The organism is Pirellulales bacterium (assembly GCA_035533075.1).
GTDB lineage: Bacteria > Planctomycetota > Planctomycetia > Pirellulales > JAICIG01 > DASSFG01.
On record DATLUO010000038.1, the window covers coordinates 1 to 57,671 of the forward strand.

Consider the following 57,671-nt stretch of genomic DNA (forward strand, 5'->3'; position numbering starts at 1 on the left):
CGCCGACTTGGTGCGGGTGCGGGTGGATGGGGCGACGACGGCTGCTCGAAAGGAAAGCGGCCGGATCGTGGTGCCGCTGCCCTCCGAGCGACGGTTTCCCTTCGTCACCGTGGAGTTTTCGCTGCCGGGCGCGGCGCCGGGGCTGGTCTGCAACTGCGAAGCGCCCTGGCCAGCCATCGACTTGCCCGTCGCGTCGCGAGAATGGCTGGTCTCGGCGCCGGGCCAGTATGAGCCGCTGATCTGGTCCGACATGCCGGCCGATGAGGGGCGGCCGATGCTGGGCCGGTTCGTTCGAAGCCGCGGACAGCGACCCTTTGACGTCGCCAGGCTGTCTGACTGGCGGGAGTTGGCAACCCTGTCCGCAAACGCCGACGCACAAAGCGAGCGCGCTTCAAGCCTTCTTGCTGCGCTGGGATCCGCATTGGCGGCCAGTGAGAGGCCGCCCCACGGCCACGGAACAGCTTCCGTCAGCACCTGGGGCCGCCTGCTGACCGAGGCCACGCGCGAGCGAGTGGGACTGTCGAAATCGTTGCGCGTCGACGCGCGATCGCTGGCGCAGCTCGATATCGGTCCTTCGACGCCACTCGGCTCATGGTCGGTCCCGATGTCCGCCGCGGGACAGTCCGATGTGGAAATCGCACAGGCGGTCGCCGCCCAACTACTCCGCGAACACGGGCTGGCACTGCTGATGGATGGCGACCAGATCGTGCTCACGAACCGCTGGGCAGCGTTCGAAGCGGCGGGCGACCACGCATTGAGTGCCGGCTCGGTTGTCTTCAGGCGCGATCTGCCGGAAGCCGGCGAGGGCGAGCCGGTGGTTGAAACAACGTCGGTTCTGCCGCTTTCGGCATGGCAAGCGGAGCCGGAGATGATCTGGGAAGGCAATGCTTCGTCCGCGGGAGGTTTTTCCGACTTCGCCGCCCATGCCTGCCGCATCGACGGCTCTTTGGGTCCGACGTCGTTGACACTGGTCCGCCATGACGTGGTGACCGTGGCGGCGTGGTCCTTGGCCGCGGTGTTCGCCGCGCTCGGCATGTGGCTCGTCCGCGCTCGCCCTTCCGGCCTGGTGCTCCTCGCGGGTCTGGCCATGGTGGCAACAATCTGGTGCCCACCGGTGCTCGGACCTTTGGGCCGGGGCGCCGTTGTGGGTTGCATCGCCGCCGCGGCCTGGTACTGGTTGAGTCCGGCCGGTCGTCGGCCGCGGACGACCGTGCGATCGGCGATAGCCTCGGCAGACCACCGCGGCGGCCCGGCGGTTGTCGCCCTGGCATTGGCGGTAACCGCCGCGGCCGCTCATGCTCTCGGCGACGACGCGGCCGGCCCCGCTACGACCTCGGAATCCGCGGTCCACAATGTGTTTGTGCCGGTCGATGCCGACGACAAGCCCGGGGCCTTGTACCAGGTGCCGCTCGACTTTTTGGAAGAGTTGCGCCGCCGCGCCAGCGCGAGCACCGACGAGCCGCGGGGCTGGCTGGTCACGGGCGCCGCTTATGAGTGTGCGCTGGCGCGTGGCAAACCCGACGAACCGATCGGCGTGAGCCAGTTCGTCGTACGCTACCACCTGCACGTGATTTCGCCCGACGCCCATGTCCGGCTTCGCCTCGACCGCCGGCAGGCCGAACTCGCCGACGACTCGGCCACGCTCGACGGCCAACCGATTTCGCTCGATTGGCAGGACGAAGGGACTTTGTTGGTCTGCGACGTGGCGGAACCGGGCGACTACCTGTTGGAGTTTCGGCTGGTTCCCACGGTCAGCGACGAGCTGGAAACGCGCGTCCTGAGCCTGCGGATACCGCCGGTGGCCGCGTCCACGGTTGACGTGTCGTTGCCCGCCGAGCTGTCGAACGTCGAGCTGCCGACGATTCAGGGCGAAGCGCGTGTTGAAGACGGCGGTCGCCGCGTTCGGGCCAATCTTGGTCCCACGCCAACGCTGGCGGTGCGTTGGCCCCTGCAAGCCGCCGCCCCGGCCCAGGTTGAAGTCGAGGAGTTGCTCTGGCTCCGAATCCGTCCCGGATCGGTCGTGCTCGACGTCGATCTGAATTATGAAGTCAGCAGTGGCGCCCTGCGGCAGGTGCAGTTCACCGCCGATCGTCGGCTGCGGCTGATGCCGGGCACAACCTCCGCCCGAGAGCGAACGTTGCCGTCCGACCCGGCCAGTCCAGAAACACTGCAGGTGACGCAGATCGACCTGGAACGTGCGGTGGTCGACCGCACGACCTTGAGCTTGTCGTTTTTTCTCAGCGGCGCGTCGGGAGTGGGCAACGTGCGATTGCCGGCCTTTCACACCCAGAATGCAAGGCCAGTGCGACGTTGGTTGGCGGTGACCGTGGACCCGGGGCTGGAATACGCGGCCCGCGACGCCGAGCAGCTCGATCCGCTGCCGGCGGCCGACTTCGCCGCCAAGTGGCACGATGCGGACGTGGCGGCCCTGCGCGATGCGCTCGTCTATCGGCTCGACTCGGCCGACGCGCCTTGGAGCCTGGCGACGCGATCGCGCGAACCGCAAACGACGGTCAAGGAGGTTTTGGCGCTGAGTTGCCAGCGGTCGAACGCGCTCGTGCGGTATGAAGCTCAGCTCATGACCACCGCGGGATTTGTGTTTCAGCATCGCCTGCGCGTTCCGCCCGACTTGCAGATCGAACGCGTTACCTTGACCGAAGAGGGCATCGATCGCGTGGCGCGGTGGGCGCGCAGCGAAGAGGGGCAGATCAGCGTGTTTCTCAACCGCCGCATCACCGGCGCGCAGCAGCTTACGCTGTGGGGCCGTTTGCCGATTCGTGCCAACGGGCGCCTGTCGCTGCCCGCGGTCACCGTGGAACCCGCTGCCCTCGGAACGATCGAACAGGTGGAGGTTCTTTCCCGCAGCCTGGAGCTTTATCGGCAGCCGGCGGTGCGTGTGGCGCTGGACGCCGCCGCCGGGCTCGGCGAGCTAGTGCAGCCCGCCCTCGAGCCGGTCCATCCGCGGCTGGGAAGGCTCGTCTTCACCTGCACCGCCGAGCCGAGCTACTCGGGCACCGTGGTCGTCTCCGCCAACGACGCACGCATCGCCGGGGCGGAACAGTTTACGGTGTTGCGCTTCGTCAACCAGGCGTGGGGCGCCGAGATCGATTATCGCTTTCGCGCGGAGGGGGGAGTCGTCGATGCCGTGCGGTTCGACGTGCCGGCCAACTGGGGCGCCAACCTGGAAGTGGCCTCACCGCCGGCCACGATCGAGCTGAGCGACCAGCCCGGCAAAACGCGAAAGGTGATGATCGTGCGGCCGCTGAAACCGCTAACCGGCGATTGCCAGGTCAAAATCCGTTCGCCGCTGAAATACGCTCCGGGCGATCCGATCTCCGCGCCCGACGTGGTGGTGCTGGGAATGCCCGCGGCCGAGCGTTACTGGTGCTTGCCGCTGCAGGTCGGCATCGAGGCCGTGAACTGGGACCCGCAACGGATGGCGCCGGCCACCCTGCCGGAAGACATGTCAACTTCGCTGCCCGGCCCGGAATCGGCCGTAACGCTTCGCGCGGTCGGCGATCATCCCCAAGCGGTGATGACTTCCGTCAAGGCCGTGGTGGGTGCCGCCAGGGTCCGGCTGGCCGACGTTCGGCTGGCGCCGAGCGTCATCGGCGGTTGGACCGCCGCGGCGGCGTTCGACCTGGAGCCGGGCGGACGATCGAGTTGCCCGGTCCGCCTGGCAGCGGGCTGGCGTTTGGTGGCGGCCAGCGTGAGCGGACTGGCGGCGACGCCATTGCCCCAGGATGAAGGAGAATGGCAGGTCCCACTTTGCTCCGACCGCTTGCCGCAGCGCGTGGAGTTGGTCCTGATGAGCGACACGTCGCCTTCCTCCTCGATCAGGCGATTGCCGCTGCCCGTGGTCTGGTTGGAAGGATGGGCCGAGGAGGAGACGCTGCTCACCGTGAATGCGCCGCGACAATACACAGTCGAATTGAATGCGGCCCGGGTCGACGACGCGTCTTGCGACTCGGCGCGAATCGACAGCGTGATGTCGCTGCTTGATTTGCCCGAAGAAATCGTGGCGACGACGTCCAAGAACGATCTTGCCGGCTGGTATCGCCCCTGGGCCCAATGGCTGGTCTGGTGCGGCAAACGGCCCGGCCCGCCGCGGCTGCCCCGCGGCGACGCGACGGGCAAGACGTCGGCGGTTCCCGACAACTGGCTGCGTTCGGCCCGACGACTGCGCGCGGAGGAGATCTTGGTCGGCATCGCCAATTCCCCCTCGCTGGCCGTTCAGACGATGGAAGTCTGGAACGAAATGCACGAATCGCTTGCGGCCGCCCAGTTTCGTTGGTCCGGTGACGGCCCGCGCCAACTCGCCATGCGACCCGGCTGGCAGAGTGCTTGGCGGACGCGCTCGATCGCGACGGCCTGGGCGACTTTAGCGGTTTTGACGTTGCTGCTGCTGCGTCGCATGGCGGTGGCGGCCGACCTGCCCCGTCGCTGGCCGCATTTGCTGGTGGTCGGCCTGGGAATCGTCTGGTGGCTTGTCTGCCAGCCGAGCGCGGCCGGCTGGCTGCTCGTCGCTTGGGGATTCGTGGGGGCCCTTCGCTCGGCAGTTTGGCCCCTTAAAGGGAAGGCAGAGTAGATTTGCCGCTTTCCTTTTTCCAGCGGATCGTATAATTTAAGCAAGTGACGTTGTGAAAAGTCCCCTAACCTAAAAGAGACGGTCAAGCATTATGGCAGTGGCATTGACAGAAAAGGCCGCCAAGGAAGTCCAGCGGATCATTGAAGAGCAGAAGTTCGAAGAAGACATGGTGTTGCGCGTGGGCGTGGCCGGGGGCGGTTGCAGCGGCTTCCAGTACAGCCTGGGCTTCGACAAAGGCTTCGACGAAAAGGCCGACAACCGATACCAGTTCCACGGCGTGACGGTGGTCGTCGATAAGAAGAGCGCGCTGTATCTCGACGGCACGACCGTCGATTTCTTCGAAGGGTTGGAGAAACGCGGTTTCACGTTCGACAACCCGAACGCGGTCAAAAGCTGCGGCTGCGGTAGCTCGTTCTCGGCCTAACGGAACGCGACGGTCAGAAGTTCCACATGCCGCCGACCATCACGCCGTGCAAGATCAGATCGCCGTTGGTCTTGATGTTCTGCATGCCTTGCTGGTCGGCCCAAAAGGCCGGAATTTGATTGTCGGTCAGGCCGACTCGCGTCACGCCCATCAAGCGGTATGCCGCGAAGGCGCTGAACCGCGGCGTCACCTGATAGCCCGCGCCGACGTCGATCTGCGCCAGCGTCGAAACCGTGCTGCGGCGGGCCAGCACGTCGAAGCCCTGCGCTCCGTCGCCGGAGTAGAGGTGCTCGCGCATCGAAACCTCGTTTCCGAACAGCCCCACCATCGGCTGGGCATAGAGCCGCACGCGCGGCACGACGAAGTAGTCGATGCGTGAGCCGAGCTGGATGCCCGCCAGGTTGTTGGTGACGTTGGTATTCAGATAGGCCGCGTAGGCGCCCCCGCCGTCGCTGAAATTCGTCGAATTGACGCCGCCGAAGATCAGGCCGTCTTGAAAGCGGAAGTAACGCAGGCCGGCGTAGCCGGTCCACATCAGACGGCAGGCGGAGGGACCAAACGCGGCCCGCCGCATGGCGTTCCACTCGAAGTTGTTGAAGCTGTCGCTGCGCCACAGAGCATGGGTGTGCGCGTTGTCGAAGTAGAACGTCGCACTCTGTTGGCCGACATTCACGTTGCCCAGGTTAAAGGGCGTGCTGAGCTGATAGTTCGGGTCGACGACGCTGGCGGTGCCGGTCATCGGTCCAAGCCCCCAATAAATGAACTGAAAGCCGTAGGCTTGGGGGCCGAACCAGCGGCCGAACATCACTTGCCCGCCGCCGGCCCAATTGTCGCGTGCCCGGCCGGTGTCGAGCAGGTTCGTGTTGACGTTCGACGAGTTATACGTGGTCGACAAGGCGTTGGGTGCGTCGCGCGTCATCACCAGTCCGGCCAGCGAGCCAAACCAGTAGCCGGGCTGAAGCCGCAGGCCATAGGGCAAGTTCAAGGGCGCCATGCCGGCGGTGTTCAGTGCCTGGGCGAACGGGCTGCCGCCCAGAAGCGGACACGTTCGGCAGCCCTGGCAACCAGCGGGCATGCCGCAACAGGCCGCGTTCTGCGCGGGAAGCACGTCAGCCCCATCTTTCGAACTTGCCGGCATGGCCTCCGTCGGCTCGTCCCACGCATAGCTCGAAGCCACCGAGGGCAGGGGGCCTTCGCCGGGCCACGACGACGGCGCGTAGTAGCCGTCGCGCTGCCCGCGGGCCAGGGGCGTGCGGGCTTCCAGCGCGGTGGCGCCCGCCGACGGACGCGGCAACGGGGGCGGAGCAAACGCGGGCAAGGGCAACAGGGATGGCGTTTCAGCGCCGCTGCCCTGAGCATGGGCGGCAACGGCCCACAGCAGCCAAGCTGCGCAAAAAACAGACGCGGTACGCATCGGCTCGTGTCTCCTTCCGTGGCAGATCAGAGTCCTTTACCAGCATCGTCGGGCCTGCCGCGCGGATTGTTGCGATTACCGGCCGCGGCCGTATGAATCGGATTGTGCCGGCGATGCCCGTGGAGTAACCCCGACGCCTTGCGCCGGCCGACTTTTCGGCACGCGGCCGACGTCTTGCCTGGTCGTTCTACTTTACGCGGCCGACTGAGATAGCCCTACTCCAGCGTCAGCTTCACCAGATCGCTCACCGAGCGGACGGCGCCGGGCGTGGCCAGGTAGCTGATGCCGCGGTGCAGGTGCAGCCGAAACTGTCGGGCGACCGTTTCGTCGTCGCAGCCATGCCCGTCCCGCTCGCACCGCTCCTTGACCAGCGCCAGATACAGTAGTATCGCCGGTCGACCTCCGTGTCGGTCGACAAGATGATCACCTGATGGCTGGCGTTGGGAAAGTACCGCTCGACCAGGTGCTCGCGGTGCCGTTGGTCGAGCCGGGCCATCGGCGTGTCGATGATCGCCGGCAGCGAGCGAGCGCTGGGCCGTGCCAGGCCCCATAGCACCGAGATGGCGAAAATCTGCTCCTCGCCTTCCGAGAGTCTTTGCTTGGCAAGCGCCTGCCCGTCGCTGCCGTAGAGCGTGATCGCGAACGTCCGCGGATCGATCATGATCTGCTCGACGAGCGTCTGCTTGCGCAGCAAAAAGCGGAACGACTCGGTCACCAGCGACGACAGCCGGTCGATCTTGGCCGCCGTCGCGCGGCGCAGAAACTCCTGCATCGTCGTCTTGGTCCGGGCCGCAAGGTTCGCCATCCGCACGGTCTCTTCTTCGCGAATCTCTTGCTGCACCCGCTTGCGCAGCAGCTTCTGCTGCCGATTGACCCGACCCCAACGGGGTCGTATTCGACAGCCTAGGGCAACGCCCTAGGTTGGCGTCGGCACCAACACGGCCACCCCAGCGGGGTGAAACGCCCGTCGCGCCGCTGGGAGTCGCGCCCCGTTGGGGCTTCTAAAATCATTGCCGCCGATAACCAAGGGCTCCGCTGCGCCGCGCCCTGGGCTATCGAATCGCGCCCCTTCGGGGCATTTTCTCCCTCTCCCTCCGGGAGAGGGCCGGGGTGAGGGCCGTCGCCTGCTTTCGGTTATCCCAGTTCTGGCCCCTCATCTCTCATCCCCCTCCTCAAACAACCTCTTCTGCGGCGAGCGCTTCGGCTCTTCGCCCTCCGCGGCCTTGAGCCGCGCTTCCTGCTCGGTGCGGATGCGGATCGCTTCTTCTTCGCTCTCGAATTGCCCGGCCTTGAGGCACTCTTCCAGCGCGTCGAACACGCCGGCCCGGCGGGTCATGCCGCGAAACTTCCGCTCGACGTCGCGCCAAAATACAGTCGAGCATGTCGGCCTGAATCTCGAAAAAATGCTGCTCGTCGCCGCACACCTCGGCCAGCAGCCGCCAGTCGTCGGGGCCTAACAAATTGTCGTCGGCCTGCCGGGCAGGAAACGTTTAGCGCGTCATCGGCCGACCTAGCCCCTGTCCGGCGGCCATCGGCGGCCTTAAGATAGCGACCGGTCAATTTCATCGACTAATTGCCGGCGAGCGACTTGTCGGCGAGCGACGGCATTAACAATGGTCCCCAAGCACCAGCGCAACTACGAATTCCGCTGTCCGGTTCACGGGTTCATCACGCTCAGCGCTTGGGAGCGTGAGATCGTATCGCAACCAGCTTTCCAGCGGCTGCGGCGGATCCGCCAGCTCGCCTGGACCGACCAGGTCTATCCCGGCGCAATGCACACGCGGTTTGAGCACTCACTGGGCGTCATGCACGTCGCAACGGCGATGTACGATGGCCTCGTGCATTCGAGTCGGAGCATTCTGGAACATGACCTGAAATTCGACGCCGCGGGGATCGAGCGAGATCGCATTCTCGTGCGACTAACAGCCTTGCTGCACGACGTGGGCCATGCACCGTTCTCGCACGCCGCCGAAGACCTGTTTCCTGTGATCCGCGACGAGCGCGTTCATCGTTATCAGCATGAGGACTACTCGGCAGCCATCATCCGCCAGAAGTTGCGAGACGCGATCGAACAACACCCGCTCAACGACAACTACAGGATCGGCGCCGACGAGATTGCCAACCTCCTCGAGCGATCCGTAGCGGCAGGGCGGGCACTCGTCTGGGGAGACATCATCAGCGGCCAAATGGATGCCGACCGCATCGACTACCTCCTCCGTGATTCGTTGCACGCCGGCGTCCAGTACGGCCGTTTCGACTGGCGGCGACTGATGAGTTGCCTCGTGCTCGTTCCGTCGGTCGAGGAACCGGGCTTCCGACTTGGTGTCACGGAAGGCGGGCTGCACGCCGCGGAATCGCTCGTGTTGGCCCGCTATCTCATGTTTACGCAAGTCTACTTCCACAAAACCCGCGTCGCCTTCGACCATCACCTCCACCATGCTTTAGCGGAAGTGCTGCCGGGCGGCGTGTTTCCGCCGCCATCCGCCGACGCCCTTGATGAGTTTCTTGGCTGGGATGATTGGCGGGTGCTGGGAGCGCTGGCCGAGGGTCGCGGCGGAGAGCATGGTCGAAGGCTCCGCCAGCGCGACCACTTTCGCGAGGTGTATCATACGCCGGAAACTCCCAGCGCACGCGACCTGGCCCGCTTCCGCGGCATTTGCGACAATTTGGGCCCATTGCTCAGAACGGTGGTGTCCGCCGAAAAATCTTGGTATAAAGTGGACAAGTTGGAAATCCCGGTTCGTAGCGACAATCCCGGACGGCGTGTCGTCTCGTTGTCGAAGCTCTCGACAGTCGTTGCGGGATTGAAGCCCATTGACAAGCGGATGGCGTATTGCGCGCCGGAAGACAAGGAGCGGGCCTTGGCCATTGTCGTCAAACGAGAAGGAAGGAGCCGATGAACGCAGACAAACAAGGATGGTTCCGGTTGGCGGTGCTTGCAACGCTGGTCAAGCGCGCGCCGCAGCCGCCTGGCCGGACCGCCATGATGAAGTTCGCCTACTTGCTGCAGACGTTGCGCGGCGTGCCTTTGGGCTATGACTTCCGCTTATACAACTACGGGCCGTACGATATCCGCGTGCTGAACGATCTTTCGCAAGCCGAGAGGTTCCGGGCGGTGAAGGAGAAGACCGTATCCTATCCCAAGGGCGACGGCTATCAGTATTTGCCCAAAGAGCGGTGCGAGTGGGTTTGCGCCCAGGCGGCCGACGAGCTCGACGAGTTTGGCGAGGCCATCGATTGGCTCGTCGAGCGTTTCGCTTCCGAGCCGGCCTGGCGGCTGGAATTGTTTTCGACGATCGTCTATGCCGAGCGCGAGCTGCGGCGCAAGCAGCAGCCGCGTTCTCGCAACGAGCTTTGCCGCCGCGTGCAAAGCATCAAACCCTACTTCGACGGCGAGAAGATCGCGGCCGCGGTCGACGCCCTTGCCCGTGACGGCCTGATCGAAGCCCCGGCCGATTAAGCTAGTTGGTCGACCCAGCAGCCGAACCGGCTGGTGCCGCAGCTCGGCGTCGTGGTATCGACTACCAGCGGGCATTCGCCCCGTCGCTGGCCCCCTGATACATGCCCAACGGCGACTTGTTGGTATGCCCCCAGGGGTTTTTGTATTGCATCAAAAACAGCCACACGTCGTCGTTCGACCAGTCTTCGATGGGCGTATAGGCCAGCGAGTTGGGCAGATTGGCGTTGGGCGTGAGCCGTTCGCGGACGCGGCGGGCATCATGTTTGGCCATCGTGCGTGCCCGGCGTTGGCTTTCGGCCTTGCGCGTGCCGAGCACCAGAATGGCCTCGCCATTATCGCGGACGACGTCGCGAATGAGGCGGTTCGAAGGGTCGATCTTGAGCCGTTCGGTACACCAGCGAAACAGCTTTCGCGACGTCGGATAGCCGCGGCCGATCAGGTTCACCCAAAAACTGCTCTTGGTTTCCGGCGTCAGCTCATGCGGTACGATCGGAATATGCTGTTCGCGAGCGGCATCGCGCATTTTGGCCCGCGAGGCATCAACCAACGCCGCAACCAGCGGCTACTCAACCAGCGTGTCGTTGGTAATGACATGGTGGGACCGAATTCGCGCCCTTCCTGTTCAAGGCGATGCCCTGAGCCATGCGTATCAAGCGCGCGCGGCGTTGATTTCTGCGATCGCGTCACGAAACGCGGTGATAAGGCGGTTTTCCAAAATGTAATTCACCATGTCATCCAAATGCATGAACTCGTAGTCGCGTCCAAACGCGCTTCGCTGTTCGCTCTTCCAAGCGGCCATAAGTGGCTCGACGTGCGGATCTGCGTGGCCATTCCAGATAAGAATAGCGACGCGTTCTTCGACGGGATCGTGGATCTGAAAGGGATCGAGTGGAACCTGAAACATCTCTTCGAGTTGAAGACGAATCTGTCTCCAGCCCGCTTTTTTGATGTTACCGCATTTCGCTTGGTACATCCGCAGCACGAGCCGGCCGTTGTGTTCCGCGGCGACTGCGATATCCTTACCGTACTCGATCGGTCCGTGCCGAATCTGCGCGTATCGCGGCACCGAATTCTGGAACAGACGAAGCAGTAGGCGACGGAAGTCGCGCTCGTCGGTGATTCCCTCTAAAGCGCGGTGCATCCAAAGGCGATTTGGTCCTTCGAGGATGCCGATGGCGCGCCGGTCGATAGCTTTCCGCACCGTCTCTGCTTCGACTTGCCTAATGAGTGGAATACGATCAAGTGCGAGCATCGCCCGGCCAACGGAGCTAAGCCCCTGCCTGCGATCCGCACGCATCTGCTCAAAGCCAGCATAGGCATGGTCAAGAAATTCCAACGTCGCAGGGTCGCCGTCGTTTTCGCCAAAGAACCTTATGTCCGATTCGAATACTGCTCGTGCGTCCGCTGCGCCAATGCCATGATCCAGGCCGAGAGCACCAGCCAACATCCGAATCAATAGGTGATATCGATGGACGGCTGTGTGGGCATACGATCGATGATCAGGCATACATGCGGCTGCCTGAGAGATATACTCCTCCGCGCGTTCTGGATCTGTCACAGCTCGGGCGATCCATGAGCGCGATCGAAAGTACGGCGCCCACAGATGGCGGTTAACCCCCGACCAGGCCCCGTCGGCATCTCTGTACGTCTCGGGACCCGTGTCCTCGAAAATCGTCGCAGCCCCCGCGAATGATTCGGCTGCGCATTGCGTAGCGGTAAACGCCTGCACCGCCATTTGCCAGCCGCGCAAATCTGGCGACTTAAAGGCCCACGAGCATCGTCCTGAGATCTCGTGAGCTGCACGGTAGTCGCCCATACGAAGAAAGAGCTCGAATGCCGAGGGAACGCGGAAGCAAAATGTTCGGACGTGGCTGTCCCACGTCGTCGTTTCGGAGCTGACGACGCCGCCCGGGAATTCCGGGGTCCACGGCCCGGTGATTGGCCCCTGCAAGCGCAAGCCATAAACGAGAAACGACGCAGCGTTGTGATGATCACTGAATCCGCGCACAAGGCGATCGGCAAGCGTCAAATAAACCGCGTTGGTGTCGCGCGCCAACTGACGTTCATCCGCGTAATCGAGCGAGCGGAGTTCCTGGTACCATTGCCTTAGCGCGAGAAGCGCTTCCATCGAATCGGCAGGGCTCCCTTCAACGCAGGACCGGAATGCCGCAATGGCTCGGCCGATATAGCCAACCCTTGTTTTACGATCGAGCAGCCCCCATCCAGCACGCGTGGCGTCTATGAGCGCAATACCTGCCGCGAACGGATACCCCGTTGCCAACCATGAGTCAGCCGCTTGACCTAGCTGCTCGACCCTCGTCATCGACGGGCTCTCAAAGCGCGGGCCCGCCCAATAGGCGTCCTCGGGCGTCAGAATCAATTGGTCTTTCATTCCGTAGTCGATCCGGCCTGCATAGAAAACCTGCATTATACGCGGTCGGAGATCAAAACTCGCACGAGCGAGGCGAATTTGGAGAGTATCAAAGACGGTCATGCCAGTGCCGGGCCGCGATACCGCGGCAGCGCTTGAAAGGCTTACCAAAGCTCTGGCCGATGGTGGAGGCATCCGGCGAAGCCGTCAAGGGCCGGCTCGTCGAAGCTTGTGGCCAAGGTCTTTGAGCGCTAGACTGGAATCGTTTGACCTAGCGCAATCGGATGCCTCAGATGAAATTCGGCAAGACGGCTTACTCGTTAAAGGAACTCGTCGGTGCATGGAAGGACGGGTTGCTCGTTCGCAATCCCGAGTATCAGCGCGGCGAGGCATGGAGCCTGTCCCAAAAGCAGGCACTGGTTGATTCGCTCTTTCGCCACTACCCTATCCCGCCGTTGTTCCTAGAACAAAAGGTTAAGGCGAGCCTTGGCGGGGCAAAATCGGAAAAGTACGAGATCATCGACGGCCAACAACGCCTCCTCGCGATCTCGGAATACTTTGACGGCAACTTCGCCCTGCTTGCGCCGCACGACAAGCGGCTGCGACTCCCAGTTAGCCTCCGGACACAATCCGCACGATGGGCGGAACGACGATATGACGGTTTAAGCCATGAATTGCGGACGGAACTGGATGACGCAAAGGTTGATGTTTTCGTCGTTTCGCACGTCGATCATCCCGATGAAGTACGAGATTTGTTCATCCGATTACAGTCAGGTACCGCGCTGACGAGACAGCAGATCCGGGACGCGTGGCCTGGCCATCTTGGGCCATTCGTCGAATCACTGGCTGGTAAGTTGCAAAAGCGGCCGAGATTCGAGTTCTTTGAGCTCGTCGATGGCCGAGGGCTCCGCGATGAGGAGGGCGATGCTCGGGATCCGTATGTCAAGCATCGCCAGACCTGTGCGCAGCTCTTGCGGATCATGCTGGCCCGAATGATAGAGCCGGCCGAGTTTCCGAGCATTGCAGCGGGCGACCTTGACGGCCTCTATCATGAATACACGGACATCGACCTTGAGGGCCCGACGATACGGCGAGCTCTGCAGGTGTTTGACGCGGTCGAGGAAGTCGGGCACCAGATTGGCCGGATGTACACGCGAAAATACAAGATCCACAAGCAGGGCATGTTTGCGCTATGCACCTTCTTTCAGGACGCCTTTCGCAATCCAAACTTCAAGATGGACCGAGAATCCATCCGCAAGCTTGCGGAGTACGTCACAACGAAAGCCCCCAAGGCTGAGGGTAAATCGAGTTCCGCGGCCAAGAATGCGGCTTATTATGAAAGATGGCGGGTCCAGTTGCCTGAGGGTATCGGCGTCAAGCTTGACCCGAAGCGGCTTTTTGACGACAGCCAGAAGCAGGAGTTACATCGCCTTTCGGGTGGCAAGTGCAAGAGGTGTGATCGACCGACCGAACTTGCTGATGGCGAGGGCGATCATTACCCAATACCTCATCGCGATGGCGGCCCGACGACGATCGAAAACGGGCGATTCGTCTGTAAAGAATGCAACCGCCCCGGCCGCCCAAGACTTCCATAGTAGGGATTCAATCACCGCAGCAAACGCGATAAATAGCCGGCGACACGCGCCGCCATCAGTTCCCCTCAAACTTCTTCTCTCGGTGCCACGCGAGATGCTTGCGGTCGGGCCAAATCAGCTCGTTGCTCGGCAACCGAATTCGCTGCCCTGCGTAATCCTTCAGCGGCTTCTGGTCGGGGCATTCTTCGTCGAAACGGTCGGCGGCGACGAGAATGCGGTATTCGTCGTCGATCGACCAGAGGCCGGCGTCGAAGAGCCAGTGGGCGTTCTTCGAGAGAGCCAGGCCGTTGCGGGGGTCGTCGTTGCGGGAGTCGGAGAATTGATGGATGTGGGCGGCGTCGACGATGCTGCCCGCCGCGATCGTCGTCAAACGCAGGCCGGTCAACGCACAGGTGTAGTTATAGGCCGCCACGACATCGAGGCGGAACCGCACGTCACGACCCTTGCGCCGCGGGTCGTCGTCGGGCAAATAGCTGGCGTCGGCCGCAATCTGGTCGTCGGTCGGAAGGAGCATCTCGAACAGCGAGTAAAGTGCCAACCGCTCGGCCGGCTCAAAATACCTGGCGATCAGGATGCGCCGAGCCTGCTCGCGAAATGCTCCATCGGCCGCGGCCGCGACAAAGCGGGCATTCAACCGCGCCACGCGGGCCAACTTGTGATCGCTCGTCGGCTCGCCGCGGGCATCGAGCGGCGTCCAAACGCCCTCGGTCTTCAGCTTGGTGAACGGGAACCGCACATCGGGCTTCTGGTTGCGGCGGTGAGCCACGATCGACCAGTAAGTGCAGAAGCGAAAGGCGAGCTGCGGCGTCAGCGGCAGAACCTCGTGGCCAAGCGAGCCCTCTCGGGCCAAGTCGAGCACGACGAGCAGCAACAAAGGCTTGTGCGGCGCGTTCGATGCCGTGTCAATCCGCAGCCGGGCGAACTTCGCCAGCCAAAAGCCCTGATCGTTCACCGCCGTCGAGCTCCCGTCGCCAGGGAAGAAATGGATGAGGGCATTCTAACGTGAACCACAAAGAGTACAAAGGACACGAAGGCAACAGGGCACAGGGCACAGGGAAGACGGAACCGGTGGCAGGGCTGCCCACGTACATTTCGATGCGGTCACGAATTGTGACCGCATGCCTTCCTTTGAAGTCGCCGATTGTGATCTCAAAGCATCGGCTTCGTCCGCGCGCTTCGCTTCCGCTTGGCTCGTTCGGCGCCACCGGCCCGCGGTGCGTCGCCCTCCGCGGCCGCGAAGCCGATGCGGCGCTTTTTGGGCGCCGGCGGCGGGGCCATGAGCTGGCGGATGGCCTCGAACACCACGCGAAAGTTGTCATCGTACTTGCGCTCCAGCTCCGCCAGCTTCGCCGCCAGATCTTTGTGGGACGCCAGGATTTCCCGCAGGCGGACGAAGGCCCGCATGATGGCGATGTTCACCTCGATGGCCCGATCACTGTTTAGGACGCTGGAGAGCATCGCAACACGCTGCTCGGTGAAGGCGTAGGGCAAATACTTGCGGTGTTGGCCGCGCCCGCTCTTTAAGGTCACAAATTGTGACCTTAAAGCCGCCGCCTCGTCAGCGGTCAGTTGGAACATGAAATCGTCGGGGAACCGCTTGGCGTTACGCTTGACCGCCTGATTGAATGCCTTTGTGGGCACGCCATAGAGCTCGGCCAGATCGCGGTCGAGCATCACTTTCTGGCCACGGATGAGCAGAATCGCCCGCTCGATTCGCTCCGCCGGAACTAAAAGCTCTTTCGCCACCGAAACCTCATCGCACAGCCATTGGCCGCTTTAGGACGAATCTACCGCCGTCAGCGGCGCCAAGCAACGGGGCGCCCCACATCAAGCCGGCACCGCACATCGCGCCCCTTCCACGGCGGACCGTCTTCAGACAAATGGCTGGCGTCGGAACCCCGGATCATTCGCCGCCGCGACAAAGCCGGCGTTCAACCGCGCCACGCGGGCCAGCTTGTGATCGCTCGTCGGCCCGCCGCGGGCATCGAGCGGCGTCCAAACGCCCTCGGTCTTCAGCTTGGTACACGGGAACCGCACGCCGGGCTTCTGGTTGCGGCGGTGAGCCACGATCGACCAGTAGGTGCGGAAGCGAAAGGCGATCTGTGGAGTGAGCGGGAGCAAAGCGGCACCACCCTCACCCTTGCCCTCTCCCTGTGGGAGAGGGGATTAGCGAGCGCTCTTGGGCCAGGTCGAGCGCGACGAGCAACAGCAGCGGCTTATGCGGCGCGTTGGTGGCCGTGTCGGTCCGCAGCCGGGCAAACTTCGCCAGCCAAGACCTTTGATTGTTTCACCGCCAACGGCTCCCGTCGCGAGGCATGTCATTCAGCCACGGATGAAACACCGATGAAACACGGATGACAGACAGCAAGAGTTTTGATCCGTGTTTCGTCGGTGGCTGGCAGCGGTTTTATGACCCCTTGCTTCGGAACTACCATCGTAGTTCTTCCTTCGTCCCGCGTGCGGTGTTTGCAAGTCATTGCCGTTTAATACCTTACGTCGATGCCGACGTAAAGCTTCGCCGAACCCGGTACGCAGGCGCCCTACACCAACCCGAAGCGCCAGCGAGGAACATGAAAAAGGCGGCAAAACCTCGCTTGCGCTTCGGGTTAGTGTGGAAATGGGAACGGGTTCGGCGAAGCTTTACATGCCGACAGGCGGGTGCCGTGCCCCGCGGACACGGCGCGCAAAACAAAGGCGCCGCGCGCGCGGCGCTTTTGTTTTGCGCGAGCGACTCTTTTTGATCCCGGTCTTCGAGACGGCGCAAAACAAAAGCGACACGCGCGTGTCGCTTTTGTCGCGCCCGCGGGGCCGGTTGTGCGCAAGCGTCTCGACGCTCAATCCGCGTGCCCGTCCGTTGTCGGCGCGGCGCCGAACGCGACACGCGTGTCGCTGGAGATAGCACAAAAAGCGGATTGCTCGCGGGATCCCTTCCCGACAGTCCGTTACGAGCAACCCGCGAACTCCGTAGCTCAGACTTTCCGGCCCTGACAGGACGGCGCGCCGATCCGGCAGCGTCCGTCCCTGATCTCGCATCCCTGATCTCTCATCCTTCCTTACGAGCAGCCCATGCTGTTGCCGCAGTTGTGGCAGAGATAACAGTTGCCGTTGCGGACCGTAATCGCACCGCAGTTGTCGCAGGTCGGAGCGTCCGCCTGGAAATTGGCGAACTGGTCGCTGCGCGTGGCCGGAAGCGCCAACAGATCGTTGGCGTCCCAGTCGGGTGCGATCAGGGCGGCGCGCTCCGGCAGGTTGGACTTTCCGGACGGAACGGGACTCTTGTGCGAGCCGTTCCTATATGGCCTCGCTGACGCTTCGGGTTGCTGTGGCCTCGCTGACGCTTCGCCTTGGTAGGTCGTCGCTTGCGCTTCGGGCTTGTGCAGGCCATTCGTCTGCGACTTGGACGCTCCGGTCCCATGGGCCAGCCCGCCGGCCTTCCTGGCGGCGGGCTTAACCTCCCCCGGCTCATCGTCTCCTCCGGTTTCCTTACCGGCCGAGGCGTCGGCTACCGGTAGTCCAGCACTCGCCTCGCGATAGCCGGGCAAAAACGTGATGCCCAACCAACGGAAAATATAGTCGACGATACTCTTGGCAATCCGGATGTCGGCGTTCTTCGTGTGCCCCATCGGCTCGAAGCGCGTGTGCGAGAACTTGTTCACGTACACTTCCAGCGGCACCCCGTATTGCAAGCTCATCGAGACCGCCGTGCCGAAGCAGTCCATCAGGCCGCCGATGGTGCTTCCCTCTTTGGCCATGGTGATGAACAGCTCGCCCGGCCGGCCGTCTTCATACAGCCCGACGGTGATGTAGCCCTCGTGCCCGGCGATGCTGAATTTGTGCGTGATCGAGTTGCGCGTGTCGGCCAGCCGCTCGCGACGCGGGATGGCCTTCACCTTTTCGGCCGCCTTGTCGCCTTCGGTGCTCGTCGACAACGGTTGGCTCTCTTTCGAGCCGTCGCGATAAACGGCCAGCGCCTTGAGGCCCAGCCGCCAACCTTCGAGATAAGCGTCGGCGATGTCGTCGGGCGTGGTGTCGCGCGGCATGTTCACCGTCTTCGAGATCGCCCCCGATAGGAACGGCTGGGCCGCGGCCATCATCCGCACGTGCGCTTTCCAGGCGATCGACCGCGTGCCGTTGCGCGGCTGGAAGGCACAGTCGAACACCGCCAGGTGCTCGGCCTTCAGATCGGCCGCGCCTTCGATCGTGTCTTCGCGGTCGATGTAGCCCAGAATCGACTCGATCTCCGGCTGATCGTAGCCCAGCTTTTGCAAGGCCGCGGGCACCGTGTTGTTGACGATCTTCAGCATGCCGCCGCCGGCCAACTGCTTGTACTTGACCAGGGCGATGTCGGGCTCGATGCCCGTCGTGTCGCAATCCATCAAGAAGCTGATGGTGCCCGTGGGCGCGAGCACGGTGGCCTGAGCGTTGCGGAAGCCATATTGCCGGCCGTTGGCGAGCACTTCGTCCCAAACCGAGCGGGCCGCCTTCTTCAGATAATCGGGGCAGGCCAGGTCGATGTTCTCCACGGCGTCGCGGTGCATCTGCATGACCCGCAGCATCGGCTCGCGGTTGTCGGCATAGCCGTCGAACGGTCCCACGGCGGCCGCCAGTTCCACGCTGGCCAGGTTGCCGGCCCCGTGCAACAGGGCCGTCATCGCTCCGCACAGTCCCAGCGCCGCCGGCGAATCGTAGGCCAGTCCGCTCGACATGATCAAGCTGCCCAGATTGGAATAGCCCAGACCGAGCGGCCGGAAACGATGGCTGTTCTCCGCGATCGGCTTGGTGGGATAGCTGGCGTGATCGACCAGGATTTCCTGGGCGATGAAGTAGACGCGGCAAGCGGCCTGAAAACCTTCCACGTCGAACGTGCCGTCGTCGCGGCGGAACTTCATCAGGTTGATGCTGGCCAGGTTGCAGGCCGTGTCATCGAGAAACATGTATTCCGAGCACGGGTTCGAGGCGTTGATTCGTCCGGAGTTCGGACAGGTGTGCCAGCGGTTGATGGTCGTGTCGTACTGCACGCCCGGATCGCCACAGTACCAAGCGCACTCGGCCATCTTGTGCATCAAGTCGCTTGCCTGATAGGTCGGGCCGTTGCGCGATGGATCGGTCACCCAGTGCGTGCTCCACGACTTGTCTTCGACCGCGGCCTGCATGAAGTCGTCGGTCACACGCACCGACAAGTTCGCGTTCTGGAACAGGATCGAACTATAAGCCTCGCCGTTGAAGTTGGGGTCGTAGCCGTTCTGGATGAGAATGCGGGCCTTCTTTTCTTCTTTGGCCTTGCACTCGATGAACTCCAGGACGTCGGGATGCCAGACCTTGATCGACTGCATCTTGGCGGCGCGGCGGGTTTTGCCGCCGCTCTTGACCACGGCGGCAATCTGGTCGTAAACCCGCATGAACGACAGCGGACCGGAAGGCTTGCCCCCGCCCGACAGCTTCTCGCGGTGCGAACGCAGCGTCGACAGGTCGGTGCCGGTGCCGGACCCGAACTTGAAGAGCATCGCTTCGCTGCGGGCCAGCTCCATGATGGCTTCCATGTTGTCATCGACGCTCTGGATAAAGCAGGCCGACCCTTGCGGATACTCGTAGGGATTGTCAGGCTGCCGCACTTCCTTGGCTTCGTGATCCCAATGCCAGTTGCACTGGGCGCCTTTCACGCCGTACTGGTGATAGAGGCCGACGTTGAACCAGACCGGCGAATTGAACGCCCCGTGCTGGTGCAAGCAGAGCCAGGTCAGATCGCGATAGAACCGTTCGCCGTCGTCGGCCGAGGCGAAGTAGCCGTCGTGAATGCCCCAATCGGCGATGGTGCGGCTGACGCGGTGAATGAGTTGCCGCACGCTCTTCTCGCGTTCGGGCGTGCCGACTTCGCCGTAGAAGTATTTGCTGCACACGACGTTGGTGGCGAGCTGGCTCCAGAAGTCGGGCACCTCGCAATCGTTTTGCTCGAACAGCACCTCGCCCGACTCGCCTTTGATGGCCGCAGTGCGAATCTCCCACTGCACCGTATCGAAGGGATCGGCCACGTCCCGCGGGCAAAACCGCGACTCGACGACCACCCCGCGCGAGAAACGCCGGGGCGACTTGGGGCTAGGCCGGTCAGCGACTGCCAACGGGGCCGATTGAAGACGAACACTGGTATCTGACATGGGGAATCCCCTGTTTGAGAAAGCCGGGCATCCATTCCAATATACAGGAGTACATAACTAGGTGAACATATCGGCACTTTCTGGCCCTCGGGATGCCACTCTTTGGACCGAATTCTGTTGCCATTTTCCGGCAGACCCGCCGGCCACGTCACCCGTGACAACCACAATATATTGTAGGTGTCGCTCCGACAACCACAAGATGCTGTGTTTGTTAGGGCAAAGTCTACCGCCTTTCCGCCCGCCGTCAATCATCCTGGAAAAGTCGTGTCCGAAAGTCTTGCCGCTACGAACGTTAGCAAATTGTCAGCTAGCGGTTGTCTGCTAGCACTCCGCTCGCACCTTCCACACGCCATGATCGCATGTTGTTTACCGATAACGACTTGTGGCTCCGGATGGCCTTTCGTTGGGGCATCTCACGGGCACGGATCGCTTCAGGGCCCTGATCAGGCCTGCTTGCGAAACTCCGTGCGCCGGTTATTCTGGACGGGTAATCCAGCCTATTTCCGCTCAGGAGCCGCCGATGAATCGCCGCGATCTGTTACTTGCCTCTGGGGCCGCCTTAACTCTCTCGCACTTCCCGTTCGGGTGGGTCGGCGCCTCGGACGAGAAAAAACGCAAGCTGCTCATGTTCACCAAGAGCGCCGGCTTCGAACATTCGAGCGGCAAGCGTCAAGGCGATCAACTTGCTCACAACGAGCGGGTCGTGACCGAGCTGGGCAAAGAGCACGGCTTCGAGGTGGTGGCCACCAAGGACGGCGGCGTCTTCGACAGCGACCTAGGCGACTACGACGCTTTTCTGTTTTACACCACCGGCGATCTGACAAAGGAAGGAACCGACAAAACGCCACCGATGTCGAAGGAAGGCAAACAGCGGCTCTTGGACGCGGTGCATGCCGGCAAAGGCTTTCTGGCCTCGCATTGCGGCGCCGACACCTTCCACTCGCCGGGCGTCAACAAAGAAAACCAGCCGCCCGAAAAACGCGATCCGTACATCGCCATGCTGGGCGGCGAGTTCATCCGTCACGGCGGCCAGCAGAAGGGGCGGCTGGCTGTGGTCGATCACAAGTTTCCCGGCCTGGCGAGCTTTGGCGACGAACTGGTGATTCCAACCGAAGAGTGGTACTCGCTCAAGAATTTCGCCGACAACCTGCACGTGCTGCTGGTGCTCGACACGCAAGGCATGCACGATAAAGATTATGAGCGGCCGCCGTTCCCCAGCACCTGGGCCCGCAAGCACGGCGAGGGCCGGGTGTTTTACACCTCGATGGGGCATCGTGAAGACGTGTGGACCAATCCCGATTTTCAAAAGGTGCTGCTCGGCGGATTGGCTTGGGCCTTTGGCAACGTCGAGGCCGATGTCACGCCCAACATCCGGCAGGTAACGCCGGGCGCCGACGCCATGCCGCCGATCTAAGGTGTCCGGTTTGAGGACATCCTGACCGACGGGTCGTTGTGCATTTTACAACTTAACGTCGTCGCGTTTGGGCTTGGGCTTTTCGAGCTTCTTGAGCGCGTCTTTGGCCGGCTTATTGTTGGCGTTGGCGGCCATCCGCTTCTGTAGCTCGAGCTTCATCGACTTCTCGCCCCATTTCCAGCCGATTGGCTCCTTCAACTCGCGCTCGGCCAACAACGCCCAAGGCGTGCCCGCGTGCTGCTGACGCACCCGTTCCAGATATTCGCGGGCCTGCTTGGCCATCTTCTCGGTGGCACTGCCGACGCTGATTTCGTCGGCCGGCTCCAGCACAAACGTATCGCTGTCGGGCTTCTGAAACTTCAAGCCGCCCTTGGCCTTGGCCAACATCGCGTTATACGCCTCGGTGCGCACCTTGACTGCCAACAGACGGCCCATCGCCAGATCGTAACCGGCTTGCCAGCGCGGCTCGGTGAGCTTGCCGCGGTCTTTCTCGCCTTCTTTCAAAATCTGGTAGATCAGGTCGATCTTCGGACCCAGTTTGGCCGCCCCCTGCTGGGCTTCGTCGAGCACGCGCTTGAAGCTCGCCTCATCCGCTTTGGGGAACTCCAGCTTGGGGTGTTCCATCGGCTGCACCTGCGATTGCGCCGCCGCCTTGACCAGCGCCGCGCGGGCCTTGTTGTGGGCCAGCTTCTGCTCGTACTCCTTCACCGACACATAGTCGGGCTGATAGGTCCGCATGATCGACGGGTCGAAAAAGTGATCGAGCCGGGCCGACATGTTCGCCACGTCGCCCTGGCGCGTGCCCGAACTGCCGCGATTGGGATGAACGGTGAAGTAGATGCCGCCCGTCTCATAGCAAAGCCGCGTGAGCGCGAACGGACCGAACCCGGAGTCGAGGTGGTTCAAATCTTCGTTGCCGTGCGAAAAGGCCAACTGCACGCCCTCGGGATAGAGCGACTCCGGCCCCTGACGCACCGGAATCCACCGCGCGGTCTGATCGAACTTCGGGTCGGGATCGACGTATTTCACTTCGATCTCGCGACGGGCGAACGGCGCCGGGATGCCCACCACATAGACCGGCATCTCATAGCGCCTGCAGAGCGAGAGCGAGTTGTCCAACTGCTGCTCGGCGTCGTCGCCCACTTCGTCGCTGAACACGATGATCATCACGTTGCGCCGCGGCGACTGCGTGCGGAAATGCTGAAACTTCTTGGCCACCATGCCCACCGCCGTGAACGTCATTTCCACGCCCGACGGGTCGTTCTCGATGCCGTCGATCGCCTGTTTGATCTCTGCGACGTCGTCGGTCGGTTCCTCGGTGCGGAGGCTGACGTTTTTTCCGAAGGCCACCACCGAGGCCAGCAGCGGAGCATTGGCCCGGCTGCTGTAGTCGTGCTGGTCGGCGACGCCCAACTCTTTATAGATGCGGTCGAGACGATCGACGATGCCCTTGCGCTGAGGCTGCATGCTCAACGATTGATCGAGCACCCACACCACCAGCGTGCGGCGTTCGTCGAGCGATTCGGCGATCTCCTCGGTCAGCCGGTCGACGGCGCCGGCCGCGCCGGTGGTGCCGACGCCGGCCGCGCCTTTCACCGTCAGGCTGGCGTTCGTCAGCGGCGCGGTCGAAAGATCGGCCAGCACGGGCACTTCCACCTCCGACATGTCGCTGCGAACATCCTCGCTGAGCTTCGATTCTTCGGCCAGGTTCTGGGCCATGGCCAGGGCCGATTCGCTGCCCGACAGGCTCTCGGCGCCGACCTCCATGTTCATGTCGTTGTCGAAGGTCGTGAATTGCTCGGTGACCTGCTCGACCTCCTGAGTATCGAGAGGCGTGACCGTGAGCGTGTAGTTGTTGCTGGGGCGATACTGGCAGAGAATCGCCAGGGCCACGAGAACGCCGAAGTGGACGAGAAAACTGACGATCCAGGCCGGCGTATCGCCTTCCAGCGGCGATTCGTCGTCACCCGTCCACTCTTGCCAACGGTGTTTTAAGCTGTCGACGCCACTCACGGCAGGCACTCCAATTCCAAGCAAGCCTATCTCTGCTAGCGTATTCTTATAGATAGGTCGGTCGCTGGCAAGCCCTTACGGGCTGACGGTGATGCGTAACTCCATGCCGATGGGCAAAAGGTCGGCCCTCGGCAGGCGGTCTCGATTGGCGAAAAAAATCTCGTTAAAGCGGTTGGCAGAACCCAGATAACGCTGGGCCAGTGAGGGCAAAGTGTCGCCATCGACGATGCGGTGCAGAACGACCTTTGTCTGCTGCTGCGGCCCCGGCTCGTCGGCGTCCGAGGGGCGGCCTTCCCAGGCCGTCACTTTGCTCAGACGGCCTGGGAAGGACGCTCCACTGGGATTCTTCGGGAAGCCGGTGACCAGTAGCTTGTTGCCCGTGGCCTGGTCGTGGCTGTCCTCCGCGGTTCGGGCGGACGATCGCCAGCCCATCTCGCTGGCGGGGCGCGGTTCGAAAGGCCGGACATCGGGAGGTCGGACCGACGAAACGGCCGATTCGCCCACCGGATCGTCCCCGTTGTCGTCGGACGTCGTGAGCGGTTCAATGGTGCCTGTAAGCCGTGCCGGTGGAGACGGTTCGTCCGACAAGGCGAGCGGCACGGGCCCCAGGTTCGCGGGATGCTTCGCGATGGAGTGCGGTGGCGTCGGGAGAAGTGCGTTATGGCTGCGAAAAACGAGGGTCGCACCGGTCGCGCCGGCCAAGAATACCGCGGCAAGAGTCAGTTGATTACGCCGACGCATAGTTGTTGCCGGACCCGATCGAACGAGAGCGCACGTGCCCGGAATCTCCCTTCGGCCGCCGCGACGACAAACATTGACACTCTTGGCCCGGCCTATTACGGTTGACATTATGGCTCCACTTCCACCGTCAATTGCAGAAGAAGATGCCGAGGTCGACCGCGAACTTGGCCCCTACCGGGCCGTCAGCGGACTTGCCGTGGCCGGCTTGATCATGGGTCTGTTTTCGGCCACGGCGCTGATCCACCCGCTCCTATGGCTGGTGGCGTGTGTGGCGATCGTCGTCAACGCCCTGGCGCTGCGGCGGATCGCCGCGTTGGAACCGATGCTGATCGGACGCAAGGCCGCCTTGGTGGGCCTGGCGAGCTCCTTGATCTTTGTGATCTCGGCCCCCGTGCAAAACCTCGTCCACCGCCGCGCGCTGCGCCAGGAGTCGATGGAAATCGCTCAGGAGTGGTTTACCGATTTGCGCGAGAACCGTCCCGAAATGGCGCACAAGATGTCGCAGTTCCCTCTCACCGCGGCGGCCCGGCTCAAGTCGCCCCTGCCGGACTATGAAAGCGGCAAGATTCCGTTGGACCCGCTGCGCAAGTTCGTCCGCGAGTCGCCCGTCGATTTGCTGCTGAAGCTGGGAAAGCGCGCGCGCATTCGCTGGTATGCACACGAAGACGTCTGGGCCGACCGTGGCTTGGAAGGCGTCCGCGACATCTATGCGGTCACGGTCGGTGATGGTCCGCAGGCGACGTCGTTTTTCATTCGGATCGGGACGACTCGTTCGCGCGACATTGTGACGGGCGAATGGCAATGGCAGGTCACCAAGCACGAGTTCGTTTCCGCGACGCCCACGGGGTTGCTTGGGAACGACGGCTGACGCACCCCCTAGGCGATACGCTTCTCCGCGGCGCGCTTCAGGTAATTCGGGCCTTCCATCCCGTGACGAACGCCGAAGAAGGCCGCCGTCTCGCGGACCACGAGCTCCTGCTCGGCGGCCGTCAGCTCGGGAAAGATCGGCAAGGCCAGCGTCTCGGCCGCCGCACGCTCGGTTTCGGGCAAGTCGCCCCGCTGGTAACCGAGATGCGTAAAACACTCTTGCAGGTGCAACGGCACCGGGTAATAGATCTCGCTGCCGATCTTGCGGTCGGTCAAGTGCTGCCGCAGGGCGTCGCGCCGGCCATCGGGCACGCGCACGATGTACTGATTCCAAACGTGCCGCCGACAGGCGGCGGTCTGGGGCAGCTTGACGCCACGCTCGAGGCCATACGCCGTAAAAAGCTGCGTGTAACGCGCGGCGTGCCGCTGCCGCCGCTGAGTCCAGTCGTCGAGGTGCGGCAACTTGACGTTCAGCACGGCGGCCTGAAGGCTGTCGAGCCGGCTGTTGATGCCCAGCAGGCGGTGATGGTAACGCGGCTGCATGCCATGTACGCGAAGCAGCCGCAGCTTGTCGGCGAGATGATCATGGTTGGTGGTCAGCAATCCGCCGTCGCCAAAACCGCCCAGGTTTTTGGTGGGATAGAAGCTGAAGCAGCCGATGTCGCCGATCGCGCCGGCCCGCTGCCCGCCGTATTCGGCCCCGATGGCCTGCGCGGCGTCTTCGACGATCGCCAGGTCGTGGTCTCGCGCCAGGTCGACCAGCGGCGCCATTTCGGCACATTGGCCGTAAAGATGTACCGGCATGATGGCCTTGGTTTTCGCCGTGATCTGGCGGCGTATCAGGGCCGGGTTGAGGTTGAACGTTTCGGGCTCGATATCGACGAACACCGGGCGGGCGCCCAGCCGCGCCACCGCCGCGGCCGTGGCAAAGAAGGTGTAGCTGGGCAAGAGCACTTCGTCGCCCGGCCCGACATCAAGGGCCATCAGCGCCAAGAGCAATGCATCGCTGCCCGAAGCGCAGGCCACGGCGTGCTTGGCGCGGCAGTATTTGGCCAACGCCTGTTCCAGCTCGGTGCAGTCGGGTCCCAGCACGAATTTGCCGGAGGAACAAACGCGGCTGATCGCGGCCAGCACCTCGCTCTCGATCGCGGCGTATTGACGGCCCATATCGATGAGTGGAACGGGGGCGGACGGCGCGGGATGGGGAGACTCGGCTTGTTTGGCGGTCATTGGCAGAGAGTCCGTGGCTTGTCGAGGCTGCCCGGCTTGCCGCAACGGGCCGAGTGGGTCGGCAGCGCGGCGGCAGGACGTTAGAGTCTTGAGAGCGGCGGGTCAAGAGCGGCTAACGGCATCAAGAGCGGCGGGCGGCCACTCTGATCGCGACGACCCTATTTGTTCGGCACCGCGTTGTTCTCGATATACTCCTCGACGGCAGTCCGCTTGGGCGTGATGTCGCCGAGGTAATGGAACGCCTCCGCGTATTCGACGCCGTATTTCTTGCCCAACGCGCGGCTGCGGCCAAGCACAAACTCCTGGATGTAGTTGCGGTCGGCCGTCAGGTCGTCGTTGCCCAACAGCGGGAGCTTTTTGCCCTTCTTCGCCAGTTCGGCCCGAAGCCGCGAGCCGTGCGTGCCCGCCGGGCCTTTCGCCCGGTTGGCCCGGTTGGCGTCGATGATCTGATTGACAACTCCGCTCACATCGACGACCCGGGTGATCTCCGGCCGCCGCGCATAGTAATACTTTTCCTTGACCGCATGCGGCTCCAGCCCGGCCGCGAACTGCTCGGGATAGTCGTGTGCCCGACCGGCCATCCAACACGCCGCTTCCAGGCCACGGGCAATCTGAACGTGGTCGGGGTTCTCTTCATCATGCGCCCACGGATCCCAGCAGACGACCGTATCGACCTTGAGCAGCCGAATCAGAAAGATCAGCCGGCATTGCAGCTCGTTCCGCGGAACGTCGCCCATGCGGTGATTGGGATAGTTGAGGTCGAATACTTTCTTGAGGCCCAACACGCGGGCCACTTCGGCGTTGTCGCGCTCGTTGCCCAGCACGTGGTCGCCGACGCTGCCGGGGGTGCCGAGGCCGGGAGCGTCGCCCATGTCGTCGTTCGTGGCCCGCACCAGGTAGCCGGTGTAGCCTTCCTTGACCAGCTTGGCCACCGTGCCCGCCGCCATCAAGGGAATGTCGTCGGAGTGCGCCTGCACGGCCAGCAGCACCTTGCCTTGGTGCGGTTTGCCCGCCGCGGGACGCTCGAAAACGACGTCTGCGGCCGTCTCTTCCGCCTGCACGTTCGATAGCAGACGCGGCGCTTGCCAGAGCGCGATGCCGGCGAAAAGTCGCGTCAGGAATTCACGTCGTTCGAGGTCTGGGGTGTGTTGCGGCATGGCTGGTTCCAGGAGATGACTGGCCGCATGCGATGCTAACGCGCCGCCCAGTGCGGAACAACTGGCGAAGGGTTTTGCGGCGGGCGTCCGCAGGCTAAGATGAAACCAAGGAGAATCCAGCATGGCGTCCATTCAACACGACGTCGGTCCGGCGGAACCCGTAGTCGTCCGGCCGCATCCCGTAAAAACCATGAGTGAGGAGGAATTCGTGGCCTGGTGCGATGAAGACACGCGGGCAGAGTGGGTCGACGGAGAAGTGGTCGTCATGTCACCGGCGAACTTGGTTCACTGCAAGCTCAATCGGTTTCTCTTGTCGGTTTTGGGCGACTTCGTCGATGCCCGATCGCTAGGCGAGGTGGTTGGCACCGAGTTTTCGGTTCGGCTCAACTCTAAGCGTCGCCGGCTTCCCGACGTATTGTTCGTCGCCAATGAGCGACTGGGCAATTTGAGCAACACCCATTTTGAAGGGCCTCCGAGCCTGATTATAGAAATTGTCTCGGAAGACAGCGTCGACCGCGATTGGCGAGACAAGTATCTTGAGTATCAGGCGTCGGGGATGGATGAGTATTGGATTGTCGATCCGCTTTATCGGCGGATCCAGGCGTATTCGCTGGGTGCCGAAAAAGTGTACCGCGGCATTGCCGCCGTAGACGGCAAAATCGCGTCCACGGTTGTTCCCGGCTTCTATTTGCGGCCGGAATGGCTTTGGCAGCAACCGCGGTCGCACGTGAGTGCTGTCTTGGCCGAATTCCTTGGGACACCGGGAGCCGGTTGAGCCATGGACGATGATGCCTGGTGGGGTATCGAGCGCGTGACCGAGGAGATCCGAGCCTCGGCCCTTTCAGAATACGCCGATGTGCTAGTTCAGGAGCTCCGGCCCTCTGCGCGGCTCGTCGTCAGGGAAGCGATAGTAGACCATGCCGAACTAGGGCTCCGATCACACCTGGGTGGAATCCCGCTGCTGCCGCGCGGCATCGAATGGCCCATGTGGGACAAGCGAGATTTCTTACAAGGTCAGATTTTGCGTCTCGAAGAAAAGTTCGAGCAGGACGCTCGCGCAAGCGGTTTGCGCGACATTGCTGCAAGAATGCGCGACGATCTGCCAATAGGACCGACCCCGTTGGTTTTCCTGGCGCAAATATTTCTCGATGAACTACACCCCAGCGCACCCGTGCGCGGATGGCCGGCCGACGGATCGCTCGCATTTTTCTGTGATCCTAGCGCATGGGGATTCGATCCGCTTACTCGGGGGCATTGCCGAGTATTATTTGTCGCGGCTGATGAAAGGCTGCTACCGCAAGAGGCCCCGACCGGTTTTGCTGGCCGCGGAAGCGTCCCTGGCCGCCGCGCAACGTTCCAGCGCGAGTGGACGCTGCCCTCGTCGGCGCGTCGGCTGGACGTGTCGATTTGGACGAACACTAACTACCGCCGCCTGTGCGGCCGACTTGTGCGATGTTCGGGCGCCGATGAACCGGTCCACCGGTTTGGTGGCTATCCACAGGAAATACAAGGCAGCATGGAACTTGAGTGCCAACTCGTCTCCAACGGGATCTACTGCGGCAATCCAGATGGCTACAAGGATCCCCGTGCGGATGCCCTTGCCAACGGTGCTGACGACTGGCGGTTGCTTTTGCAAGTCGATACCGACGATCGCCTCGGATGGGAATGGGGTGATGCGGGCCGCGTGTACTTTTGGGCACGCCAAAACGAGATTGAAGCCGGCAACTTCGAACGCGCTTGGTCGATCACACAGTGCTACTGAGTTCCGCGTTTACCCCTCGAACCGGATCTCCAGAATCTCGGGGGGCAAAGCAAGACACCCATCCCAGCCCGTCCCAGGTTACCGACCTTGGCCAACACGAGCACCTCTTTCAAGACCAACTCGGGCCGAGGTGATACACGCGATGAGCCAAGAATACTGCGCAGAAATGAAAGTTACAGGCGATCAATCTGGCTCCAGCTCGAACGGCTCGATTTCCACTTCCTTGCCCGACGCGCTTGAGGCATAGAGCGCGTCGAGCATGGCGATGATGTTGGCCGATTGTTCGGGCGGGATGGGCACCGGCGCGTCGGCCAGGATGGCCCGTGCAAACTCGCGGACAACCTGATGGTGCGCCTTCTCGCCCTTGGCCTCGCGAAGCTGCAGGTCCCAGGGAATAAGCTGGTCTTCGCCCACAATCTGGCAGTCGGGCCACGAGACGCCGGCGTGCGTGCCGTAAATCTGCAGCCGCCAGAATTCGTCTTCGGGCTGAAACCCCAGCCAACTTACTTCCAGCGACAAAGCGCTGCCGTTGGTGAAGCGGACAAGGCCGACCGCGAAGTCTTCCACGTCGATCGTCGTCGGCTCCCAGGTGCCCCACTCGCTGCCGATGTCGCGACGCCGGGCCAATCGGTTGAACGTTTGTCCGCTGATCGTCGCCGGACGCGGACAGCCGGTCAGCCACCAGGCCAGGTCGAGCATGTGTACTCCCAGATCGTACAGCGCGCCGCCCCCGCTCAGCCGCCGGTCGGTGAAACCCGGCCGCGCCGGAAGCCGCCGCCGCCGCAGCCACTGGCCGCGGGTAAAGTACACGTCGCCGGGCGGGTTCCGCTGCAAATAGGCCCGCAGTTGAACGACGCTCGGCTCGAACCTCATGTGCTGGCCGATCATCAGCTTTTTGCCGCTGGCCCGCCAGGCGTCGAGCATGCGGCCGGCCTCGGACCGCGACGTGGCCATCGGCTTCTCGCACAACACGTGCTTGCCCGAAAGCAAGGCCGTGGTGGCCACCTCGCCGTGCAGAGCGCTGGGCACGCAAATATCGACCACGTCAATGTCGCGGTCGTCGAGTAGCTCCCGATAGTCGGCCACGCGGCGCTCGATCTGAAACTCGCTCGGCACGGCCGACAGCGACACCGGCGAAGGGTCGGCCAGGGCCACCACCTTGAATTCCGGCAGCTTCGACCAGGCGGGCAGGTGCTGACTGCGGGCAATGGCGCCCGTGCCAATCAACGCGACTCGCAACGGCAGCGTCATCGCAACCCCAGGCTGTGGCGATAGGCGGCCCGTTGTCGATCGGGTCCCAACTCGTCGGTGATTCTGCGCCAGGCATCGGCCGCTTCTTGCAAAGCCGCCTCGCTCGTCTTGTCTCCCGCCAGCGCGGCCCGCACGGCTTCGTCGAGTGCGGCCAGATAGCGGCTGCGGCCGGCAGTCCGCGGGGCACCGAAAACGTCGGCCGAGCCGAGCGACTGTTCGACCGTTTCGGCGTATTTGAGAGCGGCCAGGCCGTCGATGCGCGGATCGGTCCAATCTTGCGGCGACTTCAAGTGCGACCGTCGGAAAAGCGTGGTGCCCGCGGCGGTGGGCGAGACGCGCGGGCTCCATTCCGGTCCCGACAGCCAGCCGAGCAGGTGAAATGCCGCCTCCGGTTGTTGGCTGGCCGAAGTCACCGAGCCGAGCACGCCCGAAATGCCGACCAGCGGCACGTGGGCCGATTCATCGTCGCGCCGCGCGTCCCACTCGCCCGTTTTGGGATTGAACGCTTCCGGCGAACCGGGCAAGGGGGAAAAGCCGATCTCGATCTTGTCCCACCCTACGGCGCCGCCGGGCGCGAACGCGGGCGACGTCCAGGTGAGCGCCATGCCGCACTTGCCCATCAGCAACGCTTCGTGGACCCGGTCCGGCGTTTCGTCGATCGCATCCGTCCCCATCGACTCGTGCGCACGGCGCAGCTCGTCGAGTGCCCGCACGAATGGCGGCCCGGCAATGAGCGGCTCCATCGACTCCATGTCGAACAAAGTGGAGTAATGGCTGCGATGCTTGGCGTAAGAGGCGGCGCGGGCCAGCAAGGTCAAGCCGGCCCAGCCCTTGGCGAGCGGTTCCCTCGTGCCCGACCAAGAGGCGTTGGCCGCTGTCTCGCCCACTTTTTCGCGATCGGCCAGCGACTTCGCCAGTTCTTCGTATTCCGACCAGGTGGTGGGCGGCTGACGAGCGAGCTTTTCGAGCAGATCCTTGCGGTAGCAGCAGACCAGCGTCGGCGAGCCAAACGGAAACGCATGGGGCGTTGAGCCCCAGCTTGCATCGTGCGACTTATCGGCCTCGAAAACTTCCTGCCAGGCGACGTCGGGACTGTTCAGTTCTCGGTCGCCGAGCGGGCGTAGCAACTGCTGCTCGACCAAGGGGCCGAGACCGGAAGCGGGATAGATGATCGCGTCGGCATCGAAGGATTTAGCCTCCAGCAGTTCGGTCTGGGTCATTTCAACGACCTGGACGTCGGCACCCGTGGTCGCCCGCCATTCGCCTCGTAATCGCCCAATCGTCTCCGCCAGGCGGGCGTCTTCGACCACCAGTAGGCGCAGCGTGACGCCCATGAAGGGAAGCGACTTCTCCTTTGCGGCGTCTTGGCCGCCGGCATCCTGCCTCGTTTCTCCGCAACCCGCCAACAGGACCGCGCAAAGAGCGACGGAGACGCAATGCGCGATACAGTGCGCATTCCGACGATGCTGCTTTTGTTTCGATGAAATCATTTGCGCCAATACGTTCTTGTCGCGGGCGGCGAAACGGCATGGTATACGCGACCCGCCCGGCGCGTCAAACTAATCGGCGTTCGCCTCGGCGACCAGCCTATCCCAATACCCCTTCGCCTCGTCCCAGACTTTGGCGCTCAGATCCGACAGTGGCCCGCCGTCCTCCATTGCCTCGCGCCGCTCGTCCAGCCAGTCGAGAAAGAAGTTCGCCGAGGCCTTGCTGATCCGTTTCGGTTGCGAGCCGATCTCGACGAACCACGGAGCGCTGCTGGCAAAGCGATACGTTTCGGCAACGTCGGTCACTGCCCGCACCAGGAACCAGCCGCTCTCCTCAAACTCCAGCGGCCGGAAGCGACCGTCCTTGGCCAACTCTTCGAAGCGAATGCTTTGCGCCACGCGGCCGTTCTTCACGAGCTCGAAATAGCTGATCGGATCGGCCCCGGCGAAGCTCATCACCACTTCGACCGAAAGCGGTCCCTCCGACAGCGCGAACACGTGGCCGGGCACGTGGCCATTGGCAAACGGCCGGATGAGCGGCCCGTTGGTTACGACCGTGCGGCCCATGCGTACCGCCTTCCACCAGGCCTCGTAACTGAACTGGTCTTTGTCGACCCAGGCGTACACGCGGTCATAACCCACCGGGTTGGACGACTCGCCGGAGCCGCTGCCGGCCGAAGGCGGAATCCGCAGGCCGCAATTGAGAACATGGTAGTAGATTTCATGCGTCCAGCGGCCGATGCCACTGGCGCCCGGCATGATCTTCTTGTCTCTCGGCCGGCCGTTGGCGTCGTCGATCGTTTCGCTGCGGCAAAACTGGTCGTGGCACAGCTCGATCGAATCGACGCGGCCGGTCGCCAGCCACAGCGGCAGGTCCCACGCGGCCGGGCGAGAGACATCAATCCAGGCCGCCGGCTCTTCGCGAGCGGCCGCAAGGAGTTTCAATTGGTCGTCGGCCGTCTTGCCTTCGCCCGACAGCGGCTTGCCGGCATTGAGTATCAGCAGCGAACCGCCGGCTGCGGCACTCTCGCCGGCAAGCAGATAGTAATAGCGGTTGCCGTCGAATTCCTTCAGCGTGCTGGTCGGAACCGGCCGGCCCGCCCACTCGTTCTTTTTCTCGCTCCACGTGATCGGGGCGGCGACGTGCAAATCGTCGGAGAGCATAAGTTGCTCGATGTCTTTTATCGGGCGGTGCAAGTGCAGGTCGCCCGACCACCATCCTTCGTCGGCCATGTTGCAGACCCGCGGCAGATCGAGCACCTGCTGGTCTTGCGACGTCTTTTCCATGACGAAGTGGCCGCCGCGCCGGGCATATTCCAGACCGCGCTCGATCTCGAACTGGTAGGTACCCGGCGGCAGTTTCAGCTTGACCGTGCCCGGAAGCGTGAAGTGATCGTGCCAGAACAGCATTCTGGTGGCACGCTGCGGCTTGCCTTTGCCGTTGCGCAGGTGCATGCGGCAGGGCACCGGCTTGCCGGTGGCGGTGTCGACGATCGTGAGCGTGAGCTCTCCGACCGCCAAGGCAGGTGAAACCGTTCCGAACAAGATGGCGGCACAAACGACGACGCTGGCGGGCTTCCGCGGCAGATACATGATAATGGCACTCTTGAGGGCGAGAGACCGAGATCCTGTAACTATAGCTTAGCTGCGCAAGCGCACGAGCGGGAGCGCCAAGCATGTAGGGTGGGACCAGCGAGCTTGCGAGCGCCGGCCCACCGTGAAAGACCCAGCGCTGGCAAATAAGAAACGCTCGGGGCACGTTCGCGCCCGCATCGGCGGTTAAAGATTCGCAGCCAACACCGTGATGTCGACCTTAAAGTACTCGGCCAGCTTACGAATCATCGACCGGCTGAATGCCTTTTTGCCGCGGAGTATCTCGGAGATCGTCGATTTGGCGATGCGGGTATCATGACTCAATTGCGTTTGGCTGATTCCTTTTGCTTCCATCAAGTGACGCAGCATGTCGGCGTCCGATGCGGTAGGAACGGCATGATGTTCATCTTCGTAGGCCGCCACCAAATCACTCAAGGCATCCAAATAGGCGATCTCGCCTTCGCCCAATTCGCCTCGTGCAAGGAGACGATCAATGACCCTCTGAGCGGCGGCAAGTTGCTCCTCCGATTTCACCGAAGTCAGCGCGAATGCGCTCACAAGTTCCAGATAGCGATCGCGGACCTTACCACGCAAAGCGAACGTCGATTTCATTTCAGTATTCCCTCTGGCTTTTCCCGTTCGAATTCACGCCGGTATTCTTCTGGTTCTTATCTCGTGAAGGCGGCGAACCGAAGCAGCCGCATTCTTCCGGCCACTTGTTCTCGTCGTATTCGGCATGTGTCATCACCTTGAGCACAAACACCTTCTGGCAGATATAGAGTATTCGCGTGACGAGCCGGTATTTGTTCCCGCCCATGTTGAACACCGTGCAGTTTCCGACGATGCTGGCTGTGGCAAAATCCGCCTTGACGTCGGCCCATGACTGCCAAATCACCGATTTGCTACTTACGCGCGAATGCCAAGCGCGAAGCGGCCCTTCGGCATCCCCTCGGCCGGGACGTTCCCAGAACTCGCGAAGTCGTGCTTTGGAGATAACCCGCATCGCGGTGCCACGCAGACGCTGAAACCCACCGCATTCTAGTTCGCATTTTACGAACTTGCAAGACTGAAGCGCCGCTTGCCCCGCAGGCCCGTTGAAATCCATCTCCAATTTCCGCATACTCTTGCCTGTCACTGACGTGAGACCAACAAGATGGAAAACGACGTATTTAACCTGGAAAACGAGACGGCCGTCGTCGTGGGCGGCACGGGCGTGCTGGGCGGAGCGATGGCCGATGCCCTGGCCGCGGCCGGTGCCCGCGTGGCTGTGGTGGGCCGTAGCGAGGAACGCGGCCACGCTCGTGTGCGCGAAATCGAGTCGGCCGGCGGCGAAGCGGTGTTCGAGCCGGGCGACGCATCGGACCGCGCCGCGCTGGCGCGTGCCCGCGATGCCATTCTGGCACGCTGGACGACCGTCAGCGTGCTGGTCAACGCGGCGGGCGGCAACCGACCCGACGCGACCTTGCCGCCCGGCGCCGACTTTTGCCAACTGCCGCTGGAAGCCTGGCGGACGGTGTTCGACCTGAACCTGGTGGGCGGCGTGCTGTTGCCCTGCCAGGTGTTTGGCGAGACGATGCTGGCCAGCGGGCGCGGCAGTATCATCAACATCGCGTCGTTGTCGGGCATCACGCCGCTGTCGCGCGTGGTGGCCTATTCGGCGGCCAAGGCGGCGGTGATCAACCTCACCCAGTTCCTGGCCCGCGAGTGGGCGCGCCGCGGAATCCGCGTCAACGCGATCAGCCCCGGCTTCTTCCCCGCCGACCAGAACCGCGCTCTGCTGTTCAATGCCGACGGCAGCTATACTGAGCGGGGCGGACAGATTATCGGCCACACGCCGATGGCCCGCTTCGGCGAGCCGCACGAGCTGGCCGGCGCCGTCGTCTGGCTGGCGGCGCCGCGCGCCAGCTCGTTCGTAACCGGACAAAACATCGTCGTCGACGGCGGCTTTTCGGCCGTCACGATTTAGGAGCCTGCATGAGCAGCTTGAAGATTCGTCAAGACAAGTGCGACCTCGATTTCCTGGCTTTGGGGGCGGTGGTTCACCGGCTCGATCCGGGCGTGATTCCGTTTCGCAAGGCGCGCTCGGTCGAGATCCATGTCTCCGGCGGCGAGTACAACGTGGCGGCCAACCTTTCCGATTGCTTCGGCCTGCGGACCGGCATCGCCACGGCGATGGTCAAGTATCCGCTGGGCGAGCTGGTGCAGGGCCGCATTCGCGAGACGGGCGTCACGCCGTTCTACAAGTGGTTCGAGCACGACGGAGTCCGCGGCCCGAACATCGCCACCGTCTACAGCGACCGCGGCCAGGGCGTGCGGCCGCCCGTCGTGTTCTACAACCGGGCCAACGAAGCCGGCGCGCAGTTGAAGCCCGGCGACTTCGACTGGCCGGGCCTCTTCGGCCGCGGCGTGCGCTGGTTTCATTCGGGCGGCATCTTCGCCGCGCTGTCGCAGACCACGTCCGAACTGATCGTCGAAGGAATGCAGGCGGCCAAGGCGGCCGGCGCGATCGTCTCATTCGACCTCAACTACCGCGCCAAGCTGTGGTCCTCGGTCGGCGGCACGAAGCGTGCCCACGAGGTGCTGAACCGCATCGTCAGCCAGGTCGATGTGCTGGTGGGCAACGAGGAAGACCTGCAAAAGGGCCTGGGCATCGCCGGACCCGACGTGGCGGCCAAGTCGAAGCTCGATCCGGAATCGTTTTTTCAGATCATCGACCGGGTGGTGGAAAAGCACCCCAACATCAAGCTGGTGGCCACGACGTTGCGGGAAGTCCACTCCACCAACCGTCACGACTGGGCCGCCGTGCTCTGGCTCGACGGCCAGCGGTTCGTGAGCCCCACCTGCCAGCTCGACGTGCTCTGCCGCATCGGCGGTGGCGACGGCTTTGCGGCCGGTTTCATTTACGGGCTGATCGCCGGCCGGCCGACGGAAGAAGCGTTGCGGCTGGGTTGGGCGCACGGCGCCTTGCTCACCACCTTCCCCGGCGACATCACCATGGCCAAGTTGGACGAAGTCGAGGCACTGGCCAAAGGCGGGTCGGCGCGGGTGCAACGCTGACGCCGGCATGCCGGCAGACATGCGAACCTCATCGAAAACAAGCCTGTTTGTGATGCTCTCCGTCACATCGGCCATGCTGGCGGGAGTAACGCCGGACCGCGAGACACGACCGATCACGCTCAAGCTGCTGACGTACAACACGCACCTGCTGCCTCGCATCGGCGAGGCGTTCGCCTCGCACCGCAGTCGCGGCGACTACCGCGCGGAGACGATCGGACGCCGCCTGGCAGCCTATGACCTGGTCGGTCTTTGCGAGGTGTTTGACCCACGCTATCGAGAGGCGTTGATCGACGCCGCTCAAGCAGGTGCGGAGGGCAAGTTCCACGTGTTATGGACCAAGAAGCCGCGCGGCGTCGGTCTGGCCAACAGCGGCCTGCTGCTCCTCAGCCGGTTTGCCATCGTGGAGCATCACACGATTACTTATACCAGCGCCTCGGGTTTTTTGAGGCACGGCTTTCGTGCCGATGGCTTCGCCGCAAAAGGGGCGCTATACGCCCGGCTACGGCTGCGCGAAGATTCGCCGCTCGACATCGACTGCTTCCTGACGCACCTGGAAAGCCGGTCGGCCGCCGCCCGCACCGACCAACTGCGGCAGCTCGCCGACTTCCTTCGCTCGCATGCCGCCGCAGACCGGCCCACGCTCTTGATGGGCGACCTTAATATGTCGGCCCACGGTCCGGCATACAGTCAGCTTGCGGTGGCATTAGCAAGTTCGGGCATCGAACTGCTCGACGCATGGACGGCGGCCGGACACGGGCCCGGCGGCACCAGTGATCCGTTGGCCGAAGACGGTGGTCGGCGGATTGACTACGTCTGGGTCTCGCGCGGCTCTGGCACACGCTCGCGAGCGGCCATTCGCACTGTTGAAGTCTTGCGTTTTCTCGACTCCGCCGTGCCGGAAGGCTCACTTTCGGACCACTCGGGAGTGGCCTGCAGCTTGGAGTTGCGGTGACGCTCCGCGGCTTTGGGAAATCCGCTTGACTCTCCCGTTACTGGAGGCCGTAAGATGGCTGCATCGTCGCCACCAGCGAGCTTTCGGCATGTTCAGCATCGGAGAACTCTCGAAACTTACGCAACTTCCGGTTAAGACGCTGCGCTACTATCACGAAGAAGGGCTGCTGATTCCCGCCTTCGTCGATCCCGACACGGGCTACCTGACCGAGATCCAGATTCTGATCGAGGCCAAAGAAGTGTGAAGCGCGGACAGTGTTCACGATTCCGGTGGGTGCAGCCCCAGCGAAGTCCAGATCAACCGGACCTGTACGATGCGAGGCTGGTTCATCTTCAGAGCGGCAACGGTAGCGCAGCCGACGGGAGTTTTCCCTAAAACCATACCAAGGTCGTCGCTCCAGCGGAAGTGTTGGCCCCACGATTGAACTCGAGGGTTGAACAATCGAAATCGACGTTGCGTCGTCGGCTCGCGGCCCATCAGTTGCGCCCGTTTGGCGTTGTTGCACACCGGGCAGGCCAAGCAAAGGTTTTTCAATACGGTTTGGCCGTTGAGAGCACGTGGAATGATGTGGTCCACTTCAAATGGCGCCGGGCAAAGATCCTGTCGCAAATGGCAGTATTCGCACAACCCTCGTGCGCGTCGAACTACGGCGCGGCGCAAGCGCGCCGGCACGTAAGCACCGGGCGTCATGGTTTAGGCGAGCGTCGAGGAACGCCCGCCCGCTCGGACGCGCTCTTGCCCTCTGCCAAGGCCTGGGCACTCGCCAGCGTCAGCGATTCGAACTCTTCAACCAGGGCATTGAGTTCAGCGTCCTCCGCGGAGGTCAAGGTGCCGGAATTTGCCTTGAGCAAAAGTTCCGACATTCGCCTGGTCCGTCGCAGCGGCATTCGCTTCGCGGCCGGCGCTGCTTCACATCTCGCCAGTTCGCGTTGCAAGCGCCTTCTGTCTGCTGACGAAAGCTGGCCCACCGCCTCCAAAATCTGCTCGATGGTCAAATCAACGGTTGCCATTGAATCCGTGGTCGAAGGGACGTCTCTTGGTACGGTATATAGCGCCGCCTCCGTCACGCCAATTCTACACCATACCGGCGAACATGAAAGCCGGCCTCGCGGCTGTCAGGCTCACAAGCTGAACCGAGGGCGGCGCATGCTCATCGGTCAGGGATGCCAATAAGCTGCACAAAGAAGCCGGAAACGGTTGGCGCCGCAAAGCGGAAGGCGATCGGCGTTGCCCCGACGCCGGCAAGCGCTGGGCATGCCCGTGTTGCTGACACGGCGTGCGACCGGGCGCCGCCTAATCTTCGACGACGTACCACCAATCATTGTCCAGTTGCACTTGCCACCAGTAACGCGGGGCGTCTCGCGCGACGCCACGCGCAAGCCCAAATCGGCCGGCGGAGCCGGGGCCCAAGCCGCCGGTCCATAGCTTGATACTGCGACCTGGCTGGGCCTCGATGTGACGAATCAGAAAGAGCCCTGCGCGGCATGGCACTTCAGGGTATTCTCCGGCTTCGACGGCCTTCGCGAGATCGTTGATCGCTCGCCTGGAGAGAACGAATCGCACGCGCAAGGGGGTGTTGTCGGCCCGACAGCAGAAGTGGTCAGCAGCAACGCGCGCAAGCTGAATTGGAATGGTCGGCTCATGACGCCAGTTACCGCGTGTGGCGGCCGAAGGGCCAGACCGGGCCTTCCGTCGGTCACGTTGAAGGGGCAGAAACTCAGCGGCTCAGCGATCGCCCAGGCACGCCGGGCAACTTGCCGCGGCCACCTGTGCATCCCGTTGCAGGAAGGCGACTCCGCGTGAAATGGAAAGCCCGCCCGTGATGATGACGCAGCAGGCGGCAAGGTGCAGCAGGCGGCGACGGCCGGCCAGGCTGAGCAAGCTGCCGCCGCAGCCGGCAAGCACCATGATGGGAAGCGTGCCCAGGCCAAACAGAAACATGTGAGTCAGGCCGGAAAGCATACTCTCCGTGCTGGTGGCCAAGGCCAGATAGGCATAGACCAGACCGCAGGGCAGAAGGCCGTTCAAGACACCGGCCAGAAATACGTTGGTGAGTCGCGGCGCCGTGAGGAACGGTGCGAACAGGCCGGCGGAAAGACAAGAATGGTGTTTGCCGTGAGAGAGCACGCGTCGCCAGAGGCCGCTTGCGGCAAGTCCCTGAATGACCAACAGCACGCCGGCCAACACGGCGAGCCACGATTGCGCGTGGACGAGCGGCGGCAGCGAACGGGCCAGCCGCCAGCCTCCGTAACCGGCCATGGCACCGGCGGACGAATACGTGAAGATGCGGCCCAGGCTGTAAACCAGTTGCCGCGCCAGGTTGACGCGCCAATTCGCCGAAGCGGCCCCGATGGAGATGGCAAACCCGCCGCACATGCCGACGCAGTGGGATGAGCCGAGCAGGCCGCCCACAAAGACCATCAAGAGTTCCATGTCGACAGCCTCAACGAATTGCCGATCACCAACGTGCTGCTGACGACCATCGCCGCGGCCGCCCAGACGGGGCTTAACTGCCCGCCGGCCGCCAACGCGATGCCCAGCACGTTATAGGAAAAGGCCCAAAACAAGTTCTGACGGATGGTTGTTACCGTCGCGCGTGCCAGGCCGACCGACCACGCAACACGCCGCAGATCGTCGCTCAACAGGCAGACATCGGCCGCTTGACGCGAGACGTCGGCCCCGCAACCCAGCGCGATGCCCACATCGGCCGCGGCCAACACCAGCGCATCGTTGATGCCGTCGCCCACCATCGCCACCGGACAGGGCTTGCGCGATTTATGATGCGGCCGTCCCGGCTGCGTCGATGCAGGCGGGGCGCCTACACCCCAATTCCGCAAACGGGTGATCGCCGCAACCTTTTCTTCCGGCAGCAAGGCGCCCGTGGTTGGCAGAGCCAGTTGGTTGCCGAGCCGCTCGACCCGCGACGCCGCGTCACCAGAAAGCACCGAAACCTTCAGGGCAAGCCTGTGGCAGCCGTCGATCGTCTCCCTCACTTCCGGACGCAGCTTCTCGTCGAAACCGAAGATGCCTCGCACATGCCCCTGCCAGCCGATGCAAACCACCGAGCGGCCATCGTCTTCGAACTGTTGCGAAACGTGTCGGAGTCGATCGCCGAGCGCGAGGCCCTGCTCGCGCATCAATCGCGGGCTGCCGAGGAACACGGCCGGATCGCCATCCAGTCCGCAGGCCATTAGGCCGCGTCCTGGAAGCGTGCGGGTCTCGATCGGCACCGTTGCCGCGCCAATTCTATGGCGAACGTCTTCTGCGCCGTAAGGTGGGACCAGCGAGCTTGCGAGCGCCGGCCCACCGTTAATGACGTCGATTACGGTGGGCCGGCGCTCGCAAGCTCGCTGGTCCCACCCTACGCCTACGCCCGATGCAAAGTCGGCAATGGCCGTGGAGAAAACGTGGGTTGACGTTGCCGCTAGCGCCGCCGCCGTTTGCAGCACCGTCTCGCGCGGCGTAACGCCGTCGCTGGCAAAGCTTGCGACATGGCCCGCGCCCGTTGTGAGCGTGCCGGTTTTGTCAAAGGCGATCGCGCCCACGCCGGCCAGCCGTTCCAGCGCTTCGCCGTGCTTGAACAGGACCTGACAGCCGGCCGCTCGCCCGATCGCCGTCCATACGGCCAACGGCGTGGCCAGCCCCAGCGCGCACGGGCAGGCGATCAGAACCACCGCCAGGCCCGCCAGCACGCCCGGCTCAAAACCACCCGTCAAACCATGCGCGATTCCACTGGCCACCGCCACCACCGCCACGCCGGGCAAAAAATAGTACGACAATCGGTCCGCCAGCCGCTGATACGCTCCTTTGCTTTCTCGTGCCGCATGCACGGCGGCGACGAGCCGACGCAGGGCGCCCGCGCCGGCCGGGGCGGTGACCTCGACCACCAATTCGCCGTCGAGATTCAGCGTGCCGCTGAGCACCAAGTCCGACGGCTCTTTGACCGCGGGCCGGCTCTCGCCGGTGAACAGTTGCTCGTCGACGGCCGCCCTGCCTTGCACGATACGCCCGTCGGCGCCGAATCGCTCGCCGGCCAACACGCGCATCCGATCGCCCACGCTCACTTCCTCCAGCGGCAGGCGGCATTCGCCGTCGGTCCGCAGCACCCGGACCTCGCTGGGCAGCAGCTTTTCGAGCGCGTCGAGTGCCTGTGTAGCTCGCAGCTTGCCGGTCGCCTCCAGCCAACGGCCGAGCGTGGCCATCACCAGCACTACGCAACCGACCTCGAAGTAAACTTGCCCCTGGCCGCGGAACACCGCGACCGCCGAATAGCCGTAACTGGCCGCCACGCCAAAGACGAGCAAGGGATCGGTCGATGGGATGCCCGAACGGAGGCTTTGCCAAGCGCCGCGCGCCAGCGGAGCGCCCAGCAGCCACAACACGGGCAGCGACAACAGCAGCGACAAGTAGCGAAACAAGCCATCCAGAGACGTTGCCAGCGGAGAGGCGCCGTCGGCCGACGCATACACGTCTTGCGTCCACAGCGCCATGCTGAACATGACGACGTTGATCGTGAGAAAAACGGCGATTCCCAGCCGGGCCAGTATCCAGTTCGACTGCCCTTGCTCGCCCGATTGCCCGGCGACATCGGCGGCGAACCGGCAGCCATAGCAGCAATAGACCGGCCCATCGGCCGCCGCGGCACGCATCGGCTGCCACGAGCGTGGCACGGGCAGACCGCAGTAGTCGCAACTGTGCTGGCTTTGTTGTGGGGCGTTCACGCGGGCGTGATCAATTCGGTTTGCAGATCGGGAAACAGGTAGCGCACCGTGTAATACACGGCGAAGCACCAGAAGCCGACCCATACCAGCCGCACGTACCACGGAATCCGGTTGCCGATGTAAGCGTGGTACTGGTCTTCGTCGCGTTCGGTAATTGTGTCAATGTCGTCGGTCATCCAGCCACCTTTCGTGCTCGAGCATCGTTTCCTTCGGTCGCTCAATATCATGGAACATGCCGTTGGCGGCCGCCCAGCCGAGCAACAGTAGAAAGCCGGCGCTGGCCAACAGGTAGTTGACGATGGGAGCGATCGCGAACGCCCCGGTCATGTCGCCGCGGCAGATCACGACCAACTCCCAAAACTTCGTGCAAAAACCGTACATGCACGGCAGCAGGATGACGAGCGCGAAAAACGTCCGCAGCAGCCGCCCGTGCCAGGGATGCGCAGGCTGCGCGTGGCCGTTGCGCGAGGGGACGTGATCGGCCCATCGTATGCGTGCCTTGGTCATGGCGCCGCCTCCTGCTCTTCGATCGGTGTGTAGTCTTCGTAGTAGGGATAACTTTCCAGCCAGCTTCCCAGCCACTGGATATAGGTCAGCACGGCCAGGCCGCGCTCGTTCGGCTTGCTCGGATCGTCATCGAAGAACCAGGGGTATTCGGGCATCGGCGAGCCGCTCGAAACCATCTTGGGGCGGAACAGATGCACCGCCTGCCAGTCGTTCGACCGGCGGCCTCCTTCGCGGCTCAAGTCCGGCCCCACGCGGCGCGTGCCGAACATCACCGGGCGTTGCAATTCGTTTTGATACTCTTCGGTCTTCGCCACGGGTCCCCAACGCAGCGACTCGTTCGACACCGGCCGCACAAACTGGCTGTGACAGTGCCAGCAACCCTCACCGATGTAAATGTCGCGGCCGCGCCGCAGCGCCAACGCGGCGTTTTGTTCCGTCGGCTCGCCGTAGTGTTCCTTGAACGCTTCGGGAAACCGGCGGCTCAGGTCTTCGAACTCGTACATCAGGTTGGCGTTGACCACTTGTTCGGCGGTCCGCTCCGGCAGATTGCGATACATCAGGATCGGCACCACCGCGTTGGAGACGAAGGCGAAGGCAAAGAAGCCCAGGCCTCCGATCAACAGCACGCCTGCTTTACTCTCGAACATGGAATGATCTCCGGCCGCGGACCTAAACGATAGGTGCGGTAAATGTTGTAAAAGAAGCAGAGCTGGCCGAAGATGATTCCCAAGCCGGCGAACAGACGCACGATCCAGAACGGCTGCGAGCCGTCCACGGAAACGTCCCAGGGCTGCATCGACGACCAGTAATAACCTTGAAAAATGCCGGCCAGCGTCAGATCGCCGAACATCAGCACGATGCCCGCCGTCGAGAACCAATAGTGCCACTCGCACAGCCGCTGGCTATACCACTCGCGCCGCAGCAATCGCGGAAAGAGATACGTCATGATGCCGAACAGCCACAGGCTGAACACGCCGAACATCACCAGGTGGGCGTGCCCCACGACCCAGTCGGTGAAGTGAATCAACGCCTGGAAGGTGAGCGTCACCTGCAACGCACACTGCAAGCACGTGACGAAGTACAGCACCATGCCGGTATAGAACCAGCGGATCGGCAGGTTGACGAGCACCTGCCGGCCCGAGCCGCGCAGCGTGCCGAAGAAATTGACGATCACCGTCATCACCACCATCTCCACGGCCACGGTGGCGATCACCGCGCCGTATTGCAGGAACATGGGAATGGGCGTGTAGAGGAAGTGGTGAATGCCGTTGAGCGGATAGAAGAAGGCCAGGCCCCAGAAGCCGACGAGCGAAAGGCCGTGGCTCCAGATCGGCTTGCGCAGAATGACCGGCACGAAGTAATACATCAGCCCCCAGCCCAAGGGCGTGACGAACAGGCCGACCAGGTCGTGGATGAACAGTCCGGCGACGGCGCCGCCGCTGGTGCCCGCCGCCACATATTGCGGTATGAAGTTGCCCATGGCGTAAGTCAGAAATGTCCAGACGAACGCCGCCATGAAGTACCACAGCGTGACGTAGAGCGGCCCTTTGGCCCGCGTGATCGGGGCCATGAAGTTGACGGCGACCAGCAGCAGCCCCAACAGCGCGATCGGATCGACCCAGACCGGCGTCTCGCCCCACTCGACGCCCTGGGCCTGACCGAGCAGGATGCCGACCGCGGTGGCCACCACCACCGCCTGCCAAGCGGCGAAGATGAAATACGACAGGCCGCGGTTATATACCGGCTTGAGCGTCAGCCGCGGCACCGACCAATACAAGGCACCGAGAAAGGCGTTGGCCAAAAAGCCGTAGGCGATGGCGTTGGTGTGAACCATCCGCCAGCGGCCCGGCGAGAGCAGCTCGATGCCTCGCAGCGGGTTCCAATGGATGAGCTGCAGGGCCATCAGCAGCCCGCCCACCAGCGAGATGGCCAGGTAGGTCAGGGCCGCGATAAAGTGCCAACGCACCAGCCGCTCCTCGACCAGGTCTTCGTGACGCGGCAAGTCAACCGCGGCGGTCGCCTCGCTCATGTTTGCTCCGTTTGCGGTTGATAAGGAAGGTAGAGTCCCCACGGATAGACCACGACCATGGTCCAGCCGAACACCAGGTGCGTGAGGGCGGCCACCCACCAAGGCACCAATTCGACAATCCAGTTGCCGCCGAGCAACAGCGGCTGCAGCCACGACAGGATGCCGTAGAAATTCACCAGCCAGACGGCCAGCGACAGGACGCTGACGACCAGCAGCCGTCTGCCGAAGGTGGCGTTGGGCGTAAAGCGCGTCAGCACGAGTTGAAAGAGGATGCCGTAGAGCATGCCCGTGCCGAGATAGAGGCAGCAGCCGACGGCCAGCGTGATGCCGGTGTCGATCTTTAGCGCGGTCTCGCCCAGCGGGAACGTGAGGTAGACCTGAATCAGCCGCAACGGGTTCTGCGGCTGGCCCTTGAGACCGTTCCAGACCAGCGAGCCGATGATGTTGGCCAGCAGGCTGGTGGCCGCGCCGAACATGCCGAGCAGGAAGCCCGTCGTGGCGTAATAGGCGGCGTAGTAGTCCGTCGGCCGCCAATGCGTCGGAGTCGTCTCCGCCGCGAGTTCGGCCTTGAGCTGCTGCACTTCTTGTTCGAGCGCGGCCAGTTGTTGAAGTTTGCTTTCGCGGTCCATCGGAGGGTTCAGGGTTCAGGGTTCAGGGTTCTTCTTCGGGCACTGGAGATGAATTGCACGTAATGCACCAGGTGCCAGAAGGTGTCTGGCTCTTTGGAAAGCTTGGCCTCGAACGAAGGCATCGGCGTACCGTTGATGCCCGAAAAGATGCGACGATAAATGTCTTCCGGACGATTGCCGCCGTGAAACATGCCGGCGGTGAGGTCGGCCGCGCGGGTCTTGACGCCCCACACATCGTTGAAGCCCTGGGCGTTGTCGGTGGTGCGGCCGCGGCCATCGGACCCGTGGCACTTGTAGCAGCCCGCCTCTTCGGTGAGAAAGGCTTTCTTGCCCAACGCCACTGACTCTTCGCTGTAGAGCGGCATCTTGGTGAGCGGCCAGACGGCCTGCTGTTTGGCCTCTTTCCATTGGCCGACGATCATGGTGATCGATTCTTCGAGGGCCTCGTCGCTGATTTCGTCTTCGTTGTCGGCCTCGACCGCCAACTGCAGTTCCAGCTCGCCGCGGTGCGTCAGCACGAGCACATAGTCGAGCACCGCTTCCAGCTCATCTTCGGGCAACTGGGCGAATGAGGGCATCGAGGTCCCTTTTGCGCCGTGCCGAAGGGTGCGGCGGAGGTCTTCGCGGCGCGGCTTGGCGCCGTAGGGCGTGGAAGTGAACTTGAAGATGCCGCGGCGATAGTCGCGCGGCCGCGGAGAGAGGTATGCGGCCGCTTCGCCGTTGCCGTCGCCGGTCGCACCGTGGCAGGCGACGCAGCGTTTCTGATAGATTGCCGCCCCGCGCCGCAAGTGGGTAACGTCGGCCGATTCGTCGCCCAACAATTTGGGCCGCACCGGTGTGCCGCAGTTCTTGTCTAGAATCTCGCGCACGCGCTGCTGCAGCGGCCCGGAGAGATCGAGCACTTCTTTGCTGGAAACATACTGCAATTCCACCTGGCGTTGACAACCGAGGCACATCGCGGCCAACAGGATCAACGCGCCGACGAGCGGGCGTATCGTCACCCTCGTTCTCCATCCATAAAAGTAGCGAATTGGTTCGAGGCGAACCGTAAAGCACGGCGTGTACCGAAGCGGGCGAAATGGAATCGCTTGCAAAAGACGCCTGATTTTTCGGGAGGTCGATTGCGAGAGCGCGTGCGAGGCTTTGCAAAACGAGCGAAACCGCACACAGGTGTCGCGCTATCGCGCGCTTTGCAGCAACGGTGGCGGGGGCAGAAGCTGGCCGAGATCGATCCGGCCTTTGCAATACTCGCCGCCGGCCAGCGATGCCCCGGTGGTGGCGCTACCGGGCATCGCCGCGGGGGAGCAGTTTGCGCGGAACTGCCCAATCGGCGCGGCTCTGCCCCAGCCGACGCCATCCTGGCGTGCCGTTTGCTTCCGCAGCTCTTGACCAACAAACCACGCGCGAGTTCAACCGTGATGCCTGTTGCAGAACGTCCTCCGGCGGCGAGGCCCGATCGTGGTTCCGTCACCCCGCCACGGCCGCTGGCGGTGTCGCGCACGACGGTCAACTTCTTGCTCGACGCGGCGTTGCTGGCCGTGTTTTTGATGTTGGTTTGGGTTTCCGTGGTGTTACGGTTCGTATTCCCGGCGGGCACGGCGGCCGCGGGCTGGCTACTCTGGGGTCGCGGCTTCGACGACTGGTCGGCCTTTCAGTTCTCGCTGCTGTGCATGTTCGCCTTGGGTGTGCTGGTCCACCTGATGCTGCACTGGTCGTGGATCTGCGGCGTCGTCAGCAGCCGCGTGTCGCGATGGCGCGGGCGAGCGGTGCGTCTCGACGACGGCACGCAGACGCTCTATGGCGTCGGCCTGTTGATCGTCGTCCTGAACGTCGTCGGCCTGCTGATTGCCGCCGCGGCGCTGGGCATTCGGGCGCCGCTTTAGGTCTCAGACACGCGGAACTGGACTTTGGCTGAGACGCATGGAATGGTATAATTATCCGCTGAAAATCAAGGAACGGGGTTCTCGGGCTGCATGCTCCATGCAATTGGCATTTGCTTTTTTATCGCGCGTGGCGGAGCGGTCGGCTGATGGGACCGTTCATGCTTTTGGTGCTGGTTGCGACGCACTTCGACTAGCCCGCCTTCCCGCTGCGCCGATGTCGCTTGCGCTGGTTGCCAAGTTCCGCTGTCAACCCGAAGAAAAGGGAGAACAGCACGAGGTGGCTGTCGACTTGAGTAGTCCCGACGGAAAGCGTGCTCATCTGGCGGTAACGCGCGTCATGGTCGGGGAAGGCGTCGACAACGCTGGCCGGCCGTTGGGGGCGACGGTGGTCGCGGCGCTCGATGCGCCCTTCGAGGCAGAAGGAGAACACGTCTTCCATGTGTCGCTTGACGGAAGGCAAGTCGTGTCGTTACCAATCACCGTGCTTGTTAACGGAACGGGACAAGCGACAAGCAACGCGATGCAACTCCGGGCAAAGTGGATGCGTGAACTTGGGATGTCTGAAGAAGAGATCGCAATGCTTTGCGATGCAGAGGCTTACCCTGCCAGTGTCGAGGAAGAAGCGGCCCATCTCGGCGCGCTTGAGCGCATGCGGCCGTCGAAGTGGTCCATCTAAGGGACCGAGGCCACCGAAGTGGAAATTCGACTCATTCGCGGGAGGGTTGTGTGGGCGACCGTTCCCGACCCGCAAGGACGAAACCCTAAGTCGCGTCGGTGCATCGTCATCTCGGACGTCGATCCCGTAAACCCGCCCAACGAGGCGACGGTCGTCTATGTCACCTCAAGTATCAACGAGGCCGAAGGGGATGAGTACGTCCATTTACAATACGGACCCCGCTGTCTGACCTCGTTTGTCAAGCCAAGCGCGGCACATTGTATCGGCGTCTACAAGCTGCCGGCGAGCGCGATTACGGTCGATCGGGGAGTCGTAGGGCCTGCATATATCGAGGCGATTCGGCAGCGCATTGACGCGCTCGGAGATCGAGTCGTCGTTCAGGAGTACCCGTTCCCAGGCGATGCGATGGCATAACCGCGCGACGGAACAGCGCCGTGTGCCGCCGCGGCGCTAAGCGTTTGGGCACCGTAGGTGGTGGCTCCCCTACCGCGGCTTAGCGGCGAAGGTCAGGTTCTGGTTTGGCAAGCGGCCGGGCCTATCCGTTTGGCAGGACCGCCTGGACCGCTTCCAGGGCCTTGCGTTCGCGGCGAAGCTTGCGGAGACGCCGTTTGCTGGATCTGGAAGCCGTTTGCGGCGCCGTCTGGCTGTTTGGAAGGCTGCCAACCGTTTCCAAGGCTGCCACGCTCGGCGGGGCGTCCCGCCGCAGTTCCACCGCCACCACGGCCGAATTCGGAAGACTGCCAACCGTCTCCAAGGCTGCCACGCTCGGCGGGGCGTCCCGCCGCGGTTCCACCTCCGCCGCGGCCGAATTTGGAAGGCTGCCAACCGTTTCGAAGGCTGCCACCGTTTGCGGCGCCGAATCCGCGCACGCCGGCCGCACATCTCCGATCTGCCCACGAAAGCCCCAGAGCCACGGACCGCCCTGCCCGGCTTTCGTCGGGTGAAGCCCCATCTCGGCGGCGGCCCGCCGCACCGTCCGTTCGGAAAGGTGGCATTGACGGGCTTCTTCCCACAGCCGCTGGGCCTCGATCGGACCCTCCGAGAGGAGCTCCAACAGCCACTGGCCCGCCTGCCGCCTTTCATGGCGATCGACGGAGCGGACCGAGGCGGCCACGACCTCGTCGGCCGTCACCTGGCAGGTCGCCGCCTGCCATACCAGGCGATCGCCCGCCATCTGAAACGCCAGATTGTCGGCCGGGCGGCCCAATTGGTTCTGGGCGCACACCACCACGCGGCTATCGGAACGATAGGGGTCGCGCCCCAGCAGCCAAACCATCGGGGCCGCGGCCAGCATGGCATCGAGCGCCCGGTTCGCTCCACCCCGGCCGCCTTTCTCCAACTGCCAGACGATGACCAGGGCAATCCGACGCCGCGCCGCCAGCTCGGACAACTTGTCAAACAGGGCGGCCAGCTCTTCGGCACGCGGGCCGGGCGTCCGCAGCCAGCCGCGCAAATGGTCGACCACCACCAGCCGGCAATCGGCGATTTGGTCCAGCGCGCTTTCCAGCTTGCCGATCAGGGCCTCGGCCGGCGTCACGCCGTTGTGGTGCAGGCGTCCCGCCTGCGTTTCCGGGGCGGGCGGTTCACCGTCGGCATTGATGAGGGCCAGCCGCCGCGGATCGGCGCCGGCCGCCAACAGCCGTCGTTTGACGACCGGGTTCAGGTGCCGGTCGGACTGCGCGATCAGGACCGGGCCGGGGAGCGTGTCGCCCGCCACCGCCTCGGGCCAGGCTGTGCCGCTCGACACACGTGCGGCGAGGTCGGCTGCCAGCAGGCTTTTGCCGCTGCCGGCCTCGCCCGCCACGACGGTCACGTGCCCCACGGGAAGCCTGTCGGGCCACAGCCAGTGGGTGTCGGCCCCGTCGATCTCGTCGAGCCGCAGCAGTTCGCAGGGGGCCGTGGTCGAGTCGCCGGTCCGAGACCGGCCGCCGTCAGAAAGAGATTCGCATGACATGGATTTGTCTCCAGTTGTAGGAATGGTTGAACATGTTCCTAAGTATACGATACATGGGAACATGGTGTCAACGGGCGACGGGACCGTGCTGTCATGCTGCGTCTGGTCGGTCGCCATCGTCGAATCGAAGGTGTTCTGGTCGGTCGTTTCCGTCACAGAAAGTTGGGTTGCGGCCGGCCCGGCAACGCCGTCGTACTGCGACTGCGCACTCGCGTCCTGGCTTCCCTGGGTGCCCTGCGCGTCTTGAATTTGCTGCTGAGCCAAGCCGTCCGCTGCCTGGTCATTTGAAGACGCCTGCTGGTCCGCCGTGCTCTGCGCGCCTTGCTCCGTCGTGGTCGCAGAGTCAATTGTGTTCGTAATATCCTGCTGTTGCGACAGGTCAAAGGCGTTTTCGTCAGTCGTGATTCCACCAAGTTGCGAGTTCAGCGTGTCCTGCGCCGACTGGAAGGCCGATTGCCACGTCCCGTCTTCGGTCGCTTGCGTGGCGGAATAAGCCGCCTGTGCTGTGGCCAGCGCGGTCTGGTAATCAGTCGTCGCGTCGAGCATCATGCGTGGCTCGAGACTTTCTGTGCCAAGCCGGCGAATGACCCTCGCGCGCCTTTTTCGCTTTTGACCGAGTTGCCGGGCGACCGTGAACGAACAAAGTTCAAACAGTGAAGAAAGGTGCATGACGTAAACTCCAGTGGAAATGGTTCTGGTCCAGGTGCCGGCGCAGGTAACGCTTAACAAGACCCAGATCGACGACGCACGTGGGGAAGTGACGGGAGAGATCAACGCCGACGTTCAGGACGGCAATACGCACGCTTCCGACGAGGATACACGCGACAAGGCGTACAGCGCTGCCCAGCTAGCATTCTTGCAGCAGGCCGACCCGGAGATTGCTGCCGACGAGGAGGCTGAGACGAGCAAGTCGGCGGACGATACGAACCAGGCAGCACAGGACGAAGCTGCGGCGATAAAGAAAGTGGATGCGGCGACGGAGCAAGAAGTGGACGACCTGGTGCCCGCCGGTCAAACGATGGTCGACAAGGAGGCGAACGCAGATAAAACGTTCGTAAAAGCGGAGGTGGATGCGGCGGTCGATGCGGCCAATACGGCGGCTGCGAACACGGCAACGACTGTGGCGGCAGAGCCGGACAGCGACTTCCAGGACGCCCAAACAATCGGCGCTCCAGGCATCTACATTGACGTGAGCGGCATCCACGCCTCGTTCCTCCTGCCGCTGATCGACGATACTGGTAAGCTCACGGGTTACAAGTTCTTCTCCTACTGGGATGCTTCGTGGAACCCAGGGGACTCAGGCGGCCATGCGTTCAACATCTTTGGCTACATTGGATTCAGGCAAGCCTTTGTCCAAACCAAAATCAAAGATGCCACATTTAATCCAGAAGAAAAGTTCGACTACTTTGTCCCAACGACGATGACCGGCCTGACGAACATGCTGAATTACGCGCAGCGGATTGAGCATGGCATGGGGAGCTGGTGGTTTGGCTCGCAGTATTACAGCGTGCTCGATGGCCGCACCTGTGTCGGATTCGTCCTCGACACAATGGACGAGGCGGACCTGTGGCCGCTCGGGGCCGGATGGTACTGGCCTGGCATGACGCTGGCAACCCAACTGATGACACGCATTCCTTCAACGATCCGTCTTCCTAACGCCAACATCTGGGAATATGCGGTTCCCCCGCCGTACTAATGAAAAAAACGCTCTGGTTGGCGATCCTCATCATCGCCATCGTCGTGGTCTCCCTTTGGCCTCTGCGCAATCCGTGGCCGGACGCCTGCTGGCAGCCATTCAGCTCATGGGGTGATGCCTGGGTATTGCCGCCACGGCCCAGCGGGGCCTATATGATTTACCTGGCCTACCACAAGAAGGACGGTGGCCGCCTTGACAGCGCGACGAGGCGAACCGACATCAAGCTGACGGTCATTGACGAGACAGACGGCAGTGAGGTGCCGCTACTTCGCGATTGGGAGTACGGACAGATTGGCCCCAACAAGGATTGGCAGATGGAAGAGGTCGGCGATGTCCGGCTTGTCGAGGGGCACCGCTACCATATTGAAGTGGATGCCGAGCAACTCAAGCAGCTCTCCCGTTACCGTCACAAGCTAGGCGTGGATCTGGACGTATACGAAAAGATGAACTGGGGAAAACCCAAGAAACGGCCGCCCTGAAGTGGCCACGATCATGGGCTGACGCCTCTGCCAGGTAATCAGCGCGGCCGCCCAGGAAGCTGTGCCGCCTGCGGCATCCGGGCGGAACAAACAAAAATGGCCACCGTCTTCGGCTGGCCAAGCCGGGATTTCGCGCGTGCCGGTCCCACCCTACGGCGCGCGCAGCCAATCGACCAGCAGCCGCAGCTCGCGGTCGGTCAGAAGGTGGTGATCGGAGGACACAGACCGATCGGCAAACGGCGGCATGCGGTCGTTGCGGTCGCCGTAGAAGCGCTCGTCGCGCGGATTGCGGATGAACTCTTCCAACCACTCGCGCGAGCCATAGCCGGTCAGATCGGGCGCCGAACCGAGTTCGCCTTCGTCGTGAAACTTGTGACAGTCCGTGCAGCCAAGTTCCCCAACGATCAACTGCCGACCCTGTTCCACGACGTCACTTTGCGAACCGGCGGCCGCCGGCGACGCTTCCGCCGCCAAGGCCATCGCCACGGCGTGGAGTTGCCCCGGCAATTTCTCGCTTGCGTCCGCGTGCAGATCGCGTATGGCACCAACCATCTCGCCTTCGGCGAAGCTGGTGCGGCCGAAATAGCGCGGGCCGACGACGGCATCGGGATCGAGCAGCCCGGCGATCCACGGCGTCGAGCCAAAACCAACCAGGTCCGGCGCCGACGATTCCGCGGCCACAAAACCCTTGCCATCGGGACCGGAGTGCGAGTGACAACTTGCGCAATGCCGCTCGAAGATCAGCGGTCCTTGCGTTTCGGGGTCATCGCGCAACAGCGCCGACGCGCCTTCGGGCGGAATCCCGTTTTCGTCCGCCAACTGCCGCGCATGGTCGGCTAACTCGGCTGCCTGGACCTGTGCCTCCTGGTACTCCGGGTCGTTTGCGTCGCGGGCCAGCGAGGCCCAGGTGAGCCAGTCCCAAGCAGCGATGCCGGCAATCACCACCAGCCACCGCAGCGCCGTGCCGACACGCCGCCCGCAACCTTTGTCCAGGAAGGGAATCGCCAGAAAGAACGCCAGGACCGCCAACGGCACGACCAGCGTGGCCACGAATTCCCATTCGCCCGTGAAGTAGCGGCGCAGCTCGAAGAGCCAACGAAAGTACCATTCGGGCCGGGGTAGAACGGCGATCTCGGTGTCGGCCGGCGTGTCCAACGGCGCTCCGCGTTGCCAAGCCAGCCAAGCGACGATCGCCACCACCGCGGCCACCACGGTGGCGTTGCGGACCGATTGATAGGGCCAATACGGCCGTGCCCGCGGCGAATCGGCGAGCGTGCCGCCGGCCAGGCCATGCCGGTAAACCTGACTCAGGTGGATGGCCAACAGCGTCAGACCTGCCAACGGCAACAGCCCGACGTGCAGGAAATAGAGGTGCGTCAAGGTGAGTTGCCCGACGTCGTCGCCGCCCACAAACAGCCGCTGAAAGGCCGGCCCTACCAGCGGAGTCGAGCCCAGGATGTTGGCCTCGACCTCGATCTGCGTCATCCCTTTCTGGCTGGCACAGAGCGGATTGCCTGTCACCGCCCAGGCAATCAGTAGCGGCAGCAACAGCAGGCCGGTGATCCAGATCAGCTCGCGCGGCGGCCGGAATGCCCGGCAGACGAGAACGCGGACGACGTGGACGCCCAGCAGCACGATCAAGGCGTGCGAGGCAAAGTAATGAATTCCGCGAAGGAAGCGGCCGGCCGTCGATTGCTCGATGTAGAACACGCTGGCCCAGGCGCTGGTGAACGAGGGACTGTACGTCGTCATCAGCAGCAGTCCGGTGACCACTTCGATGGCAAACACCCAGGCCAGACAGCTCGCGCTCGTCAGCCACCAGCTTGGCCCATCGGGCAAAATCCGCCGGCGCAGCGGGGCCAACAGAGTCCGGTAGCCGGTACGCGCATCGAGCCAGTCGAAGAGCAGGCGCATCGTTCAGACCTTGGGCACTTTCACGGTCAGCCCCTGCTCGAACCGCTCGTATCGCACTTCGACCCACCACTCGGAGTCGTTGTCGCGAACCAGGCGGCATTCCAGTCCGTCCATGCCGCGCGGGGCATGGCTCTTCTTGCCGCTCGGCTCCGGCAAGGGCTGGCCCGCCAGATCGAACGTGGCGCGGTGGCAGGGACATAGGAAACGCTGTTTGCCCGCATCGTGTTGGATGGCGCAGCCCAGGTGCGGGCAGACGGCGGTGAACGCCTTGACCTTGGGCTGCCGGCCGTCGGATGGATCCTTCTCGCACAGCAGCCAGACGCGGCCGATCACTTCGTCGGGGTAGAGCGTCCAAGCGTCGCGGCGGCTGCCGACGACGGGAAACGATTTAGGTTGGCCGGGCACAAGATCGCTCAGCCGGGCCACGCGCTTGACGGTCGCGGCCTCGCGGCGGCGGATGCTGAGCGCCTCGGCCACGAAACGGCCGCCAGGCAGAGCGACCACGGCGGTGCTGGCGGTCGCCAGCGCGCCGCTGATCCATTTAAGTACGGTGCGTCGATTCATGTTCGGCGTCGGAGAAGATGGTGAGGAGGTCGCAACGCTGGCGGTCGGCAGACCCAGGCGGGATTCGGGCCTGCTTGCGGCGTGGCGGGCAAGGTTGCCAGCGACGTTTTGCAAACCGCGTACCTTACTCATTTTGGATTTTGGATTTTGGATTTTCGATTGGCGGAATCCAAAATCCAAAATCGAAAATCCAAAATTGCGGCGCCTCGCGGGCCTACGACTGTGACACAATCGCTCAAGAGCGCGCGGATGAGCGCGCGCGGAACATACCAGCGAGCCGGCCAGACGTAAGGTGGGGCAAGCTCGCTTTAGCGAGCGCCGGCCCACCGATTGCCGCGCTTGATCAGCCGAGCAGCCACGCCTCTTTACTACCTCGGATTGTCAAAAGAAATAAGGCACACGACGTGCATGCGTTGGTCGCGTCAGCGATTCCCAAACACGGACTCTGTCGCGCCGACTTCCTTCTGAACCGAGGCTCTGCCATGCAAATCATTATCATCTCGATGTTCCTGGTTTTGCCGATGATCGTCATCGCGATTGCGGGCATCCTGTTTTGGGCCATCTCCAAGGAAGCGTTCGCGTCGCGAGGCAAGCTGCAACGCCGGCCTGCCACGGTGTCGCGGCTTCCGCTACTGCGCGGCGGTGCGCTGCGTGCCTGGGCGGCCGACTGGTCGAAATCGCTGGTGAAAAAACACGCGGGCGGCGCCTGGACGCGCGAGACGGCCGCCGCGGTGGGCCGCGAGGTCGAGGCCCAAGCCAGTTTTGTCATCGACCGTGTTCTGCCCCCCGTCGCCGCTCGACATTCGATTTGCCTCGATTATGGCGCAAAAGGCGTCCGCGTCACCGTGCCGGAGGCGCTGGCCATCGCCGACGAGTTGCACGCTCGGCTCCCGGCCGCCGACGTGCGGCGCATCATGCGACGCGCCCACGATAACGAGGTCGCCGCCGACCAGGAAGCCAACAAGTGCCCGGCGGGTTTATGCCCGCTCTTGGGCGACGACGGGCACTGCCTGGCGTTCGGCACGCGCCCGCTGCAATGCCGCGGCCGTTGCGGGTTGCCGTGCGACCGGTCGACGGGCCCGGCGGCAACGTCGGCCGCCGAGTTCTCAGCCACGGTGAGCGATGCCATGCAACAAGGTCTGGCGACGGCCTTGACCGCGGCCGGGTTCGACGGGCACCGTTATGAATTGAACCAAGCGTTGGCAGCCGTGCTGGACGAGCCCGAAACGGTCGACCGCTGGACGCGCGGCGAAGCCTTGCTCATGGAACCAGCCGGGCGTTGAGCCAGTCGGCGTGGTCGAGCACGTCGGCCCGATCGGCATAATCGACGATCAGACTCAACTGCCGAGCATTGCCCAGATCGACGGCGATCGACAACGGCTTGTCGCCTCCCCGCACCACCGGGCTTTTGTAAAGCTCGCGCGCTCCCGCGAAGACGCGAAACACGACGCTGCCGCGGTTGGCCGTCTGGTCGTCGATCGCCAGGTCTGCCTGGAAACGGCGGTAGGGCCTGTCGAGCTGCCAGGTGAGTCGCGACGCGCTGTGCATGCCGACCCCCTTGGCGTAGATCGCGCCCCCGGCCCGCAGGCGCGTCCCCTCCACGTTCGCATCGAGCCGATAATCCCACGGCGTGCCGAGATAAGGCAGATGCCGATAGCCGGCCGGACGCAGATCGGAGAGGTAGACGACCCGCCCGACCAGCGGCTGCACGAAGACCGGCCCGGCGTCGTCCGCCGACAATGGCAGCTCATCGAGCAGCGCCAACTCGAAATGCCCCTCCAACAAAGTCATCGACTTCGCCGAGATCACGCTGCCATCGGCAAAACCGACCAGCGTCCGCGGCGCCGTGGAGGGTTTGGCTCTTAACGTGGGATCGAACGCGATGGCCGCAAGGCGATCGCGTTCGACGCTCAAAGGGCCGACGTCGGCTTTGAACTCGACGCCGTTGTCGGTCAGCGCCACGACGCGCCCGCGCAGCTCATCGCCGTTTTCCAAAAACAGCCGGTCTCGGTTCTCGGCGGCCGCGTCGCCTTTTTCGGCGACCGGCGACATGATTCGGGCAACCAACTGGTCGCGCCGCTGCGGGTCGATGGGCGAATGGACCATCACGCCGGCCAGCAGCTTCAGCGGCAGCTTCAGAGTGCCGAACGTTTCGGCGCCGGCGATCAGCCAATCGTCTTCGGTGATGGGCATCGCGTCATCCAAGACGACGATACCTCCGTCGGCCAGCACCAACTGCACCATCGCCCTTGGCTCGACGGGCGATCCCCAAGCAACGAGCTCGCCCAGCGCCAGCCGACGCTCCCCGCTGTCGCAGGCGAATGCCGCTTCGCCCTCGGCCGAGATCGACAGCAGCGTCGCAGACAACCGATCGCCTTTCAGCGGCACCAGCGACCGCCGGAGCGGAGCGGAATCTTCGGCCAAAGTCGCTTGCACCGTCGGGCAGAACACAGCGAAGGGCCACGCTGCAACGACCATTGCAAATTGCAAATTGCAAATTGCAAAATGCAAATTGAACCGACGCCTGACGCCTGACGCCTGACGCCTAATTCCTGAACCCTGAACCCTGAACCCTGAACCCTTCACCGTGCTCACCGTTGAAAAATCGGCAGATAGTTGTTGGGCATCTGCAATATAATGCACGCCATCGCGGTGCCGTACTCCTGGCAGATCGAATCCATCCAGGCGCCGTCGTCGCCCCGCTGCCGCACCAGCAGTTCGTCGCGGATGGCCGGATACCACTCGCGCCAGTGCTTACCCCCTGCGTGCCACATGGCCTGCACGGCGTAATAGTGCCCATAGAAGTAGTGCGTTTCGCGGTTGAACCCCACGGCGTCGCGGTTGGGCAAGAACGTCGTCAAGTAGGCCAGCCCTTTGTCGATCTCCTGGCCCTCGTAGATGCCGGCGCTGTAGAGGGCCACCACGCCCGCGGCCGAACGCGGAAAGGCGCTCTGCCCGCCTTGCAGCATATACATGAAGCCGCCGTCGGGGTTCTGGCTCTTCTTGACGTAATCGATGGTGCGATCGACCGTGTCGCGGGGCACGAAGATGCCGGCGTTGCGTGCCGCCCGCAGCGCCATGATCTCGCAGA

General features: G+C 63.2%; 51 protein-coding genes (1 of these 51 running past the window's edge). 19 read left to right on the forward strand and 32 right to left on the reverse strand.

The annotated features are described in order from the left end of the window. Both VNH11_04100 and VNH11_04105 read left to right on the forward strand, forming a co-directional pair. Positions 1-4,588: hypothetical protein (locus VNH11_04100; protein ID HVA45547.1), on the forward strand; the 4,588-nt coding region annotated here is incomplete at its 5' end. 91 nt (positions 4,589-4,679) lie between these two features. Continuing rightward, complete coding sequence (locus VNH11_04105; GenBank protein HVA45548.1) at positions 4,680-5,012, forward strand: iron-sulfur cluster assembly accessory protein; 333 nt, start codon at positions 4,680-4,682, stop codon at positions 5,010-5,012. A 13-nt stretch (positions 5,013-5,025) separates the two neighbouring features. On the opposite strand, the gene VNH11_04110 is transcribed toward VNH11_04105, so the two are convergent. The 3 genes from VNH11_04110 to VNH11_04120 all read right to left on the reverse strand — a co-directional run bounded on the left by VNH11_04110 (position 5,026) and on the right by VNH11_04120 (position 7,762). Then, a complete protein-coding gene (locus VNH11_04110) occupies positions 5,026-6,426 on the reverse strand; it encodes a BBP7 family outer membrane beta-barrel protein (GenBank protein ID HVA45549.1) in 1,401 nt (466 codons plus the stop codon). 244 nt (positions 6,427-6,670) lie between these two features. Further along, complete coding sequence (locus tag VNH11_04115; protein HVA45550.1) at positions 6,671-7,231, reverse strand: hypothetical protein; 561 nt, start codon at positions 7,229-7,231, stop codon at positions 6,671-6,673. Positions 7,232-7,579: 348 nt separating this feature from the next. Next, complete coding sequence (locus VNH11_04120) at positions 7,580-7,762, reverse strand: hypothetical protein (protein HVA45551.1); 183 nt, start codon at positions 7,760-7,762, stop codon at positions 7,580-7,582. A gap of 277 nt (positions 7,763-8,039) precedes the next feature. On the opposite strand from VNH11_04120, the gene VNH11_04125 reads away from it, so the two are divergent. Together VNH11_04125 and VNH11_04130 are read left to right on the forward strand one after the other, a co-directional pair. After that, positions 8,040-9,326 carry an HD domain-containing protein gene (locus VNH11_04125; protein HVA45552.1) on the forward strand — a complete coding sequence of 429 codons (1,287 nt, stop codon included), beginning with the start codon at positions 8,040-8,042 and terminating at the stop codon, positions 9,324-9,326. Then, a complete protein-coding gene (locus tag VNH11_04130) occupies positions 9,323-9,886 on the forward strand; it encodes a hypothetical protein (GenBank protein ID HVA45553.1) in 564 nt (187 codons plus the stop codon). Before VNH11_04125 ends, VNH11_04130 begins: the two co-directional genes overlap by 4 nt. A gap of 61 nt (positions 9,887-9,947) precedes the next feature. On the opposite strand, the gene VNH11_04135 is transcribed toward VNH11_04130, so the two are convergent. Together VNH11_04135 and VNH11_04140 are read right to left on the reverse strand one after the other, a co-directional pair. Continuing rightward, positions 9,948-10,409: a phosphoadenosine phosphosulfate reductase family protein gene (locus tag VNH11_04135; protein ID HVA45554.1), complete on the reverse strand. Its 462-nt coding sequence runs from the start codon at positions 10,407-10,409 to the stop codon at positions 9,948-9,950. Between the two features lie 126 nt (positions 10,410-10,535). Further along, on the reverse strand, positions 10,536-12,314 hold the full coding sequence (locus VNH11_04140) for a hypothetical protein (protein HVA45555.1): 1,779 nt from the start codon (positions 12,312-12,314) through the stop codon (positions 10,536-10,538). A gap of 236 nt (positions 12,315-12,550) precedes the next feature. On the opposite strand from VNH11_04140, the gene VNH11_04145 reads away from it, so the two are divergent. After that, complete coding sequence (locus tag VNH11_04145) at positions 12,551-13,852, forward strand: DUF262 domain-containing protein (GenBank protein HVA45556.1); 1,302 nt, start codon at positions 12,551-12,553, stop codon at positions 13,850-13,852. A gap of 55 nt (positions 13,853-13,907) precedes the next feature. On the opposite strand, the gene VNH11_04150 is transcribed toward VNH11_04145, so the two are convergent. The 4 genes from VNH11_04150 to VNH11_04165 form a co-directional block, all read right to left on the reverse strand. Next, on the reverse strand, positions 13,908-14,804 hold the full coding sequence (locus VNH11_04150; protein ID HVA45557.1) for an HNH endonuclease: 897 nt from the start codon (positions 14,802-14,804) through the stop codon (positions 13,908-13,910). A gap of 197 nt (positions 14,805-15,001) precedes the next feature. Beyond that, positions 15,002-15,598 (reverse strand): ORF6N domain-containing protein, encoded by a 597-nt coding sequence (locus tag VNH11_04155; protein ID HVA45558.1) that lies wholly within the window; start codon positions 15,596-15,598, stop codon positions 15,002-15,004. A 126-nt stretch (positions 15,599-15,724) separates the two neighbouring features. Beyond that, a complete protein-coding gene (locus VNH11_04160; GenBank protein HVA45559.1) occupies positions 15,725-15,973 on the reverse strand; it encodes a hypothetical protein in 249 nt (82 codons plus the stop codon). A 932-nt stretch (positions 15,974-16,905) separates the two neighbouring features. Next, positions 16,906-20,004, reverse strand: a complete 3,099-nt coding sequence (locus tag VNH11_04165; GenBank protein ID HVA45560.1) for a vitamin B12-dependent ribonucleotide reductase — start codon at positions 20,002-20,004, stop codon at positions 16,906-16,908. A gap of 520 nt (positions 20,005-20,524) precedes the next feature. On the opposite strand from VNH11_04165, the gene VNH11_04170 reads away from it, so the two are divergent. After that, positions 20,525-21,418 carry a ThuA domain-containing protein gene (locus VNH11_04170; protein HVA45561.1) on the forward strand — a complete coding sequence of 298 codons (894 nt, stop codon included), beginning with the start codon at positions 20,525-20,527 and terminating at the stop codon, positions 21,416-21,418. 45 nt (positions 21,419-21,463) lie between these two features. Here the strand turns inward: VNH11_04170 and VNH11_04175 are convergent, their stop codons facing one another. Beyond that, a complete protein-coding gene (locus tag VNH11_04175) occupies positions 21,464-23,431 on the reverse strand; it encodes a vWA domain-containing protein (GenBank protein ID HVA45562.1) in 1,968 nt (655 codons plus the stop codon). 75 nt (positions 23,432-23,506) lie between these two features. Then, entirely contained in the window at positions 23,507-24,031 is a 525-nt protein-coding gene (locus VNH11_04180) for a hypothetical protein (protein ID HVA45563.1), read from the reverse strand. A 250-nt stretch (positions 24,032-24,281) separates the two neighbouring features. On the opposite strand from VNH11_04180, the gene VNH11_04185 reads away from it, so the two are divergent. Beyond that, on the forward strand, positions 24,282-25,040 hold the full coding sequence (locus tag VNH11_04185) for a hypothetical protein (GenBank protein ID HVA45564.1): 759 nt from the start codon (positions 24,282-24,284) through the stop codon (positions 25,038-25,040). An 8-nt stretch (positions 25,041-25,048) separates the two neighbouring features. On the opposite strand, the gene VNH11_04190 is transcribed toward VNH11_04185, so the two are convergent. Together VNH11_04190 and VNH11_04195 are read right to left on the reverse strand one after the other, a co-directional pair. Next, a complete protein-coding gene (locus VNH11_04190) occupies positions 25,049-26,269 on the reverse strand; it encodes a DegT/DnrJ/EryC1/StrS family aminotransferase (protein ID HVA45565.1) in 1,221 nt (406 codons plus the stop codon). A 158-nt stretch (positions 26,270-26,427) separates the two neighbouring features. Further along, positions 26,428-27,426: a PIG-L family deacetylase gene (locus VNH11_04195; GenBank protein HVA45566.1), complete on the reverse strand. Its 999-nt coding sequence runs from the start codon at positions 27,424-27,426 to the stop codon at positions 26,428-26,430. A 121-nt stretch (positions 27,427-27,547) separates the two neighbouring features. Here VNH11_04195 and VNH11_04200 point away from each other — a divergent pair, with 121 nt between their 5' ends. After that, positions 27,548-28,201: a Uma2 family endonuclease gene (locus tag VNH11_04200; protein HVA45567.1), complete on the forward strand. Its 654-nt coding sequence runs from the start codon at positions 27,548-27,550 to the stop codon at positions 28,199-28,201. Between the two features lie 3 nt (positions 28,202-28,204). After that, complete coding sequence (locus tag VNH11_04205) at positions 28,205-29,188, forward strand: YwqG family protein (GenBank protein HVA45568.1); 984 nt, start codon at positions 28,205-28,207, stop codon at positions 29,186-29,188. Positions 29,189-29,371: 183 nt separating this feature from the next. Here VNH11_04205 and VNH11_04210 read toward each other — a convergent pair whose 3' ends face one another. From VNH11_04210 to VNH11_04230, 5 genes are all read right to left on the reverse strand, one after another. After that, a complete protein-coding gene (locus VNH11_04210; protein ID HVA45569.1) occupies positions 29,372-30,439 on the reverse strand; it encodes a Gfo/Idh/MocA family oxidoreductase in 1,068 nt (355 codons plus the stop codon). Beyond that, positions 30,436-31,929, reverse strand: coding sequence for an ABC transporter substrate-binding protein (locus tag VNH11_04215; protein ID HVA45570.1), 1,494 nt, complete (start codon positions 31,927-31,929; stop codon positions 30,436-30,438). The genes VNH11_04210 and VNH11_04215 overlap by 4 nt, the downstream gene beginning before the upstream one ends. 69 nt (positions 31,930-31,998) lie before the next feature. Beyond that, positions 31,999-33,519 carry a CehA/McbA family metallohydrolase gene (locus VNH11_04220; GenBank protein HVA45571.1) on the reverse strand — a complete coding sequence of 507 codons (1,521 nt, stop codon included), beginning with the start codon at positions 33,517-33,519 and terminating at the stop codon, positions 31,999-32,001. Between the two features lie 186 nt (positions 33,520-33,705). Further along, the gene (locus tag VNH11_04225; protein HVA45572.1) at positions 33,706-34,131 is read right to left on the reverse strand and encodes a helix-turn-helix domain-containing protein; all 426 of its coding nucleotides are present in this window, start codon (positions 34,129-34,131) and stop codon (positions 33,706-33,708) included. Position 34,132: 1 nt separating this feature from the next. Continuing rightward, a complete protein-coding gene (locus VNH11_04230) occupies positions 34,133-34,624 on the reverse strand; it encodes a type II toxin-antitoxin system HigB family toxin (protein HVA45573.1) in 492 nt (163 codons plus the stop codon). Between the two features lie 48 nt (positions 34,625-34,672). Here VNH11_04230 and VNH11_04235 point away from each other — a divergent pair, with 48 nt between their 5' ends. The 4 genes from VNH11_04235 (at position 34,673) to VNH11_04250 (ending at position 37,772) form a co-directional block, all read left to right on the forward strand. After that, a complete protein-coding gene (locus VNH11_04235; protein HVA45574.1) occupies positions 34,673-35,485 on the forward strand; it encodes an SDR family oxidoreductase in 813 nt (270 codons plus the stop codon). An 8-nt stretch (positions 35,486-35,493) separates the two neighbouring features. Then, positions 35,494-36,576 carry a sugar kinase gene (locus VNH11_04240; protein ID HVA45575.1) on the forward strand — a complete coding sequence of 361 codons (1,083 nt, stop codon included), beginning with the start codon at positions 35,494-35,496 and terminating at the stop codon, positions 36,574-36,576. A 52-nt stretch (positions 36,577-36,628) separates the two neighbouring features. Next, the gene (locus VNH11_04245; protein HVA45576.1) at positions 36,629-37,528 is read left to right on the forward strand and encodes an endonuclease/exonuclease/phosphatase family protein; all 900 of its coding nucleotides are present in this window, start codon (positions 36,629-36,631) and stop codon (positions 37,526-37,528) included. Positions 37,529-37,616: 88 nt separating this feature from the next. Then, a complete protein-coding gene (locus VNH11_04250; protein HVA45577.1) occupies positions 37,617-37,772 on the forward strand; it encodes a MerR family DNA-binding transcriptional regulator in 156 nt (51 codons plus the stop codon). 442 nt (positions 37,773-38,214) lie between these two features. Here VNH11_04250 and VNH11_04255 read toward each other — a convergent pair whose 3' ends face one another. The 9 genes from VNH11_04255 to VNH11_04295 all read right to left on the reverse strand — a co-directional run bounded on the left by VNH11_04255 (position 38,215) and on the right by VNH11_04295 (position 46,415). Next, positions 38,215-38,523 (reverse strand): hypothetical protein, encoded by a 309-nt coding sequence (locus VNH11_04255; protein ID HVA45578.1) that lies wholly within the window; start codon positions 38,521-38,523, stop codon positions 38,215-38,217. Between the two features lie 730 nt (positions 38,524-39,253). Continuing rightward, positions 39,254-39,961: a sulfite exporter TauE/SafE family protein gene (locus VNH11_04260; protein ID HVA45579.1), complete on the reverse strand. Its 708-nt coding sequence runs from the start codon at positions 39,959-39,961 to the stop codon at positions 39,254-39,256. Beyond that, complete coding sequence (locus tag VNH11_04265; GenBank protein HVA45580.1) at positions 39,949-42,249, reverse strand: cation-translocating P-type ATPase; 2,301 nt, start codon at positions 42,247-42,249, stop codon at positions 39,949-39,951. The genes VNH11_04260 and VNH11_04265 overlap by 13 nt, the downstream gene beginning before the upstream one ends. Beyond that, the gene (locus tag VNH11_04270) at positions 42,246-42,425 is read right to left on the reverse strand and encodes a hypothetical protein (GenBank protein HVA45581.1); all 180 of its coding nucleotides are present in this window, start codon (positions 42,423-42,425) and stop codon (positions 42,246-42,248) included. The genes VNH11_04265 and VNH11_04270 overlap by 4 nt, the downstream gene beginning before the upstream one ends. Beyond that, on the reverse strand, positions 42,409-42,756 hold the full coding sequence (locus VNH11_04275; GenBank protein HVA45582.1) for a hypothetical protein: 348 nt from the start codon (positions 42,754-42,756) through the stop codon (positions 42,409-42,411). The genes VNH11_04270 and VNH11_04275 overlap by 17 nt, the downstream gene beginning before the upstream one ends. Next, complete coding sequence (locus VNH11_04280) at positions 42,753-43,403, reverse strand: cbb3-type cytochrome c oxidase subunit II (GenBank protein ID HVA45583.1); 651 nt, start codon at positions 43,401-43,403, stop codon at positions 42,753-42,755. The genes VNH11_04275 and VNH11_04280 overlap by 4 nt, the downstream gene beginning before the upstream one ends. Then, on the reverse strand, positions 43,373-44,785 hold the full coding sequence (locus VNH11_04285) for a cbb3-type cytochrome c oxidase subunit I (GenBank protein HVA45584.1): 1,413 nt from the start codon (positions 44,783-44,785) through the stop codon (positions 43,373-43,375). Before VNH11_04285 ends, VNH11_04280 begins: the two co-directional genes overlap by 31 nt. Further along, the gene (locus VNH11_04290; protein HVA45585.1) at positions 44,782-45,414 is read right to left on the reverse strand and encodes a hypothetical protein; all 633 of its coding nucleotides are present in this window, start codon (positions 45,412-45,414) and stop codon (positions 44,782-44,784) included. The genes VNH11_04285 and VNH11_04290 overlap by 4 nt, the downstream gene beginning before the upstream one ends. A gap of 8 nt (positions 45,415-45,422) precedes the next feature. Next, the gene (locus VNH11_04295) at positions 45,423-46,415 is read right to left on the reverse strand and encodes a c-type cytochrome (GenBank protein ID HVA45586.1); all 993 of its coding nucleotides are present in this window, start codon (positions 46,413-46,415) and stop codon (positions 45,423-45,425) included. Positions 46,416-46,829: 414 nt separating this feature from the next. Between VNH11_04295 and VNH11_04300 the strand changes: the two genes are divergently transcribed. From VNH11_04300 to VNH11_04310, 3 genes are read left to right on the forward strand one after another with little or no spacing between them, the layout of a single operon-like run. Then, entirely contained in the window at positions 46,830-47,297 is a 468-nt protein-coding gene (locus VNH11_04300; GenBank protein ID HVA45587.1) for a DUF4405 domain-containing protein, read from the forward strand. 37 nt (positions 47,298-47,334) lie between these two features. Further along, positions 47,335-47,973: a hypothetical protein gene (locus tag VNH11_04305; protein HVA45588.1), complete on the forward strand. Its 639-nt coding sequence runs from the start codon at positions 47,335-47,337 to the stop codon at positions 47,971-47,973. An 18-nt stretch (positions 47,974-47,991) separates the two neighbouring features. Continuing rightward, positions 47,992-48,387, forward strand: coding sequence for a type II toxin-antitoxin system PemK/MazF family toxin (locus VNH11_04310; GenBank protein HVA45589.1), 396 nt, complete (start codon positions 47,992-47,994; stop codon positions 48,385-48,387). Positions 48,388-48,508: 121 nt separating this feature from the next. Here the strand turns inward: VNH11_04310 and VNH11_04315 are convergent, their stop codons facing one another. After that, positions 48,509-50,476, reverse strand: a complete 1,968-nt coding sequence (locus VNH11_04315) for an AAA family ATPase (protein HVA45590.1) — start codon at positions 50,474-50,476, stop codon at positions 48,509-48,511. 133 nt (positions 50,477-50,609) lie between these two features. Here VNH11_04315 and VNH11_04320 point away from each other — a divergent pair, with 133 nt between their 5' ends. Next, positions 50,610-51,623, forward strand: coding sequence for a hypothetical protein (locus VNH11_04320; GenBank protein ID HVA45591.1), 1,014 nt, complete (start codon positions 50,610-50,612; stop codon positions 51,621-51,623). Continuing rightward, positions 51,623-52,102: a hypothetical protein gene (locus VNH11_04325; GenBank protein HVA45592.1), complete on the forward strand. Its 480-nt coding sequence runs from the start codon at positions 51,623-51,625 to the stop codon at positions 52,100-52,102. The genes VNH11_04320 and VNH11_04325 overlap by 1 nt, the downstream gene beginning before the upstream one ends. 150 nt (positions 52,103-52,252) lie before the next feature. On the opposite strand, the gene VNH11_04330 is transcribed toward VNH11_04325, so the two are convergent. Beyond that, positions 52,253-54,016, reverse strand: a complete 1,764-nt coding sequence (locus VNH11_04330) for a cytochrome b N-terminal domain-containing protein (GenBank protein HVA45593.1) — start codon at positions 54,014-54,016, stop codon at positions 52,253-52,255. 3 nt (positions 54,017-54,019) lie between these two features. Beyond that, positions 54,020-54,580 carry a Rieske 2Fe-2S domain-containing protein gene (locus VNH11_04335; GenBank protein ID HVA45594.1) on the reverse strand — a complete coding sequence of 187 codons (561 nt, stop codon included), beginning with the start codon at positions 54,578-54,580 and terminating at the stop codon, positions 54,020-54,022. A gap of 482 nt (positions 54,581-55,062) precedes the next feature. On the opposite strand from VNH11_04335, the gene VNH11_04340 reads away from it, so the two are divergent. Then, the gene (locus VNH11_04340) at positions 55,063-55,863 is read left to right on the forward strand and encodes a hypothetical protein (GenBank protein ID HVA45595.1); all 801 of its coding nucleotides are present in this window, start codon (positions 55,063-55,065) and stop codon (positions 55,861-55,863) included. Here VNH11_04340 and VNH11_04345 read toward each other — a convergent pair. Both VNH11_04345 and VNH11_04350 read right to left on the reverse strand, forming a co-directional pair. Next, positions 55,841-57,058 (reverse strand): NPCBM/NEW2 domain-containing protein, encoded by a 1,218-nt coding sequence (locus tag VNH11_04345; protein HVA45596.1) that lies wholly within the window; start codon positions 57,056-57,058, stop codon positions 55,841-55,843. The genes VNH11_04340 and VNH11_04345 overlap by 23 nt on opposite strands. Positions 57,059-57,171: 113 nt before the next feature. Continuing rightward, positions 57,172-57,671, reverse strand: partial view of a prenyltransferase/squalene oxidase repeat-containing protein gene (locus tag VNH11_04350; protein HVA45597.1) — the end only. It continues 556 nt past the right edge of the window; 500 of the gene's 1,056 nt are visible here — the last part of the coding sequence; the start codon falls outside the window, past its right edge — the gene reads right to left on this strand; it ends in the stop codon at positions 57,172-57,174.

Coding starts and splice junctions, on each gene's coding strand:
- VNH11_04315 (HVA45590.1), bottom strand. CDS start 50,476: ATGATGCTCGACGCGACGACTGATTACCAGACCGCGCTGGCCACAGCA.
- VNH11_04130 (HVA45553.1), top strand. CDS start 9,323: ATGAACGCAGACAAACAAGGATGGTTCCGGTTGGCGGTGCTTGCAACG.
- VNH11_04230 (HVA45573.1), bottom strand. CDS start 34,624: ATGGATTTCAACGGGCCTGCGGGGCAAGCGGCGCTTCAGTCTTGCAAG.
- VNH11_04110 (HVA45549.1), bottom strand. CDS start 6,426: ATGCGTACCGCGTCTGTTTTTTGCGCAGCTTGGCTGCTGTGGGCCGTT.
- VNH11_04285 (HVA45584.1), bottom strand. CDS start 44,785: ATGAGCGAGGCGACCGCCGCGGTTGACTTGCCGCGTCACGAAGACCTG.
- VNH11_04240 (HVA45575.1), top strand. CDS start 35,494: ATGAGCAGCTTGAAGATTCGTCAAGACAAGTGCGACCTCGATTTCCTG.
- VNH11_04200 (HVA45567.1), top strand. CDS start 27,548: ATGGCGTCCATTCAACACGACGTCGGTCCGGCGGAACCCGTAGTCGTC.
- VNH11_04185 (HVA45564.1), top strand. CDS start 24,282: ATGGCTCCACTTCCACCGTCAATTGCAGAAGAAGATGCCGAGGTCGAC.
- VNH11_04125 (HVA45552.1), top strand. CDS start 8,040: ATGGTCCCCAAGCACCAGCGCAACTACGAATTCCGCTGTCCGGTTCAC.
- VNH11_04235 (HVA45574.1), top strand. CDS start 34,673: ATGGAAAACGACGTATTTAACCTGGAAAACGAGACGGCCGTCGTCGTG.
- VNH11_04120 (HVA45551.1), bottom strand. CDS start 7,762: ATGACCCGCCGGGCCGGCGTGTTCGACGCGCTGGAAGAGTGCCTCAAG.
- VNH11_04245 (HVA45576.1), top strand. CDS start 36,629: ATGCTCTCCGTCACATCGGCCATGCTGGCGGGAGTAACGCCGGACCGC.
- VNH11_04195 (HVA45566.1), bottom strand. CDS start 27,426: ATGCCGCAACACACCCCAGACCTCGAACGACGTGAATTCCTGACGCGA.
- VNH11_04115 (HVA45550.1), bottom strand. CDS start 7,231: ATGGCGAACCTTGCGGCCCGGACCAAGACGACGATGCAGGAGTTTCTG.
- VNH11_04145 (HVA45556.1), top strand. CDS start 12,551: ATGAAATTCGGCAAGACGGCTTACTCGTTAAAGGAACTCGTCGGTGCA.
- VNH11_04340 (HVA45595.1), top strand. CDS start 55,063: ATGCAAATCATTATCATCTCGATGTTCCTGGTTTTGCCGATGATCGTC.
- VNH11_04335 (HVA45594.1), bottom strand. CDS start 54,580: ATGAATCGACGCACCGTACTTAAATGGATCAGCGGCGCGCTGGCGACC.
- VNH11_04135 (HVA45554.1), bottom strand. CDS start 10,409: ATGCGCGATGCCGCTCGCGAACAGCATATTCCGATCGTACCGCATGAG.
- VNH11_04220 (HVA45571.1), bottom strand. CDS start 33,519: ATGTATCTGCCGCGGAAGCCCGCCAGCGTCGTCGTTTGTGCCGCCATC.
- VNH11_04280 (HVA45583.1), bottom strand. CDS start 43,403: ATGTTCGAGAGTAAAGCAGGCGTGCTGTTGATCGGAGGCCTGGGCTTC.
- VNH11_04260 (HVA45579.1), bottom strand. CDS start 39,961: ATGGAACTCTTGATGGTCTTTGTGGGCGGCCTGCTCGGCTCATCCCAC.
- VNH11_04190 (HVA45565.1), bottom strand. CDS start 26,269: ATGACCGCCAAACAAGCCGAGTCTCCCCATCCCGCGCCGTCCGCCCCC.
- VNH11_04170 (HVA45561.1), top strand. CDS start 20,525: ATGAATCGCCGCGATCTGTTACTTGCCTCTGGGGCCGCCTTAACTCTC.
- VNH11_04275 (HVA45582.1), bottom strand. CDS start 42,756: ATGACCAAGGCACGCATACGATGGGCCGATCACGTCCCCTCGCGCAAC.
- VNH11_04205 (HVA45568.1), top strand. CDS start 28,205: ATGGACGATGATGCCTGGTGGGGTATCGAGCGCGTGACCGAGGAGATC.
- VNH11_04270 (HVA45581.1), bottom strand. CDS start 42,425: ATGACCGACGACATTGACACAATTACCGAACGCGACGAAGACCAGTAC.
- VNH11_04290 (HVA45585.1), bottom strand. CDS start 45,414: ATGGACCGCGAAAGCAAACTTCAACAACTGGCCGCGCTCGAACAAGAA.
- VNH11_04330 (HVA45593.1), bottom strand. CDS start 54,016: ATGCGCCTGCTCTTCGACTGGCTCGATGCGCGTACCGGCTACCGGACT.
- VNH11_04140 (HVA45555.1), bottom strand. CDS start 12,314: ATGCAGGTTTTCTATGCAGGCCGGATCGACTACGGAATGAAAGACCAA.
- VNH11_04165 (HVA45560.1), bottom strand. CDS start 20,004: ATGTCAGATACCAGTGTTCGTCTTCAATCGGCCCCGTTGGCAGTCGCT.
- VNH11_04325 (HVA45592.1), top strand. CDS start 51,623: ATGAAAAAAACGCTCTGGTTGGCGATCCTCATCATCGCCATCGTCGTG.
- VNH11_04105 (HVA45548.1), top strand. CDS start 4,680: ATGGCAGTGGCATTGACAGAAAAGGCCGCCAAGGAAGTCCAGCGGATC.
- VNH11_04225 (HVA45572.1), bottom strand. CDS start 34,131: ATGAAATCGACGTTCGCTTTGCGTGGTAAGGTCCGCGATCGCTATCTG.
- VNH11_04250 (HVA45577.1), top strand. CDS start 37,617: ATGTTCAGCATCGGAGAACTCTCGAAACTTACGCAACTTCCGGTTAAG.
- VNH11_04215 (HVA45570.1), bottom strand. CDS start 31,929: ATGATTTCATCGAAACAAAAGCAGCATCGTCGGAATGCGCACTGTATC.
- VNH11_04345 (HVA45596.1), bottom strand. CDS start 57,058: ATGGTCGTTGCAGCGTGGCCCTTCGCTGTGTTCTGCCCGACGGTGCAA.
- VNH11_04210 (HVA45569.1), bottom strand. CDS start 30,439: ATGACGCTGCCGTTGCGAGTCGCGTTGATTGGCACGGGCGCCATTGCC.
- VNH11_04305 (HVA45588.1), top strand. CDS start 47,335: ATGGAATGGTATAATTATCCGCTGAAAATCAAGGAACGGGGTTCTCGG.